We start from the raw sequence: 57,303 nt of genomic DNA, 5'->3' as shown, positions 1-57,303 counted from the left end.
CTCGGGCTGTCCCCCCGGCATCTTGTGCGGCTATTCCAGACAGAAATTGGTATGAAACCAACTGATTTTTACCGATTGATTCGGCTGCGTTATGCGCGAGCCCTGCTTAAGCAAGGCGATATGTCGATTACGGAAATAGCCATAGAAACAGGTTTTTCCGATTGTGCGCATTTTTCACGCCAGTTCAAGGCCCGTTTTGGTCTGACACCAACGGAGCTACGTCTGATGGCAGCTGGCGGCAGTTATGCCGAACCGGCTCTCTTTAATGACAATTATGCGGGTGTCAGGCTTTTTGAAGAGATGGAACATGTCAGTTGATATGACACAGGCTGCTGTTATTACGGTAAAATGCCAGAGCAGACCGGGTATTATTGCAGCATTTTCACAGGCTGTTGTGGAATGTGATGGTGATATCAAGGATATCAATCAGTTCAATGACCGTATGCAGGATCGCTACTTCATGCGTATGGCCTGCACCGTGCGTGCGGCGGATATGCCCCTGTTATCCAGGAGGCTCGACAGTGTTGCGGGCAGGTTAGGGGCATATCATCAGTTGCGTGAGCGCCAGCAGCCTGTTCGAACCCTGATCATGACCTCACGTTTTGATCATTGTCTGAATGACCTGCTCTATCGCTGGCGCAATGGTGAACTACCCATGATGCAGCCTGTGGGTATTGTCTCCAACCATCCGCTCTCTGTAGCCTGTGGGCGTGTGCATCTGGGAGATATTCCGTTCCACCACTTGCCTGTGACGGATGAAGGACGAGACGGGCAGGAAGATGCGCTCCGGGCTGTTATGGAAGATAGTGGTGCGGAATTGCTCGTTCTCGCCCGTTATATGCAGGTATTTTCTGATCGTTTTGTCAGGGATGTGGAGGGGCGCTGTATCAATATCCATCGCTCTTTTCTGCCGGGGTTCCGGGGGCAGGAGCCATACCGACAGGCAAGCCTGCGCGGGGTGAAACTGATAGGGGCTACCGCGCATTACGTTACGACAGATCTGGATGAAGGGCCGATTATCGAACAGGATATTGAGCAGATTACCCATACTGATACGATTGAGGATCTGGTGCGCAAGGGGCGTGATATAGAGCGCCGCGTTCTGGCCCGTGCCGTGCGCTATCATCTGGATGGTCGTGTTTTCCTGAATGATGACAGAACGGTGGTTTTTCCAGATTAAAGGTTTTTCTGAGTGATCTGGGTATAAAACAAAAGGCCGGTGCAGATGCACCGGCCTTTATTGTTTCTGAGGGAGGGTATGAGCTTTTATCTCGCAGGTTTTTTTATGCTGCGTCCCGGCTTACCTGTACGACTGCGCTAATAATGCTGCGTTCATCGCACAGGCCGGTAATTGTGTTGCCGTTATGTACGAGCAGCGGCCATGGGCTGTGCTGGCTCAAGGTCGCGATGTCGCTGAGTGATGTCATTTCCGGCACGCACAGGATACAGTCTTCTGGCACAGACTGTGGGGCAGGATGCCCCGCTTCCAAAAAGAGTGTGGAAAAGCTGCGTGTATCGCTGACCAGCCGACCAGTCGCGTGATCAAGTCGGTAAGGGCCGGTCCCGGCGAGGGTCAGGTCTGACAGATCGGCTGCCAGGGGTTTCATGAAAGAGCCTGCACTGAGAATGGGCAGCGGATTCATATGGCTGATAAAATCGCGTACATAATCGTTGGCCGGTGTCGCGACAATTTCCTGCGGTGTGCCGGTCTGAACGATACGGCCTTCTTTCATGATGGTGATCTGGTTGCCAATTTTCATGGCTTCATCAATATCATGGCTGACAAAGAGGATCGTCTTTTTGAGCTTTTTCTGCAGCATCATCAGCTCATCCTGCAATTTGCGGCGGATTAGCGGATCAAGGGCGGAAAATGGCTCATCCATAAGCAGAATATCGGCATCGGTGGCAAAGGCGCGGGCCAGACCAACGCGCTGCTGCATGCCGCCAGAGAGCGATTTGACGTTGGCATCCGCCCATTTGTCCAGCCCGACCAGTTCGAGTTTTTCGTCAACCATTTCACGGCGGATGGCGGGCGCAATGTCGCGTAGTTCCAGTCCCAATCCTACATTTTCTCGTACGGTTCGCCACGGAAGGATGGCGAACTGCTGGAACACCATGGCAATGCGTGTTTTGCGCAGGTCGCGCAGGGTATCCTCGTTGCAGGCGGCAATATCGACATGCGCCACGCCATTGCCGATCAGCACTTCGCCATTCACTGTCTTGTTCAGCCGGTTGGCAGCACGCAGCAGGGTGGACTTGCCGGAGCCTGATAGCCCCATCAGCACGCTGATCTTGCCGCGTTCGACTTCAAGATTGGCATCGGACACACCAAGCACCACACCGGTTGCTTCGAGAATTTCAGCCCGGCTTTTCCCCTCACGGGCCAGCGCAATAGCTTTGTCCACCAGTCCGCCCCCCTTGCGGGAGGGGAACATGATATCGACATGGCGGAAGGACAGGGCAGAGTTCATTGTCCGGAGTCTCCAGAGCGGCAGACACGATCGAGGATAATGGCCAGAATAACGATGGCGAAGCCCGCTTCGAACCCGACATCTACCTGAACGGTGTTGAGTGCCCGCACCACTGGCACACCCAGACCACCCGCGCCGACAAGCGCTGCGATAACCACCATTGACAGGCTGAGCATGATGCACTGTGTCAGTCCGGCGCGGATCATGGGCAGGGCTGCGGGGAGTTCGATCTTCCACAAAAGCTGGCGGGGAGTTGCGCCAAAGGCCTCACCGGCTTCCAGAAAGGTTTTGGAAACTGAGGCAATACCCATTTCCGTCATGCGGATAGGGGCGGGAATGGCGAAAATAATGGTGGAAATAAGCCCCGGCACCGTTCCCAGACCGAACAGGATCAGGGTGGGGATCAGATAGACAAAGGTCGGCAGTGTCTGCATCAGATCCAGCAGCGGGTGCATGGCTTTATCCAGCCAGGGGCGATGGGCGGCGGCAATGCCAAGCGGCACGCCGATCAGCATGGAAATGAGGGTGGAAAACAGGATGAGCGATAGCGTGGCCATCGTATCATCCCAATACCCCTGATTGAGGATGAACAGCAGCCCAACCCCCACCAGAGTAGGGGCCAGAAACCGACGCTTGAGCGCGGCGGTGCCTGCAACGGCCAGAACGATCAGCAAGATGGGGGGCGCGGCCTGTAGCATGGCCGTGAAGGAATCCACCCCCCAGGTAATACTGCCGCTGATGATATCCAGCAGGCCTGTGCAATGAATTCGGACTAGATCGACAAGATCCGACATCCACAGACCCAGCGGGATTTTATGGGATGTGATCCAGTCATTGGCAGCGTTCAGCATAGGATTGTGATTTAAACCTCAAAGACCCAGGGATGCACGAACCGCCGGCAGGGCAGGTGCGCCGTCGAAGGTGGTGACGCCGTCCAGCCATTTATCCAGCACATCAGGATGTGCCTTCAGCCACTGTTTGGTGGCCTCGGCTGCGGGCACGTGGTCTTCGGAAATGGCCTTCATCATTTCGTTTTCAGCAGCAATGGTGAAGGAAAGCTGCTTGAGCAGGCGGCCCACATTGGGGCATTCCGCTGTGTAGCCCTTGCGCACGATGGTATCTACTTCAGCCGATGCGCCAAAAGCTTTCTCGCCGCCGGTCAGATAAGTGATATTGAAGTGCATGTTCATGGGGTGGGGTTCCCATGCAAGGAACACAATGGGTTCCTTGGCAGCGACTGCCCGCGCCACCTGTGAGAGCATGCCCTGTTCGCTGCTTTCGTTCAGGTGGAATTTGCCGAGCCCGAATTCATTATGCTGGATCATACCCAGAATAATGCGATTCCCGTCATTGCCCGGTTCGATACCGTAAATGGTGCCGTGAAGTTTTTCAGCCCAGCCTGCGATATCCTTGAAATCATGCACACCCTGTGCCGCCACGTAGTCCGGCACGCCCAGCGTGTAGTGGGCGCCTGACAGGTTGGTGGCGATACGCTCAACAGCCCCTTTTTCCAGATACGGGCCGATAACCGATGCGCCGGATGGTTCCCAGTCGCTCATGAAAGCGTCGAGCTTCTTGATCTGGAGGGACAGGTAAACAACCGAAAGAGCGACCATGGGGGTCTGTGTCTTGTAGCCCATGCCATGCAGCACGTTGGCGGTCAGCGCCGTAACGGCGGTGGCATCTGTCCAGCCAACATCGCCCAGACGGACGGTTTGACAGGAGGCCGGTTCGGCTGCGGAGGCGGGGAGTGCTGCAAGGGACGAAGAAATAAGAACCGAGGCGGCAAGGAGTAGCTTTTTCATCGGCGGTGTTCTCCAGCTGGTATGCGTCTGATTCACAGGCTGGATCATTCTGAGTAAAAAATGAAATGAAGTGCAAGGGAAATACGAAGAAAAAGAAGGAATTTTTTGTAAATATCTCAAGTGGATGTAATATTTGCGGCAGGTGGTGTTTTCTTCAAGCGAATGTCCATGTCATTCAATAAAGGAATATGGTTTCTTGTGTGAAATGACGAGCCGCCCGTATGCGGCGTCCTGTCCGGTGAAGAATTAAAGAGGGATTTATGGAAATTTGCCGTAGCTGGGTGGGCGGGCAGCCCCTGTCATCAACCGGGGAGCGTTTTCCGGTTATGAATCCTGCCACCGGAGAGGTGCTGACACAGGCCGAAAGTGCAACGGCTGAAACCGTGGCGGCTGCTGTAGAAAGCGCACGGGCTGGCCAGAAGGTCTGGGCCGCCATGACCGGGGCTGAGCGCGGGCGTATCCTGCGGCGCGCGGCGGATCTGCTGCGCGAAAACAATAGCGAACTGGCCCGGCTGGAAACCTTGGATACCGGCAAGCCCCTGTCCGAAACCGAGGCCGTGGATATTCTTTCCGGCGCTGATGCGGTCGAGTATTTTGGTGCGGTCGCTGCCACTTTGAACGGCGAGTCTGTAGATCTGGGGGCGCAGGCTTTTGGCTATACCCGGCGCGAACCATTGGGCCTGACAGCAGGGATCGGCGCATGGAACTATCCTATCCAGATCGCGTGCTGGAAATCCGCCCCTGCACTGGCCTGTGGCAATGCCATGCTGTTCAAACCATCGGAAATGACACCGCTGACAGCCGTGCATCTGGCCCGGATTTACAAGCAGGCTGGCGTGCCCGATGGTGTCTTTAACGTTCTGCAGGGTGCGGCCGATGTCGGGCGCATGCTGGTGAGCGAGCCTGCCATCCGCAAGATTTCCCTGACGGGTGAAGTCGGAACCGGACGGCGCGTCATGGCCGGGGCAGCGGAAACGCTTAAATACGTTACCCTTGAGCTGGGCGGTAAATCGCCCCTGATTATTTTTGAAGATGCGGATATTGATAATGCTGTATCCGCTGCCCTGCTGGCCAATTTTTATTCTGCGGGGGAAATCTGTTCAAACGGCACGCGTGTTTTTGTCCATGTTTCCATACGGGATCGTTTTCTGGCGGCCCTGAAAGAGCGGGTTGAAAAAATCCGTGTTGGTGAGCCACTTGATCCGCAAACACAGATGGGGTCCCTGATCTCGCAAGGGCATATGGAGAAGGTGCTCGAATATATTGAAATCGGCAAGCAGGAGGGGGCGCGCCTTCTGACCGGTGGCCATAGAGTGCAGGATGGCGCTCTGGCACGTGGTGCGTTTGTTGCCCCGACAGTGTTTGCAGACTGTGTGGATGAAATGCGTATCATGCAGGAAGAAATTTTTGGCCCTGTCATGGCAGTTTCTGATTTTGTTGAAGAAGATGAGGTAATTGCTCGTGCCAATGCCACCGTTTTTGGTTTGGCGGCAGGGGTGTTCTCTGCGGATCTGGCGCGTGCGCACAGGGTTATTCACCAGCTTGAAGCCGGTACGTGCTGGATCAATACGTACAACATTACTCCGATCGAATTGCCGTTTGGCGGCTACAAGCAATCCGGACTGGGTCGTGAAAACAGCCGTCTGGCTGTGGAACATTACACGCAGGTCAAGAGCGTTTATGTCGCCCTTGGCGGTGTAGACGCCCCCTATTGAGCGGAAGAAAACGCATGTCTGAGTTCGATTATATCGTTATCGGGGCTGGTTCAGCCGGGTGCGTTCTGGCCAATCGTCTGAGCGAAAGCGGGCAGGATACGGTACTGCTTCTGGAGTTTGGCGGGAGCGATAAATCCATTATCGTACAGATGCCCTCGGCTTTGGCCATGCCCATGCACGACAAGCGCTTTAACTGGTTTTATGAGAGCGAACCGGAGCCAAATCTGAACGGACGGCGCATGCATACCCCCCGTGGTAAGGGGCTTGGTGGGTCTTCCTCCATCAATGGTATGGTTTATGTGCGTGGTCATGCGCTGGATTTTTCCGAGTGGGAGAAGCTTGGGGCAACCGGCTGGAACTATGCGCATGTTCTGCCCTATTTCCGCAGGGCTGAAGGGTGCGATGAGGGCGATGCCGAGTATCGTGGCCGGCAAGGTCTGTTGCAGACCCAATATGGCACGTTGGATAACCCCCTGCATGAAGCCTGGATGAAGGCGGGCGAACAGGCCGGTTACGTGCGCACAGGAGATTATAACGGTTATCGTCAGGAAGGCTTTGACCGGATGAGCATGACGGTCAAGGGCGGAGTCCGTTGGAGCACGGCCAATGCTTATCTGCGGCCCGCATTGTCACGCAAGAATCTGAGCCTTGAAACCCACGCCCGTGTCATGCGGTTGGTGTTTGAAGGACGGCGGGCCGTGGGGGTTGTGTACCGGCAGGGGACACAGGAAGTTACCGTGCGCGCGCGGCGCGAGGTTATTCTGAGTGGTGGCCCGATCAACTCGCCACAGCTGCTCAAGCTCTCTGGTATTGGCCCAGCACAGGAACTGCAGGAACATGGTATTTCCGTGTTGGCGGACAGGCAGGGAGTGGGCGAAAACCTGCAGGATCATCTGGAGTTTTATTTTCAGGTAGCCTGTACACAACCCATCACGTTGTATTCCGCTATGGGGCCACTGGCCAAGCTGGGAATCGGCCTGCGCTGGCTTGCTCGTAAGGATGGGTTGGGGGCAAGCAACCATTTTGAAAGCTGTGGCTTTATTCGCAGTCGGGCGGGAATCGAATATCCCGATATCCAGTTCCACTTTCTGCCTCTGGCTGTCACTTATGACGGCAAGGGTCTGGCATCCAGTCACGGGTTTCAGGCGCATGTCGGGCCGATGCGTTCAAAAAGCCGGGGCTGGGTTCGCCTGCGTTCGGCTAACCCGGAAGATAAACCCCGGATTGCTTTTAATTACATGAGCCACCCGGATGACTGGGAAGACATGCGGCATTGTGTGCGCTTAACGCGTGAGATTTTTGCGCAGGAAGCGTTTGATCCTTTTCGTGGGCGTGAAATCCAGCCCGGCGCAGACTGCCAGACGGATGAGCAGATTGATGCCTTCATTCGCGATAAGGTGGAAAGTGCCCTGCATCCGTCCTGCACCTGTAAAATGGGCCGGGCCGATGATCCTATGGCTGTAGTGGATTCCGAAACCCGGGTTATCGGCGTGGAAGGGCTACGTGTGGTCGACTCTTCCATCATGCCACGGATTACCAATGGTAACCTGAATGCGCCTACGGTCATGATTGCAGAAAAAGCGTCCGATCATATCATGGGCAGACCCATGCTTCCGGCGTCCAATGCGCCGTACTATGTGCCTGAAAACTGGCAGACCCATCAGCGTTGATGGAGGGATAAACACGGAGAATACAAGAGATGGAACAACAGATTCCACAAAACGTGGCAGAGTTTCTGCAACGTCATGACCTGCCCTGTCAGGTGGTGTTTCATCCGCCAGTGCATACGGTGGATGAGGCCATGCCGTATTGGGCACAATTGCCCGGCTTGCATACAAAAAATCTGTTTCTTAAGGACGCGAAAGGTAAATTATTCGTTGTTACCTGTCTGGCTGGCCGGTCTCTGGATATGAAAAAGCTGCCCGAAGCCCTGAACAGCAAAAAACTCTCTTTTGGTAAACCTGAGCTGATGCAGGCGTGTCTGAACACGCAACCCGGCGCCCTTGGGCCGCTGAGCTTACTGGCCGATACAGAGCATCAGGTCACGTTTGCTATTGATGCGGCCCTGTGGAATGCTGAGTATATAACCTGCCATCCGATGGTGAATACCTGCACCGTTTCTATGGCTATGGCCGACATGAAAGCAGCATTGGCGCATATGGGAGTGCAACCCGTGGTGCTCTCTTTGGAGCCGGAAAGTGTCGGGGAGTAACGCTTAACTTATGCCCCAGTGATGAAGCTTGAGCGGAGCATTCTGCTGGGGCGAGTGGAGAGTCTTTTTCATACAGTATTTAAGGCTTTAGTGTCAGTCCGTTTCCTGTCTGTTCGGGTGAGTGGAGATTACTCACAAATGTAACGGGCCGGAGGTTTGTAAAGCACGATATTTCGCCCGGTTTGGTGTTATCATAAGAGCCGAAACTGGTCACTCATTCTTGATTTTGATAATTAATATCAATTATAAGAGCCGAAATCTCAGGAAAGGGACGGCTTCGCATGTTGGTATGTATTTCCAGTGTGCTGACACAGGATGAAGTGGCGCATTGCCGCCGCGTGCTGGAGCAGCAGGACTGGGTGGATGGTAAGGTTACGGCGGGCGAGCAGTCCGCCAAGGCCAAGACCAACCTTCAGATTCCGCAGGATAGTCAGGCCAGCCGCGAACTGGGGGAACTGATCCTGCGTGCTTTGGGGCGTAACCCCATGTTCAACAGTGCGGCCCTGCCTTTGCGTGTGTATCCGCCCTTGTTCAACCGTTATGATACCGGCATGCAGTTTGGCATGCATGTGGATAATGCCATCCGCCCCCTGCCGGGTACGGGCATGCGTATTCGCACGGATGTCTCTTCCACCCTGTTTCTGAGTGAGCCGGATGAGTATGATGGGGGTGAACTGGTTATTCAGGACACATATGGCACCCAACAGGTGAAGCTGGCGGCGGGCGATATGGTTGTTTACCCTGCAACCAGTCTGCACGCTGTCAGCCCGATTACGCGCGGGAGCCGCTGGGCTTCGTTTTTCTGGTCGCAGTCACTGGTCAAGGACGATGGGCAGAGAACCCTGCTGCATCAGTTCGATCTGTCGGTTATGGAAACCCGCAAGGCCCTGCCGGATGATCATCCGGCGGTTCTGGGGCTGACAGCCACGTATCATAACCTGCTAAGGCAATGGGCTGAGCTGTAAAGCATGTTCTTACAGACCTTGAAAAAAATGGGGGGAAGGGTTTCTCTTGCCCTGATGGCTGTGTTTCTTGCCAGTGCCAGTGCCAGTGCCAGTGCCAGTGCCAGTGCCAGTGCCAGTGCCAGTGCCAGTGCCAACGAGGGCGCGGCCTGTAATGTTCTGGCGGCAGGGGGTAGTCTGCCAGTAATAACCCGGCCGTTCATGCAGCAGGATACACAGCTTTTGTGTAACCACGGTTATGCCGTGCTGGTTTCGGGCGTGACGCATACGCCCCTGTGGGCGGCGGAGCATCTGTCGCGCGCGAGTGTTCAGGCCGCAGCACATCTGCACCGTGCGGGATCGTTTTATGAAGATAGCCGTTGGCCCGGTGGTAGCCATCTGAACGATTTTGCACATTCCGGTTATACGCGTGGGCATCTGGCCCCCAGTGCCGATCAACCAGACCCAGCGGCACAGTTTGAGACTTTTGCGCTTTCCAACATTGTGCCGCAGACAGCCGCGCTCAATCAGGGGCAGTGGGCGCGTATTGAGCGCACAGTGCGTAATCTGGCCCGCAAAGAGGGCGAGCTGTATGTGGTGACGGGGCCTGCGTTCCATATTAATCCCATGCCCACCATCGGGCAGAGCGGTGTTTATGTGCCGAGTTCTACCTGGAAAGCCGTGTATTCTCCCCGGCGGGGTAAGGCTGGGGTGTATGTGTGCAAAAATGTGAAAGGGCCGCCACGCTGCGATATCGTGACCGTTGCCACATTGGTGCGCAATACGGGTGTGAACCCGTTTCCCGGGATACCTGATACGGTGCAGAAGACTTTCTGGCGCCTGCCTTCGCCCCGTCGTCTGGACGATGGGGGCTGAGGTAATCCGGGAACCACACCCGGTATTCACGCAGGATGTACCCGTTATTCACAGACTTACCCGCTGGAGTATCCACGGAATCTGTGGACGAATCGTATTGGGTTGCGGGGGAGGCCTTATGGCGTGGGTTAAAGCCTCACAATGAAGCGTGATGCTGTTGCAAAATAAAACTCAAATTGAGTTATAGAAATATTAAATAATAGCCCTGTAATATTTTTTTTAGATTGCACGCCAATTGAATGGTGTGGATCAGGACACTATGTTTTCACGCAGCGGGGCAGGGGGTTTTTCTGTCTGTTCCCGATTATATGCTGAGATGGAATAAATATCATGCGTTTTAAGTTCTCCCTTATGGCTGCCGCAGTTCTTATGGTCGGTGTTGTTCCGGCTCAGGCTGAAACGCTTCATGCCCGGTGGGAAGAATACAAGGCAGGTCGGGCCATGCGCCACCTTTCAGCGGATGGGCAAAAAGCCATGGTGGATGTGCTGCAGGCGCGTGACCTTCTGAGCCAGGGCAAGTCTGATGCTGCGATTCCTCTGCTGTATGATGCACAGAAGCGTTTTGCTGCGGCAGGCACGGATAACCGTCACTTCATCGCGGCAGAAAACCAGTTGCAGCCGGCACCGAGCCACCCGGCCGGGGCAAATCATAAGCCCGTAGCAGGTTCCGTGACATGGGTACCCGTGGGTGGAGAACTGGTTGTAACCGACACCCTTGCACCAGAGAAGAAAGCCGCAGCCCAGACTGTAAACCAGCAGTTGAAGGCGGGACAGACGCAGCAGGCGCAGGAGTCGCTGGCGGTTGTTGGGCAGGATACAGATTTTATCATCGCTCTTGCACCGCTTGAAGCTTCGCAAGGTGCGCTGAACCGCGCCAAGGTCTTTACAGAAGGCCGTCTGAACTCTCAGGCTGTTGATGCCCTGAATGAACTGGTAGACGGAATCGTGTTTGTCTCTGACGATTTTATCGAACAGCAGGCTGCTCAATCAGCTACGACTGCACCCACTGCAGCAAAACCCGCTACGCCAACCCCGGCAGCGGCTCCGGCTGCAACGCATTAATTCAGGCACTACGGTGAGGGCTTGTTTTTAATGCCCTCACAACCCGCCATAAACAGGCATTTTTCGCCGGTTTTATGGCGGAAGGATAAAAAACAGGCCTTGCATGAGGGCCTGATTTTTTTTGTTGCATTAGATGAGAATGTTTCTTATTATCAAAAAGTCACGGCGATGATGGTATCAAGCTGGTGGGGCAAGGGGCATCGCCGTGACACGCCTTATCCCCGGCGTTTTATCAAGCGATCTCGTACCCCCGAACCCTGCGGTCAGGCTTGCATCCCCGTCAAAGCCGCAGGGGTGTTGCACTCCCCTTGCCCCACCAGACCCCCTCTTTCTTTTTCATTACTGTCGTCTGCCTTCGGGCAGGGCGCGATAGGGCACAACGCCTCGGGCATCGTTGCCTGTATCGAGCGCGCGGCCTGATACAGGCAAAGAGCGGTGGCTACAGTTATCCCGCACACAGGCCCGGCATCCGGGGCCGATCGGCACAACCAGACTATGGTCTTCCATGTTCAGCCCTGCCGCATAGACAGTTTCCCGACCATTGGCGATGGTGCAGCCCAGCACGATGGCAATCTGGCGTGGTTTGTCCGCGTAGGTCAGGCCCTCGCGGCTGACGGTGCGGGCAATATTGAGATAGATCGAATCATCCGTGGTCTGGGAAAGCTGCACCTGAATCTGGCCCGGTGTGGCAAAGGCTCTGAAAACATTCCACAGTGGGCAGGGGCCACCAAAACGGGCCAGCGCAAAGCGGTTTCCTGAAAAACTTTTGAGAATATTCCCAGCGATATCGAGCTTGAGAAAGTAGAACGGAATCCCTTCCTGCCCCGGCCTTTGCAGGGTGCTCAGTCGATGGCTGACCTGTTCGAAGCTCACGCCAAAATGGCGGCGTATGCAATCTATGTCGTGGCGGGTCTGGGCTGCTACATGCAGCAATCGCATATAGGGTAGTAGGAGCGCTCCGGCAAAGTAATTGCCCAGATAAACCCGCGCCAGTGCAATGGCGTTGGCGTCTTTCGGGCCTTCGCGGCGCAGGATGCGTGTAATCAGGGTGTTGTGCTCAAGCTGGCCGATAATCTGGGCCAGATAGAACAGCGTGCTTTCCGGCGGCTGGTTTGGTGGCAGCAGAATACGGCGTTTTTGCCGGTCTATGCGCCACACCAGTCCTCTGGCTTCCATATCGGAGTCCGGGGCTAGTGTCAGGCCGTGCTGGCTGTGCAGATGGGCGGCAAGAGCCGTGCTGAGTGCGCCATCTTCTATTTTCAGGTTTTCGTAAAAAACTTCGGCGGCACGGTCGAGTTCATGAAAGTAGTTGCGGTGTTCCTGCACCCAGTCGCCTACGGTTTCGTAGGGTTCCTGCGGCAAAGAGTAAGCGGCTTCATTCTCTTGGCGTTCGCGCTCGGCGGCGTAGGCGCGATAAAGGGTTAGAAACGCATCGGACAGATCCGGGCTCTGGCGTACGGCTTCGGCCATCTTGGCAAGGGGCAGCGGGCTGTTCTTGAAAAGCGGATCGGCCATGGTTTCGCGCAGGGCCTGTACTTTGTGCGCCTCACGCGTATCGCTGAACCATGCCGGGGTAATGGTAAAATGTTCGCACAATGCCTGTAGCAGATGATCGGGCACGGGCCGGTGGTCGCGCTCCATCTGGTTGAGATAGCTTGGTGAAACATCAAGAACATCTGCCAAAGCCGCCTGTGTCAGGCTTTCGCGCTGGCGGAGCTGGCGCAGGCGTGGGCCTGCAAAGAGTTTGGTCTTGTTCCTGGGCATGGGACGGACTTCGCAGACTTTGCAAACGGGAAAATTCCCTTCGCCTCTTTTTACTCTTATCCGGCTCCTGTTCCACACAACAGTCTGCGACATTTGGTCTTGTCGTCATACCAGACCAAGGGTTGGATCAATGCAGTATCATGATGTTCGAGTGCATCCGGAAAGTGATCGTCTGCCGCGTGCGGATCAGCTTGCGTGGAAGATTGCCGAGGTTGCGGCGGACCCCGTGCCGGTGGAAGACGCTGTCACGGACATGATCATAAACCGCGTGATCGACAATGCCTCGGTTGCGGTGGCGTCGGTTAACCGTCACCCCGTCATGAGTGCGCGGGCCGAGGCTCTGGCGCATCGGCGGGCTGATGGTGCAACCCTGTTCGGCATGGGGCCGGATGTGCGCGTGCATGCTGAATGGGCCGCATGGGCCAACGGCACCGCCGTGCGGGAACTGGATTACCACGATACCTTTCTGGCAGCGGAATACTCCCATCCGGGTGACAATATTCCGGGCATTCTGGCCGTGGCGCAACAGTGCCGCCGTAGTGGCGCGGATCTGATCCGTGGCATTGCCACCGGCTACGAAATCCAGATTGATCTGGCGCGGGCCATCTGTCTGCATAAGCACAAGATCGACCATGTGGCGCATCTTGGCCCGTCTGTTGCGGCTGGTATCGGCACGCTGCTGCGTCTGCCGCCTGCCATTGTCTATCAGGCAATCGGGCAGGCGCTGCATGTCACAACGGCAACACGCCAGAGCCGCAAGGGCGAGATTTCCTCATGGAAAGCCTATGCACCCGCCCATGCCGGGAAAATGGCTGTGGAATCGGTTGACCGCGCGATGATGGGTGAAACCTCACCCACCCCCATTTACGAGGGTGAGGATGGTGTTATCGCCTGGATGCTTGATGGTAGGGATGCCCGCTACAACGTGCCGCTGCCTTTGGCGGGCGAGCCAAAGCGGGCCATTCTGTCGTCCTTCACCAAAGAGCATTCGGCCGAATACCAGAGTCAGGCGCTGATTGACCTTGCGTTCCGCATGGGCAAGCAGGTCAGGAACTGGGACGATGTGGAGGATATTCTGATCGAAACCAGTCACCACACCCATTACGTGATCGGTACCGGCTCCAACGATCCGCAAAAGTTCGACCCCGGCGCTTCGCGGGAGACGCTGGATCACTCGATCATGTATATCGTGGCCGTGGCTCTGCAGGATGGGGAGTGGCATCAGGTGCGTTCCTATGCGCCCGAACGTGCCCGCAGGCCGGACACCGTGCGGCTGTGGCAGAAGATCCGCACCGTGGAAACACCAGATTGGACCGCCCGTTATCATGAGACGGACCCCAACAAGAAGGCATTCGGCGGGCGCATCATCATCCGCATGAAGGATGGCTCCGTGCTGGAAGATGAACTGGCGGTGGCCAACGCTCATACGCTGGGAGCTACGCCGTGGGTGCGGGCGGATTATATCCGCAAGTTCCGTATGCTGGCCGAAGGTGTTGTGCCGGATGCGGAAGTGGCGCGCTTTCTGGAGGTTGTCCAGCGTCTGCCTACGCTTGAAGCCGGAGCGCTGCACCAGCTCGAACTGCTTATTCCCGCGCAGGATCTACAGCAGAACACGGCACAGGGCATTTTCAATTTCGGACAGGTGCAGGGGGCCGCAACCGCCCGCCAGCCTGCCGAGCTGACATCCTGACACAGCAAAAAAGAGGGGAGCAGAACAGTGACCGCCGAACTGCATAAAAAACCCAAGAAATCTGTGGCGCTTTCAGGAACAGCCGCAGGCAATACGGCATTGAGCACGGTCGGCCATAGCGGTAACGACCTGCACTATCGTGGATATGACATCCGCGATCTGGCCAGCACCTGCACGTTTGAGGAGGTAGCCTACCTGCTCATTCACGGCTACCTGCCCAACAGCGCCGAGCTGGAAAGCTACAGGCAGCGCCTGTGTGGCATGCGCGATATTCCTGATATCGTGCGCGCAGCCCTCGAACGCCTGCCAGCCGCCACACACCCGATGGATGTGCTGCGCACGGCTGTTTCGGTGCTGGGCTGCGCTCTGCCCGAGCGGAGCGACTGCCCCGCCGCAGGTGCGCGCGAAATTGCGGACAGGCTGGTGGCCAGCACGGGATCCATGCTGCTTTACTGGTATCATTACTCGAACCACGGCAAGCGGGTTGAAACCAGCACGGATGATGAAAGCGTAGGCGGGCACTTCCTGCATCTTCTGCACGGTAGAAAACCGCAGGAAGACTGGGTGCAGGCCATGCATACATCGCTGATCCTGTATGCCGAGCATGAGTTCAATGCCTCCACCTTCACTGCGCGTGTGGTGGCGGGTACGGGGTCTGACATGTATTCGGCCATTACGGGCGCCATTGGTGCGCTGCGTGGGCCAAAGCATGGCGGGGCCAATGAGGTCGCACTCGATATTCAGCAGCGTTACCACACGGCGGATGAGGCCGAGGCCGATATTCGCCGCCGTCTGGCCGAAAAGGAAGTCATCATCGGCTTTGGTCATCCGGTTTACACGATTGCCGACCCGCGCAGCGATATTATCAAGGATGTCGCGCGTGACCTGTCGCGCCGCAACGGCAGCATGCGGCTGTATAATGTGGCGGAGCGGATTGAGCGGATCATGGCATCAGAAAAAAGGATGTTTCCGAATCTCGATTGGTTCAGCGCGGTTTCGTACAACGCCATGGGTATTCCCACGGCTATGTTTACGCCGGTATTTGTTATGGCGCGTGTCACGGGCTGGTGCGCGCATGTCATGGAACAGCGTGTTGATGGCAAGATTATTCGGCCATCGGCCAATTATGTCGGCCCGGATGTGAGGCCATTTGTGTCCCTGCGTGAGCGCGATGGACTGGAGAATGCAGCATGACCTACCTGATTGGAGCGGATCTGAACGCAACGCCTGCGGGGCAGCGTTTCCGCGCTCTTATGAGCCAGAAAGGTATTTTGCAGATTCCGGGGGCTCATAACGGGCAGGCCGCACTACAGGCGAAGGATAACGGGTTTAATGCCCTGTATCTTTCGGGTGCGGCCATGACTGCCAGCATGGGCCTACCTGATCTGGGTATTATTACCGTGGATGAAGTCTGTTTCTTTATCCGCCAGATCGTGCGCTCAAGCGGCCTGCCGCTGCTGGTTGATGGTGATACGGGCTATGGTGAAACCCTGAACGTCATGCATATGGTGCGTGCGTTTGAGGATGCCGGTGCGGCTGCGGTTCATATTGAAGATCAGGTTCTGCCCAAAAAATGTGGCCACCTGAACGACAAGAAACTGGTTTCGCCGCAGGATATGGCGCAAAAGGTGGCGGCAGCAGCAAAAGCCCGGCGCGATATGGTTATTATCGCCCGCACGGATGCCGCTGGTTCTGAAGGGATTGATGGCGCTGTGGCCAGAGCGCGGCTGTATTACGAGGCCGGTGCGGATGCCATTTTTCCAGAAGCCCTGACATCTGAAGAAATGTTCAGGGAGTTTGTGCGCCGCCTGCCTGATGTGCCGCTGCTTGCGAACATGACGGAGTTTGGCCGCACGCCGTACCTGACGGCCAGCGAGTTCGAGAGCATGGGGTATGCCATGATTATCTGGCCGGTCAGTTCCCTGCGGGCCGCCAACAAGGCGCAGGATGATCTGTACAGAACCATTGCCCATACCGGTGGCACGCGTGACATGCTGGAAAGAATGCAAACCCGCGAGGAACTTTACAAGACCATCCGCTATTATGATTACGAAGCACTGGATGCGGGCATTGTTTCCACTGTGCTGCCCCATATCGGGCAACCTGATCGGAGTGCCGCCTGAAGTCTGGTGCGTGTGTAACCATTTTTTCTGTCCCGAACAAAAACAATAAAAATGAGGGGAACGGAGTCATGTCAGACACAACAGTGATACCCACCGGTTTTTACGAAAACTATCCCGCACTCCTGTCCGAGCAGGGGCTGGAGGCCATGCGCGACCATGCCAGCCGTGACCCGGATGGGTTCTGGCTGGAGCAGGCAGGGCGTGTGCACTGGCACAAAAAACCCACGCGTGGGTTTAGTGGCAGTTTCACGGGGGATGTTTCCATCCGGTGGTTTGAAGACGGGCAACTGAATGTGTCCGTCTGCTGCCTTGACCGGTTCCTGACCGAAAAGGCCGATCAGGTCGCCCTCATTGCCCACCGTGAGGGGCATGGCCCGGCAGAACGGCTGACCTACACCATGCTGCATGAGCGCGTGTGCCGCCTTGCCAACGCCCTGAGCCATCTGGGTGTTGAAAAAGGCCAGCGCGTGGCGATCTGCCTGCCTATGTGTTCAGAGGCGGTTGTGGCCATGCTGGCCTGCGCACGCATTGGTGCGGTGCATGTGGTGCTGTTTGGCGGGTTCTCGGCCGAAGGGATTGCCGAGCGACTGGTGGACAGTCAGGCGGTTGTGGTCATTACCGCCAGCACCTCCCGGCGTGGTTCCAAAATGGTGCCGTTCAAGGAAACCATGGATGCCGCCCTGCTGCGTGCCGGAGCGTCCAGTGCTGTGCATTCCATGCTGGTGGTGCGCACATCGGACGAACCGGTCATGATGCTGCCCGGGCGTGACCATGACTATCATGGCTTTGTCGATCATTTCGAGGCGGATTTTGTGCCGGTGATCATGAAGGCGGAAGACCCGCTGTTCATGCTCTATACTTCTGGCAGCACAGGTAAGCCGAAGGCTGTGGTGCATAGCTGTGGCGGTTATATCGTGTGGGCTGCCTATACCATGGGCATGGTGTACACTTTCCGCCCCGGCGATGTGCTGTGGTGCACGGCGGATGTGGCCTGGATTACGGGCCATACCTCGGTTGTGTATGGCCCGCTGGCCAATGGTGGCACCACCATGATTTCAGACAGCCTGCCGGGCCACCCGTATCCCGGCCGGTGGTGGGATCTGGTGCAGGAAAACAAGGTGACCATGCTGTTCACGGCCCCGACCGCCGTGCGGAGCATGATGGCCGAGGGCGATGAGGTTGTGAAAAAGCGTGACCTCAGTTCGCTGCGTCTGCTGGGTGTGGCGGGGGAGCCAATCAGCCCGGATGCGTGGCTGTGGTACCATGACGTGGTGGGCCAGAAACGCTGCCCCGTTGCGGATACATGGTGGCAGACTGAAACCGCCGGTGTGGTGCTGGGGCCAGTGCCGGGTGCGCAGGCGCTCAAGCCGGGTTCTGCCAGCACGCCGTTGCCCGGTGTGGACATGCGGGTGATCGACCAGCAAGGCAAGGTTCAAACCGGGGCGGCGGAGGGGGCATTGTGTATCGCCCGTTCATGGCCCGGTCAGGCACGTACTATCTGGGGTGACCATGCGCGGTTCGTGCAGACCTATTTCAGTGCGGCTCCCGGCCTGTATTTCACGGGGGATGGCGCCCGCCGCGATGCGGACGGCTATTACTGGATTACCGGGCGTATGGATGACGTGATCAACATTGCCGGTCATCGTCTTGGCACGGCCGAGGTGGAAGACGTGCTGGGTGAGGATCACCGTGTGGTGGAAAGTGCCGCTGTGGGCATTCCGCACCCGGTCAAGGGCGAGGCGCTGGTTGTGTTTGTTATCCCCCGCAAGGATGCGGCAGGGGAACTGACGGAGGAAGGCATAGGCCGTTTTGTGGCAAAGCAGCTGGGCCGGTACGCCGCACCAGAGGCCGTGTATCTGGTGCCGGATCTGCCCAGAACGCGCTCGGGCAAGATTGTCCGCCGTCTCCTGCGCAAGATCGCGCAGGGCGAGACGGAAAACTTCGGCGATCTGTCAGCTCTGAACGATATGGCTGTGGTTAAAACCCTGTGTGACCGGGTGTGGGCGCAGTCTACTTTCGGGCAGGGTGTTCCTGAGCAGGCCAGAGCGTGACGGCCTGTTAGGTTCTTGGACGTCGGACTTGCCATGCGCGGCAGGAGTGAAAGGCCAGGGATCATGCCCTGGTCTTTCCATTTATGGAGTATTTACTCAGTCAGGACGGTCAGGCTCAGGCGGCGTATGCACAGGAAAGGCGGATGATGGTTTTTTTTGATGCCGGGCAGCGGGGCCAGTGTATCCAGTACGCTATCACGTGGAGAGTGACGTGGAACGGTCAGAACAGGAAGTTGGCTGGAACAGGGGACCGACCCCAGTGCTATAAGTGTTGAAATCGCTGGTAGAAGTCGAAACATAAAGCACGCCTTTTCGCTGCCGCCTTTTCACTCTGCACGGTTGTCACTTAATGAATAATTAAAAATATTTGCATGAAACCCTTTTCATACTCTTTTGTCACAAGAGCGTAATTCTTAATCTTTTTGCGGTATTTCCGAAGGAAGCGCCCTGCCGTCAAACGGCGTATTTGTGCCTTGGGGCCAAGCCGCCTAAACAGGGGCGTTGGCAACGCATGGCATGGGAAGTCATGAAGGATCTATTTGAAGGGCATCATGTCGGGACTTCGCGCCCGCTGAAGCTGTCTGATGATGTCGTAAGCACCGCAACCTATGGCGGGCCGGACAACTGTTACCGTTACACGCTCAGGCGCGTATGGGAGCCAGCTCGCCCCCTGTTGATGTGGCTGATGATGAACCCATCCGTTGCGACTGAACAGGGGGATGACCGCACCGTGGCCAAGTGTCAGCGTTATGCACGGGCATGGGGTTATGGGGGGATGCTGGTGGGCAATACCTTTGCCTATCGCTGCACGGATCAGACCCGCCTGCTGGAAACGCCCGATCCCATCGGGCCGGAGAATGATGCCGCCCTTCTGGCAATGGCGCGTGAGGCCGATCAAGTGATTGCGGCTTATGGTTCGCCCCACCATCGGGAGTTGCGTGCGCGCGGGCCGGAGGTTGTGCAGGCATTACAGGCCCACGGCATTGCGGTTTATGCGTTGCGGCTGAGTGCCTCCGGGCGACCGTGCCACCCGCTTTATCTACCGTCCAGCCTCACGCCTGCGCTCCTGCCCGAACAGGGCGTGTAAGGCACGGGCCGCGAGCCGCCATGTTGACGGCGGCAGCGCATCGGTATCGGATGGGGCATGCCATGACGGTGGGCAATAAAAAGGAAGACAGGATCGTGACGGAACAAGGCGGGCGGCAGATGCAAAGCGGGCAGGGCGTGGCAGGAGCCGCGGGTGGTTATCTGGCTTCGGCTGAATTTAACACCATGCTTGACCGGCTGGGTGCTGTTGCAGCGCGCACCGGGCTCAATGTGGCGCCGGGGCAGCAGGTTATTCTGACAGCCCCGCTCAGCGCCGTGCCGCTCGTGCGCCGGATTACAGAACATGCCTACAAGGCAGGCGCTTCGCTGGTGACGACATTCTACTCGGATGATGAAACCACGCTGGCCCGCTATAAATATGCGTCTGACCCCACGTTCGATACTGCCGCAGGCTGGCTGGCGCAGGGCATGGCTGAGGGATTCCGGGCCGGGGCTGCCCGTATGGCTGTTACAGGTTCCAACCCCACCTTGCTTGCAGGTCAGAACCCTGATCACGTCTCACGCGCCAGCCGGGCTGCCTCTGCGGCTAATCGTCCGGCTATGGAAATCATCACCAATTTTGATGTGAACTGGTGCATTGTCGCAGCCGCGACCCCGGCATGGGCTACGCAGGTTTTTCCTGACCTGCCTGAAGATCAGGCGCTCGAAGCCTTGTGGAAAGCCATTTTTTCCGTCTCGCGCCTGACCGGGGCCGACCCTGTGGCCGATTGGGAAGCCCATAACGCTATTCTGCACCGTCGCGCCACGGCCCTGAACGATGCCCGCTATGCGGCGTTGCATTTTTCGGGGCCGGGTACGGATCTGACCGTAGGGCTGGCAGATGGCCATGACTGGGCGGCAGGCTCCGAACTGGCGGGCAATGGGGTGTTGTGCAACCCCAATATCCCCACCGAGGAAGTGTTTACCACACCGCACCGCCTGAAGGTGGACGGCACGGTGTGCAGCACCAAGCCCCTTTCCTATCAGGGGTCTCTGATCGACGGTATTCAGGTGCGTTTCGAGCAGGGGCGGATTGTGGACATGCACGCTGCGCGTGGGCAGGATACGCTCATGCGGGTTCTGGATACGGATGAAGGTTCGCGCAGGCTGGGCGAGGTGGCCCTGGTGCCGCATTCCTCTCCCATCTCGCAAAGCGGGATTCTGTTCCAGAATACCCTGTTTGATGAAAATGCCGCGAGCCATATTGCCCTTGGGCAGGCTTATACAAAGTGCATGCGCGATACGCAGGGGCAGGATGAAGCCGCTCTAACCGCGCGTGGTGCCAATACCAGCCTGATTCATATCGACTGGATGATTGGTTCAGGCGCCATTGACGTGGATGCCCTGACGGCGGACGGTACGCGAGCGCCTCTCATGCGTAAGGGTGAGTGGGTTTCAGACGTTTGATGAAACAGATGAAAAGGGTGGTGGGGATGTCTTTTCTCCGTAAGGTTATGCAGCAGCGTCATGGGTGGGGCCGTTTTGGCAGAATGGCACTTGGAGCCACCCTGCTGGTGGGGAGCGTGGTCTCCGGCGTGGCACAGGCGCAAACCACGGCGCCGGTCGGGGCTGGCGGGCAGGCTTCGGGCCTGACACCTGAGCAGGTCGCCACAATGCAGCATGATATGGACACGGCGCTGCATTATCATCTGGCCTCTGATGTTCTGCCCCGGCTGTCCGCGACACTGCGGGCTATTCAGGCTGCGGGCATTCTGCCTCCGGCCCGCTATGGCATGTCGCTTGATCAGCAGGTAGGGCTGGTGGAGCAGGTTCCGGGGCTGGAGGCCATTCTCAAGGCGCATGGTTTTAGCGCCCATGATTTTGTCATGAGCCTGACCTGTGTAGGGCTGACCACCAATTTCATGAATGTTCCGCCCTCTCAGGTAAAAGGCAATATGCCCACACCAGACGCGCATAATGTCGAACTGCTCAAGAGCAACCCGAAGGCATTGCAGGAGCTTGTGGGTGTGCTGCGTGGTGCGCGACAGAACAGCAGCAGCACATCCGTGCATTAAATAATGCTGGTGCGGGGGCGTTAGCCTGTTCTTAACATCTGTCTGGTGTGATCTGGGCAGGCCCCGTATTTGTTTTTGATCTGGAGGAGGGTGCGACAGTGACTGGTTTTACCGCCGCCGATTCCTCTGCCGCCATAGCGCGGAGCAACGCCTATACCGTGCCGGTCGATGCCAGTGCGCGGGTTGGAGCCGTAACGCCGGTCTCCAGCGTAACGCAAGGTGCGACCAGCCGGGATACCGTCGTTCTTTCAAATCTGGCACTAGAAGCGCTGGAAGATTTGGGGGCAACTGGCACCGTATCCTCCACCATGCTTGATAGTATTGTGGAAGCCGCCAGCCGTTTTACCGGCGGTGCTGGCCTGCTTGATGCACTCAATACCCAACGGCCAGAAGCGGTCTCTTTGTTGCAGGCCATGCCGCAACCGACCGTCAGTATTGGCGATAGTGTGGCGCTGCACCTGCAGGCTACCCAATTGGCGGGTATTGAGCAGATGTTTTCATCCGGGCTTGGGGGAGGGCTGGTGGGGAATGCCCAGCTTTTTCCCGCTCTGGCAGAAGCGGATGCCGTCTCCATTGTGTTGCAGGCCATAGCCAGCGAGCCATCTGGCACACAAGGTGCCCAGAGCGGAGGGGGGCCAGTCTCTCAGGCGGGCCAAACACAGGCGGCAGTTATAGCCAGTGCGCTTCAGGCACTGGTGGGGACGCAGGCCAGCACGGAGGCCGCAGCGGTTGCGGTTCTTCTGCCCGCATTGCTGGAAACCGTCGCACTGCATGACGAAAGCTTTTTATCGTCCATCTTTTTAGCATCGGGGTTGCGCCCTTCCATTACCCTGCCGGGGTTGCTGCTTTCAGGCTCTGCGCTGTCCTCTGTTGCTACAGCGCTGGAAAATGCTCTGTCTGGCACGGAACTGACCGATACCCAGAAAGCGACTTTGCTCAATGCGTTCAGCATGGCGCAGGCAGAGGGGGAAACGGGCGCGGTTATCGGCGGGCCGGGATCATCTGGTGCGGCGGGTGGGCTCTATGCTCCGCCGGGCCTGTATCATCCCACGGGTACGAATTGGCCGCTTTACAATCAGGTATCGCAAGGGGGACTACCAGTACCAGAGGGGGCAGCCGAGCTTGCCGCGAGCATGAGCCTGGAGGCCGTGGCTTATGAAAACGCCGTGCGTCCCGCGCTATCGGGCGAGGTGAGGCCGCATGATGGCGGGTTGTATGCACAGACCCAGCAGGGATTGCCCCTGTCCAGCCTGGAAGAAATGGGCCGAACACCCTCCAATATGGGTGACATGAACATAAACGGGTCGCTGGCGTTGGCGGCTCTTATGTCCGGTCTGGGTGGTGGGGGCGGTGAAATGCAGGCGGCCTCTTTTTCTAATGCCATGCTGAACAGCACTGCTCTGACATCGGTTATCAATGCAGGCTGGACAGTGCTGCTGTCGGGGTATCAGTTCCGCCTGTATCCGCCCTATATCCGGCGCAGGCGTCACTGGTGGCGCAGGCTCCGTGTCTGGCGGACATCCCCGGCTGATCCTAACCAGCAGGACGACGCGTTTTATGGCGGTGGCGCCCGTTCAGGTGGGTACACAGCTTAAAAATCGACTAAAATGCTTTTGTGCTCGCCTGCCTTCGTGGATGTTATTGTTTGCAGAATGGGGGAGCGCTCTCATTGTCTGTGCATTGATAGGCGCGCAAGGCGGCGTCACAGCTGCGCTGAGGGTGTCCTTTTAATATGGCCTGTATTTCAGACCATGTAAGGGAAATACCAATTTCGCTCCGCAATGGATTTATGTCTGTGCAGGACGAGAGAAATTCAAAAAGAGGCGGCCCCCACTCCTTAACCCACGGGTCCATAAGAACAGGGGCGGTATTGGAACCCAAGCCCAGTGTTTTGATAAAACCGTGGTAAGGGTCCATACGGAAAGACAGGCCCTGATGGAAAATGAAAGCGGCATTCTCTCTGTTTACATGGGATGTCGTGTGTAAAAAAAGCGGGACACAGGCTGATGCACAGAGGCCGTTGGGAGCAACTTCTATTTTCAGATTATGGGTGTTGAGCAGCGAGGCAATTTTTTCAGCCGCCTCTGCATCACCTCCCGGGCTGTTTATAACCAGCGTGGTGGCGGGTTGGGTGCGAGGTGTGCTGAGTGCCGCATCCAGCTTATGATAGGCTGCTCCCGTTATGGGGCCATCAAAAGATAATGTGCTGTCGTTTACCCATGCCACGGAGGTGGGTGGCATTGCGCTGCTGTAATCTATGTAATCATTGGTGCTGCGATCGAGAAAGATTTCGCAGATAATTGTCAGGGCAGGCAGAACGGCAAAACAACAGAGTATGATTTTATTTTTTTTGCTCGATTTTTCTGGAAACATTTTTATGTGCTCTATTTCTTGGTATGATTTGTGAAATTTCCTTTATATATATTGTAATGAATTATATTGACTGCGTTGAGGCAATATAAGGTGCGTGTCGGTTAGGCTTTGGGCGTGGTTTTTTATTGATGTTCTCTCAGTGAGAGGTCGCAGGCGCGCAGGTTGGCTCAGCCGGAAGCTCAAGGCTGTTGAGTGTTCCGTTCATGCGAAAATCGCCAAAATCCAGATCCAGCTTGTCCACAACGCCATTGGCGTAAGAGTGCATGCCAATGACGTAGGTGGGCGTCATGTTCTGCCCGTTTCGATCATAATAGGCCACATGGATATGGCCAGCAGGGAGCGTGCGCAGGGCAGGTGGGGCGTTGGGGGCCGGGGTGGCCGTCCAGCCCATTAGGGTTGCGTAGCTGTCCTGTGCCCCGTCAGGCAGGGTGCCGTCGAACAGGGGGGCGGAAAGCTCGTTCTGGCTGGCGAGTGCCGCGCTGACAAGCGCTCGGGTGTGGGCCATGGGAAACATGGTGCCTGCTGGCAGGGGGAGTTTTTTTGCCAGAGGTCGGGCATAAGTGACGGCACCTGATCCATCGCTGTTGAGTTGCGCCTGCCCGCTCACGTTCTGCAAAATACGGCCATTGACGGTTTCCTGTGTGCGGAATGTCAAATGTCGGCCATCCAGACTTTCAGAGGTCGTGTAATCGGCCTGCATGTGTTCTGGACCATGTTCACGGGTGATGCTTTGAATGTCCAGTTTCTGCACGGTTTCCCATGCGCTGCATGTACGCTGTACGGAATAGGTCATGCTGCCAGAGGCATCGGTTGTGCCGCCACCGGCAGATTGCGCCAGATCAAGGCTATAACGTACAGTTTGCGAGGCCAGAGGGGTAGGCTGTGACGCTGCATGTGAGGACTGTATCGACAGAAAAAAAGACGATGCAAACAGCAGGCAAAAAGCAGGTGCGGCGCAAGGGCGGGCCGTAAACAGGTAAAAAGTCATGGGCGCAAGGGAAAGCATATGGCGGTTTTATGCAACCGTATGCGGCATAAAAAATTCTGTGAGCGTGCCACTGGCTTGGCCTCAAGGTCATAACTGTTCTGGTGTATCAGGTGGTGGACGTTCTGTTGTAGTGGGTCATGTTTAGGTCAGTTATTAATTAATTTTGAATAGAGTATGTATTTATACGGATTTTTCTATTATCAGGGTTTTGCGGGCATGATAGATTTCGTAAAAGTGGTAGAGAGTGCGCGATGCCAGTTAATATTAGGCAGTATATTTCTGTAGAAAAAACAAAAACTTATTTTTATTTTTTGTTTTTATACGTTTTTATTGCCTATCTCTCAATCAGTTACACATCCTATCATGTCGGGCATGCCACGATATGGCCTGCTGACGCTTTGATGCTGGCCTCTATTTTTTCTAGAAAAATAGACAATATCTCCAGTGCGACCCTGATAACGTTTTTCGCAAACCTGATTGCCCAGACCATATGTGGCTATCACGGTTTTTATATGATCCTGTACGCTCTGGTCAGTTCGATACAGATTTTTCTTTCCTGCCATGCCTACAGAATTTACATCAGGAAAGGTCTTATTTTTTCTGATTACAAGTCTATTCTTGTTTTCAATGTCAGTTCTGGTGTTGTTTTCCCTTTTATTTGCGCGATACTGGGCGGAAGTTTTAACGCCATTGAGGCGGGTAGCCCCTTTTTGGGAGATTTTGCCGACTGGTTTTTTAGCCTGTCTCTTGGCAATGTCGCTTTCACCCGGCCTTTTACCTATATTCTCAGCGGCGCTCTGCGCGATAACCTCAAAAACGCATTTTCGACCGGTAAAGGCATTGCCATTTCCTGCCTTTCCATTTTGGTGACGGTTGTGGCGTCATGTCTGGTGTTCAACCAGAGCGAATATCCTTTCCTGTTCATTCCAAGCTCTCTGGTTATTGCCAACTCCCTGCTGTGCGGCGAAGTGCTTGGTTCCAGTACGGTCATGTTCGTGTCCATGCTGGCCATTCACTTCACGTTCAAAAATTCCGGTCCTATTGTTTTAAGGCATCTCGGGCATTTGGGGCAGGAAGCCATTTTGCAGATTTATCTGCTGTTTCTGGTTTTTACCGAGCGCGCAGTCTCGATTATTTTCATGCGGAACGAGAGCCTGATGCAGGGTGTTTCCGCTCGTGAGCAGATGCTTAATCTGATGATGTCCAACGCCACGGACAGTATCGTCAGTATTGGATGCGATGGGCTGTGCCGCTGGGCGGGTGGTGCCTCTCTCGATCTGCTTGGGCGTAGTGCGTCAGATATCGTAGGAGAAAACATCATTCATATTCTCGGGGCAGAGGAAGTGAATGAAAGTGTTCTGCGGTCGTTTTTTGAGGATGATAGTAAAACCATCTATACGTTTTCCGGTCGTTCTTCTTACCGGAAGATACTGTTCCTGAATGTCAGTTTCAGAAAGTTCTGGACAGGCGGTGTTGTGTCGGGTGCCATCGTGACCGTGCATGATATTACCAAGGAATCTGAAAAGCTGGCCGATGCTATCCAGCGTTCTGAAAAAGATCAGTTGACGCGCCTGCTCAACCGCTCGGGTTTCAATGAAAAAATGAAAACCTTGCTTGGATCAGAGATAAAAACCTTCTGCCTGTCTTATATTGATATTGATCACTTCAAGACAATCAATGACACCTATGGTCATGAGGTTGGTGATCTTGTGCTGACAAAAATCTCCAATCTCATGCTGGCTGAAATGCGAGAGGTGGATATTGTTTCGCGCTTTGGGGGCGATGAGTTTGTGATCGCCGTGCTGAGTGATGAAGAAAAGGCAGCCGAGGTTTTCGCACGTCTTGTTGCACGGGTGCAGGCTGAGGTTTTTGAAATCAGCCCCGGTCGCACGCTCCAGATTACAATCAGTTGCGGGTTTGCGAAATATACGGCAGGCAAGATGCTCGACCTCCTGATACAGGAGGCGGATACGGCGCTGTATGACGCGAAGCGCACAGGGCGTAATCGGGTCTGCGCGTTCAATAATCAGAAAATGGTGCTTGAAGCGGTGGATGCATAACAGACCCTGTATGGGGCGTTATGCGGTAAAGGGGCCTAGGCCCAGCCCTGCTGTGTGCAGGGCGGAGAGGTAAGGCTTTAGTCCTTGACGGTAACCGGCTTGGGCTTGGGGAGTGCGAGAGCCAGCGACAGTTCCTTGATACGCTCGGCAGGCACGGGAGCGGGTGCTCCCATCATCAGGTCTTCGCCCTGCTGGTTGAGCGGGAACAGGATGACTTCGCGGATGTTGGGTTCATCGGCCAGCAGCATGACAATACGATCCACGCCGGGGGCGGAACCACCGTGGGGCGGTGCGCCGTAGCGGAATGCGTTGAGCATGCCCCCAAAGCGGGCTTCTACTTCGCTTTCGGGATACCCGGCAATTTCAAAGGCCCGTACCATGACTTCGGGCAGATGGTTACGGATTGCGCCCGAAGAGAGCTCGATACCGTTGCAGACGATATCGTACTGATAGGCCAGAATGTCGAGCGGGTTCTTGCTGTTGAGCGCATCCAGCCCACCCTGTGGCATGGAGAACGGGTTGTGCGAGAAATCAACCTGATTGGTTTCTTCGTTCAGCTCATACATCGGGAAATCGGTGATCCAGCAGAACCGGAAAGCATTTTTCTCGATCAGGTCAAGCTCTTCGGCAATGCGGGTGCGCACAAGCCCGGAGAACTTGGCGACATCATGCCCCTTGCCAGCAGCAAAGAAGACGGCATCGCCCGGGTTAAGGCCCAGAGCCGTGCGGATGCTCTCTACGCGGCTGGCTTCGAGGTTTTTGGCAATGGGGCCCTGACCGCCTTCTGCGTTGAAGGTGATGTAGCCCAGCCCGCCCGCGCCATTTTCACGCGCCCAGGCATTGAGCTTGTCAAAGAAGGAACGCGGGCGATCGCCAGCACCCGGAGCGGGAATGGCGCGGATTTCGCCGCCATCAGCCGCAATCTTTGCAAACAGCCCAAAGCCCGAACCGGCAAAGGCTTCTGTCACGTCTGTAATGAGCAGCGGGTTGCGCAGGTCGGGCTTGTCAGAGCCATACACCTTCATGGCGCGGGCGTAGGGAATACGCTCGAAGGGGGCGGTGCTGACGGTGCGGCCATCGCCGAATTCTGTAAACAGCCCGCTCATGACTTCTTCCATCACCGCGAAGATTTCATCTTGCGTGGCGAAGGCCATTTCAAAATCAAGCTGGTAGAATTCACCGGGGGAGCGATCCGCGCGTGAGGCTTCGTCACGGAAGCACGGAGCGATCTGGAAGTAGCGGTCGAACCCGGCCACCATGGCGAGCTGCTTGAACTGCTGCGGTGCCTGCGGCAGCGCGTAGAACTTGCCGGGGTGGTTGCGTGAAGGCACCAGAAAGTCGCGTGCGCCTTCGGGGGAGGACGCGGTCAGGATGGGGGTTTGCAGTTCCACGAAGCCCAGCTTCGTCATACGCTGGCGCATGCTGGCGATAACGGAGGCGCGCAGGCGGATGTTGCGGTGCACCTTGTCGCGGCGCAGGTCGATATAGCGGTAACGCAGGCGCAGCTCGTCGGAATAGTGTTCCTGCCCGGCCACCTGCAGGGGCAGAACGCTGGCGGCGGACTGGAGCACGAACTCGCGGGCGCGCACTTCAATATCGCCCGTGGCCAGATCGGGGTTGCGGGTGCTTTCCTCGCGCAGAACCACTTCACCGGTGACGGTAATCACGCTTTCCACGCGCACATGCTCGGCCGTTTCCATAACGGGAGACCCCGCAGGGATAACGATCTGGGTAATGCCGGTTTCATCGCGCAGGTCAATGAACAGCAGCCCGCCGTGGTCCCGCTTGCTGTGTACCCAGCCGGACAGGCGGGTTGTGGCGCCCGCATCATGCGCGCGAAGGGCCGAGCAGCTGTGGGAACGGTAGGGGTGCATGGCTGTGTCCTGAACTCTGGCCCGTTGCGTGGGCGTGGCTGTGAGCGGAAAAAAGAGAATGCTTCAGAACGCGGAGGAAGCAGGGGCGGGGCGGATATGTCAAGGCTGCATTCAGCCGGAGGCCTGTGCCAAGCTTGCTTTGAAGGGGGTTTTCCTGTAAGGCGCAGCCACCACACGGGCACCCCTGGAGGCACGTGTGATGAACAAGTTCTTTAGGAGAGACCAACGTGTCCAAGATTACATCGATTGAAGCTTCGGCGCGCGCGAGGGCTGGTAAGGGGGCAGCGCGGGCGACGAGGCGTGAGGGTCTGGTGCCTGCCGTTGTTTATGGTGGCAACCAGGAACCCACCCTGATCGCGCTTGATCCGCGCGTTGTCATCAAGGGCCTGCAGACGTCCGGCTGGCGTTCACGCGTGTATGAAATCACGGTTGACGGCAAGGTTGAACGCGCCCTGATCCGTGACGTGCAGCTGCACCCGGTCAAGGATTCGCCAGTGCATGTTGACTTCCTGCGTCTGGCCGCTGGCTCGCGCGTGCATGTTGAAGTGTCCGTGCATTTCGTGGGTGAAGAAAAGTCCCCCGGCATCAAGCGCGGTGGCATGCTCAATGTTGTGCGCCACACGGTTGACGTGGAAGTGGATGCAGACCGCATTCCCGAATTCTTCACGGTTGATCTGGGTGCGCTCGACATCAACGACAACGTGCGTTGGGAAGACGTGAAGGGCACCGAAGGCGCGACCCCGGTCTCTCACGAGCCGAACTTCGTGATCGCCAGCATTGCCGCGCCGAACGTGGACACCACGGCAGCTGAAGGCGCTACGGCCTAATCGGTCTGGCTTTTTCAGGTTACTGGCTGAATGACACGAACGTGGGGGCATGCGCGATGCGTATGCCCCCCGTTGTGTTCAGGAATGGGGTAAAGGCAGGCTATGCTGCTCTGGGTCGGACTTGGCAATCCCGAGTCCTCCATGCGCCGGCACCGGCATAATGTCGGCTTTATGGCGCTGGAAGCCATCGCGGCGCGTTACGGGTTTTCGCCCTGGCGCAACCGCTTCAGGGGCGAGGTGGCCGAAGGCCGCGTGGGCGGGCACAAGGTGCTGGCACTGCTCCCCATGACCTATATGAACCGTTCGGGTGAGAGCGTGCAGGAAGCGGCTGCGTTCTACAAAATCCCGCCTGAGCGGATTACCGTTTTTCATGATGAACTCGACCTTGCGCCGGGTCGCCTGCGTATCAAGCAGGGGGGCGGAGCCGCAGGGCATAACGGCTTGCGCTCGACAGATCGCATGCTGGGCACGCCTGAATACTGGCGCGTGCGGATTGGCATTGGCCATCCGGGCGAAAAAGCGCGGGTGCATGGCTGGGTGCTGGGTAATTTTACGGACACTGACCGTCAGGAATGGCTGGATCGGATGCTGGAGCGCATGGCTGAGGCCGCGCCCATGTTGGCCGAAGGTCGGGCGGATCAGTTTATGACGCGTGTTGCACTGCCGGAAGGGAGCAAGGGCTGATGGGTTTTAACTGCGGAATCGTGGGGCTGCCCAATGTGGGCAAGTCCACTCTGTTCAATGCGCTGACGGCGACAGCCACGGCGCAGGCGGCCAATTATCCGTTCTGCACCATCGAGCCCAATGTGGGCCGTGTTGCGGTGCCAGACCCCCGGCTGGATGAACTGGTGCGTATCGGCAAGTCGCAGCGCGAAATCCCGACCAGCCTCGAGTTTGTGGATATTGCGGGCCTGGTGCGTGGCGCCTCACGCGGTGAAGGGCTGGGTAATCAGTTTTTGGCCAATATCCGCGAGGTGGATGCGGTCATTCACGTCCTGCGCTGCTTCGAGGATGATGACATTACCCATGTCGAAGGTGGCGTGGACCCGGTGCGTGATGCTGAAATCATTGAAACGGAGCTGATGCTCGCGGATCTGGATTCGCTGGAAAAGCGCCTGCCCAACCTGCAAAAGAGGGCGCGCAACCGCGATGCCGAAGCCATGGCGCAGATCGAAATCATCGAACCGATCATGGAGGCCTTGCGTGAAGGGCAGCCGGTGCGTGCGGTTATTCCGGCAGGGCAGGAGGAAACGGTGCGCCGTCTCCAGCTGCTGACCAGCAAGCCGGTTCTGTATGTTTGCAATGTCGAGGAAGACTCAGCCGCCGAGGGCAATGCGTTTTCCCGCAAGGTGCAGACTATGGCCGAGGCACAGGGGGCGGCGGTGGTGATCGTGTCTGCTGCGATCGAGGCCGAAGTCAGCCAGCTTGAGGATGCCGAACGCCGCGAGTTCCTTGAAGGGCTTGGGCTGAAGGATAGCGGGCTGGATCGTGTGATTGCCGCAGGCTACGGTCTGCTTGGGCTGCGAACCTATTTCACGGTCGGGCCGAAGGAAGCCCGTGCATGGACAATTACGGCTGGCACGAAAGCGCCGCAGGCCGCAGCGGTCATTCACAATGACTTTGAACGCGGCTTCATTGCCTGCGAAACCGTCGCATACGAAGATTATGTCCGCTATGATGGTGAAGCCGGTGCAAAAGAGGCTGGCCGTCTACGTGTTGAAGGCCGCGACTACGTCGTGCAGGATGGCGATGTGCTGCTGTTCCGCTTTAACGTCTGAAGCGCGTAGCCTTATTTAATTTTACTGGAACAGGGCCGCAGGGTGCGGTCCGCCAAATTGAAATGGAGATAGGAACACCGTCATGATCACGGAGGGAGACAGTCTGCAGCATGTGGCGCAAGGGATCGTACCTGTTCAGGGGAACGGTTCGCCGGATGCGGGGCCGATGATTGCACTTGCCCGCCGCGCCCGACAGGCGTCGCGGGTGTTGGCGCAGAGTTCTTCCTCTGATCGAGACAAGGCGCTCTGGGCGGCTGCGGCTGCCCTGCGTGAAATGGCCCCAGCCATTCTGGAGGCCAATGCTCGTGATCTTGACGCGTCCACCGCGACAGCCGCCTTCCGTGACCGCCTGACCCTTACCCCCGAGCGGGTAGAGGCTATGGCGGAAGGGCTTGAAGCCATCGCGGATCTGCCTGACCCCGTTGGGCAGGTCATGGAGGAATGGACGCGGCCCAACGGCCTGCGTATTCGCCGTGTGGCAACGCCGGTCGGGGTGATTGGTGTTATTTACGAAAGCCGCCCCAATGTCGGGGCCGATGCTGCGGGCCTGTGCATCAAATCCGGTAATGCGGTTCTGCTGCGTGGCGGGTCTGAAAGCCTGCATAGCGCGCGTGCCATCCATGCTGCGGTGCAGGCTGGCCTCCGGGCCGCCGGTCTGCCTGAGGATGCGGTGCAGATCGCCCCGGATGCGGACAGGCGGCATGTGGCCGATATGCTGGGGGCTGCCGGGCTGGTTGACCTGATTATTCCGCGCGGCGGGCGTTCGCTGGTCGAGCGGGTGCAGGCGGAGGCCCGTGTGCCCGTGCTCGCCCATGCGGAAGGGCTGTGCCACACCTATGTGCATGCTGCGGCAGACCCGGCTATGGCGCGCCGTATTGTGCTCAATGCCAAGATGCGGCGCGTGGGGATTTGCGGTGCGACCGAAACCCTGCTGATCGACTCCGCCATTGCGCCGTCCCTGCTGCCGCAGATCGTGGCTGATCTGGCCGAGAAAGGCTGCGTTTTCCATGCGGATGAACGCGCACGCGCCATTGTGCCTGAACTGCCCGCCGCGACAGACGAAGATTTCGCGACCGAATGGCTTGATGCGGAACTGAGTGTTGCGGTGGTGGATGGGGTTGAAAGCGCGCTTGACCACATCGCGCAGTTTGGCTCATCCCACACCGAAGCCATTGTGACATCGGATGAGGGTGTCGCGATCCGTTTCATGAACGGCGTTTCCAGCGCGGTGGTGATGTGGAACGCTTCCACCCAGTTCTGCGATGGCGGAGAGTTCGGGTTCGGGGCCGAAATCGGCATTGCCACGGGGCGTTTCCATGCACGTGGCCCCGTGGGCGTGGAGCAGCTTACGACCTTCCGTTACGAAGTGATCGGCAACGGTCAGGTTCGGGCCTGAGCGCGTAGCCTCGGCGAACAACCGGGGCAGGCGCGCCATGCGGCAGGGAGTGGAGATGCTTTCGAACGTGTCCTCTCTTTGTGTGCCGGATACCGCAGGGGCGTCTATTCCCACATGGGGGGATGGGCGGCGGGGTCGTATTGGCCTGCTTGGGGGGTCTTTTAACCCCGGGCATCTGTGGCACCGGGCCATAGCACGTCGCGCCTTGGCGGCTTTGGGGCTGGATCAGGTGTGGCTTATGGTCTCGCCGGGGAATCCGCTCAAGGCCGGGCAGGCTATGGCGGCGTTTGAAAGCCGGATGGCTACGGCCCGCACTCTGGCTGACGGCCGCAGAATTGTGGCGACAGATATAGAAGCCCGACTCGGTAGCCGCTATACGGTGGATACGGTTGGGCTGTTGCGGCGGCGTTTTCCGCATGTGCATTTTGTCTGGCTTATGGGGGCAGATGGCCTCGCCTCACTGCCACGCTGGAAACGCTGGCGCGTTCTGGTGCATGATCTGCCCATAGCGGTGTTTCCGCGACCGGGGCAGAACGCGCCCGCTCTCAACGGGGCCGCCGGTCAGGTTATGGCACGCTGGCGGGTGCCTGCGCGCAGGGCGTGTGCCCTTGCGTTACTTTCTCCCCCGGCATGGGCTTTCCTTGCAGGGGCACAAAACAGTATATCAGCAACGGCCATCCGAAAACGCGGCGGTTTTCCCGCTAGCACACGCTCCACGGCAGGGCAGGATGGGCAGAAGACAGGAGAACAGTCATAGCCAAGAAGCCCCCCGCCGATACTCCGGCACGCCCCCGTTCGTCTACCGCCTCCAGTCGGGCGGAGAAGGCGGCTCCTTCCCGTGCCGCCGTGTCCGGTGCGGCTGCTGCACCGGGTTCGGTACGCAAAAAGGCTGCGGCCGCAGGGCCGAAAACCCGCGCCAAGCGCGCTGTGGTGGCGCCTGACCTGCTTGAGCAGTCGCTTGCGATCATTACGGCCAGTCTGGATGACGACAAGGCGGAAGATATTGTCGTGATTGACCTGGCTGGTCGTGCATCCTTTGCCGATCGGATGGTGATTGCTACAGGTCTGGCAGACCGGCAGATTGCCGCCATGGCCCAGCATATCGAGCGCAAATTGCGTGAGATCGGGATCAAGCGCGTGCTGGTGGAAGGGGCGAATGGCTCCGACTGGGTGCTGCTCGATACAGGTGATATTGTCGTGCATCTGTTCAAGCCCGAATCCCGCGCGATGTATGGGCTGGAAAAGATGTGGGGCGCTGAGCTGGATGACAGCAACGAAGATAGCGTAACCCGGCTTTGACACCACGTGGTGGTGTTTTGCGTGCCAGAGGGAAAGACTGATGCGGCTTGTGGCTGTGGGCCGTATGAAGGACAAAGCCGAACTGGCACTGGTGGAACGCTACCGCAAACGGCTGCGCCCCGCCCTTGATATTGTAGAACTGCCCGATGGCCGGGGCAGTCCTGACGAAATCAAGCGGCGTGAAGCGCAGGCCATTCTGGCCGCCTGCCCGGCGAACAGCTTTGTGCTGGCGCTGGATGAGGGCGGGCAGTCATGGGGCAGCCCGGCACTGGCTAGTGCCATGCAGGGCTGGATGGCCGATGCCCGTCCGCCCTGTTTTGTCATTGGCGGGGCAGAGGGGCTGGATGCCTCCGTGCTCCATCGGGCGGATGCCGCGCTTTCGCTCGGCGCACTGACATGGCCGCATATGCTTGTGCGCATTATGCTGGTGGAGCAGATTTATCGTGCACAGGCCATTATGGCGGGTCATCCCTACCATCGGTCTGGCCGTCCCTGATCATTCCGTTTCGAAAAACGATTCGGCAACAAGCCGTTTTTCCCATGCCTTGCAGGCGCTGCGCAGAACATGAACCAGCCGGGTTACGAGCGGCATGTTCTGTCCTGCCCGTATGGCTACCGCCAGTGTCGCGCGCGGTGCCGGTGCGCTGATGCCATGAAATGTCACCCCGCCCGTATGAATCTGGCTGAGTGAGCGCGGTACGACACTTACCCCCAACCCTGCCGCTACCAAAGGCACCGTACCCGCGATCTGGGGGGCTTGTTGCCCGATGACGGGTGTTACTCCCGCCGACTGATAGGCGGAGAGAATGGCATCATGAAAACCCGGCCCCAGTTCTCGCGCGAAAATGATCAGAGGCTCATCAGCCACCATATCAAGGCTGATGACCGGGCAGGTTGTCAGCCTGTGCCCGCGCGGTAGGGCGATAACGGTTGGCTCATCCAGCAAATGAAAAACCGAAAGGCGCGCCGGGTTGGGGGCCGGGGGGCGGATAATAGCCAGATCAACCGCATGGTCATGCAGGGCGGCGCATAGGGCGGGAGTGTTGCTTTCTTCCAGCGAGAGCGTGACATTGGGCGCCATTTCCCGAAAACGGCGAATTGTCAGCGGAATGACGGGCAGCAGGGGGACCGCCCCGGCCAACCCCATGCGGATATGCCCGGCTTCGCCGCGTGCGAGTTCCTGCGCCGTGGAAAGAAACTGGGTTTGCAGGTCAAGGATTGTGCGGGCGCGGGGGAGGAGAGCCTGTCCAATATCCGTCAGCCTTACACCGCGCGTCTGGCGCTCGAACAGAACCACGCTCAGGTCGCGTTCCATCTGGCGGATCTGTTGGCTGAGCGGGGGTTGTTCCATGCCCAGCGCTTCGGCTGCGCGGGTGATGCTGCCATGTTCGGCCACGGTAACGAAGTAGCGCAGATGCCTGATATCCATGACCCATACGTATAGCATATGGCAGTTGTCTTGAAGATATAGTGGCAGGCGGAACGTTCTTGTTATATCAAAAGCGCGGCATGGACGGGCGGCTGGCTGGCATGCTGATCCGGCTGTGATATTTCGTTTGTCATGGCAAAATGTAGACTGTAACCGAACCGGGGGCAGGTGCGGGGAAAGCGTCGTGTCGTTTTCCCTTTTGTGCCCTGTGGCGGTTCAGAACGGAAGAGATGACGCAATGCAGATGCCCGAGCCCAGTCAGGCCATTATGAACCAGCGCGAGGCTCTGGCGGTGGCGCTGCGCCAGATTGTCGGACAGGAGTGGGTTATCTCTGATGAGGCTGAAAGGCGGCCTTATCAGTGCGATGGCATTACGGCCTACATGGCCATGCCCCTGCTGGTGGTGCTGCCCGGCTCAGCAGCAGAAGTGCAGCAGATCCTGCGATTCTGTCACGAAAGAGGGGTTAAGGTCGTGCCGCGCGGTTCGGGCACATCGCTTTCGGGCGGTGCTCTGCCGCTGGAAGATGGCATTCTGCTGGTGACATCGCGCCTGTGTAACGTGCTGGAAGTGGATGCTCCCAACCGTGTGGCACGGGTGCAACCCGGCGTGCCTAATATCAAGATCAGCGAAGCGGTGCAGCATCTTGGGCTGTGTTACATGCCCGACCCTTCCAGCCAGCTTATTTCGACCATTGGTGGCAATGTGGCGGAAAATGCCGGGGGCGTGCATTGCCTGAAATACGGCGTGACGGCCAACCATATCCTCGGGCTTGAGGCCGTGCTGATGACGGGCGAGATCATTCGCCTTGGCGGTGCCTATCTGGGCGCCGCAGAAGGCGAAATGGATCTGATGGGCGTGCTGACAGGCTCGGAAGGGCTTTTGGCCATGGTGACGGAAATTGCCGTCCGGCTGGAGCCGGTGCCTGAAGTCGCACGCGTGATTTCCATGAGCTTTCCATCCGTGGAGGAAGCCTGCGCCTGTGTAGGGGCTATTGTCGGGGCCGGGATTATTCCCGCAGGTCTGGAATTCATGGACCGTAAGGTGCTGGATGCCGTGTCCGTGCTGATCCGCGAGACATTCGACAGCAATACGGCTGCCCTTCTGCTGTGCGAACTCGATGGCACCGCCGTGGAGGTGGATGCGCTGGTGGATGTTGTCAGCGACGTGGCCCGTAACCAGGGCGCGATTGAAACCAAGGTCAGCACCACGGAAGAGGAACGCCAGAGAATCTGGAGCAGCCGCAAGCTGGCGTTCTCGGCTATTGGCAAGCTCTGCCCGGATTATTACTGCACGGATGGCACCATCCCGCGTAACAAGCTGCCTGAAGTGCTGAATAAAATGGCTGATATGTCGGTCAAATACGGGCTGGATTACGCGAACTGCTTCCATGCGGGGGATGGCAATCTGCACCCGATCATTATGTATGATGCAGCCAAGCCCGGCGATCTTGAAAAAGCCGAGGCTTTTGGAGCCGATGTGCTGATTGCCTGCGTGGATGCTGGCGGTGTGCTGAGTGGTGAGCACGGGGTGGGCGTTGAAAAACGTGACCTGATGACACACCAGTTTACCGACATCGACCTGAACCAGCAGCAGATGGTCAAATGCGCGTTCGACCCGGCTGAATTGCTCAATCCCGGTAAGGTGTTTCCCACAGCATGCCGCTGTGCCGAGTTCGGGCGCATGCATGTGCGGAATGGTGCCATTCGTTTCCCTGACATCCCGCGTTTCTGAGCGAGGCGGAGTTTTCTGACATGACACAGACAGAGACGGTATGCCTGCGGCCTGCCAGCACACAGGATGTAGCGGACATCGTTATGGATGCCGCCGCTGCCGGGCAGACACTGGCGGTGACAGGCAATGGCACCCGGTCGGGTTTTGGTAATCCGGTTAAAGCCGATCGCACTCTGGCGCTTGGTGGGCTGGATCAGATCGCGTTTTACGACCCCGAAGATCTGGTGATCCGCACAGGGGTTGGGCTGACGCTGGATGAGCTTGAGCATATGCTGGCGGCCAAAGGCCAGTATTTGCCCTTCGAACCACCGCGTTATACCGGTCTTTATGGAACCGATGCCCAGCGCAGTACGGTCGGCGGGGCCGTGGCCACGGCGCTGTCTGGTCCACGGCGTATCCTTAGTGGCGCCGTGCGCGACTTCGTGCTGGGGGTAGAAGGGGTGAACGGTCAGGGTGACGTGTTCAAGGCCGGTGGCCGCACCATGAAAAATGTGACCGGCTATGATCTGAGCAAGCTGGTGACAGGTGCCTGTGGTACGCTGGCGGTGCTGACGAGCGTTACCCTCAAAGTATTGCCCGCCCCGCGTGCGGAACTGACGCTTGTGCTGCCCGCACGCACGCTGGAAGATGATCGCGCCCTGTTTGAAAAAATCCGTGCGTTACCCTTGGGCGTTGGTGGACTGGCCCGCCGTGTGGGTGCAGATGGCCGCTGCGAGGTTATTATCCGGGTGGAGGGTACCGCGCCCGGTGTCGCGGGTAATCATCAGGTGCTGGAAGCCCTGCTGCCTACGCCGCCGCGTGTGCTCGAGCAGGAGGAAAGTCAGGCTTTGTGGCGTGAAATCCGCGAACTGTCATGCCTGACGCCCAAAGCGGATGAACTGGTCTGGCGTGTTAATCTACCCGCCACCGCCATGCCCGCTTTTGTGGATGAAGCCCGCAGGGCTGGTTGTATCAACCGCTTTTTTGTGGACTGGGCAGGGGGTGTGGTTTTTTCCACTATGCGTGGTGTACAGCCGGAAGTGGATGTGCTGCGTTATCGCAAAATGGCTGAAAAAATCGGTGCGCGTTCCATGATCCTGCGTGCGCCGGATGCCATACGTAGCCAGTTTGGGGCCTTTCCGCCCGTGGCGGCCGGTGTTGCCGCACTGGAGCAGCGCACGCGGACAGCCTTTGACCCCGCAGGTATTTTTAATCCCGGTCGCATGACGGTACAGGCATAGGAGACGCGCAATGCTCAGCCATATTCCCCAGGCCGCGCAGGATGCGGATGCCAATATCAAACTGGCGAAAGAGATTATCGGTAACTGCGTGCATTGCGGCGTCTGCCTGTCGCGCTGCCCCACCTATGCTGTAAAGCACGAGGAAAATGATAGCCCACGCGGTCGTATTTTCCTGATTAAGGGGATGTATGAAAAAGGAGGCGCACCGGATGACCGCACGGTCGAGCATCTGGATCGCTGCCTGACCTGTCTGGCCTGTGAGGCGATCTGCCCATCCGGGGTGGAGTATTCAAAGCTGATCGCGCACGGACGGGAATATGTGGAGCAGCATTACCGCCGTCCGCTGTTCCAGCGCATTGTGCGTGAAAGCCTTATCAGGCTGTTGCCCAATGCCGGGCTGTTCCGTAAGGCCATTGCGCTGGGGCGTCTGGCACGGCCTGCGCGGGGCCTGTTTTCAGGCACGCTGCGCGCCATGATGGATATGGTGCCTGCCAAGCCTCTGCCCGCACCCAGCCCTGTTGACCGGCCCCAGACTTTTACCGTCAAGCCCGGCACGACACGGCGCAAGCGGGTGGCGTTGCTGAATGGCTGTGTGCAGACAGCCCTTGATACCGCCATTAACGAAGCGACCATCCGCCTGCTCCAGCGTCATGGGGTTGAGGTTGTTGTGGCGCGGGGTTCGGGCTGCTGTGGCGCTCCTGCTGAGCATATGGGGGCTGAAGATAAGGCGCTGCCATTGGTCAAGGCCAATATTGATGCCTGGCTGCGTGAGGCCGATGGCCCGGAAGGGCTTGATGCCGTCATTATCAACACTTCGGGCTGTGGTACTTCGGTCAAGGCTTATGGGCATGCGATGCGCCTTGACCCGCAATGGGCGGACAAGGCTGCGCGGGTTTCGGCTATGGCGCGCGATATCAGTGAATTCATGACTGAAATCGGACTGATGCCTGCCACACAGCCTGCTGGCCTGCGGGTTGTCTATCACTCAGCCTGTTCCATGCAGCATGGGCAGCGTATTATTAACCAGCCAAAAGACCTTCTGCGTTCTGCTGGTTTTACGGTGCTTGATGTGCCGGAGGGGTATCTGTGCTGTGGTTCGGCGGGCACGTACAACCTGCTCCAGCCAGATATCGCCGGGCAGCTCAAGGAGCGCAAGGTACGTAATATCCGCTCGGTTAATGCGCAGGTTGCCGCCAGCGGTAACATTGGCTGCATGACCCAGCTTGCGGGTGAAGTGGGTATTCCTTTCGTGCATACGGTCGAACTGCTGGACTGGGCGACCGGTGGCCCCGAGCCTGCGGCGCTGGCAGCAACGCCGCTTGTGGCGGGGTGAAGTGGGATTGATACTCACCTGAAAACTAATGGGTGGGTTTCAGGTTTTGTTGTTTGTGGATGTTATGTTCGATTGCGGGCAATCAAATGCCCGGCACGGGGGTGCGTATGAAAATCGGGTTGTTTGTTCCTTGTTATATTGATGCGTTCTATCCAAAAACGGGGATAGCCACGCTGGAGCTTCTCGAAAAGCTGGGGCAGGATGTGGAATACCCACTGGATCAGACCTGCTGTGGCCAGCCGATGGCTAATTCCGGCTGTAACAAGGATGCCGCGGCGGCCGAGGCGCTGTTTGTGAAAAACTTCGCCAAGTATGATGCCATTGTCATGCCCTCGGGTAGTTGCGCACATCATGTCAAGGACAATTTTGACGCCATTCCCCAGACGGATGAAGTGCGCCATGTTCGCAAGAACACGTATGAACTCGTTGAGTTCCTGCATGATGTGCTGAAGGTTGATGCTTTCCCGTGGGCTGAGTTCCCCCACAAGGTCGGGCTGCATAATAGCTGCGGTACGCTGCGTGCGCTGCGCACGGCCAGCATGTCCGAACTGGGTGAGCCGTTTTTCTCCAAACCGATGGATCTGCTGACCAAGGTGCGGGGCATTTCCTTTGCCACCCCGCGCAGGCCAGATGAGTGCTGTGGGTTTGGCGGCACGTTCTCCGTTACGGAAGAGGCGGTTTCGGCCAAAATGGGTGTGGACAAGGTGCGAGATCACCATGATGCAGGGGCCGAATATATCGTATCGGCCGATACATCGTGCATGATGCACCAGCAGGGCTGTGCGGAGCGTGCAGGCGTGCCGATCCGCTTTATTCATATTGCCGAAATCCTGAATGGAGCACGGGCATGAAGGTCAAGCCAGTTAATCATGCGCGGGCTGCGGAGGCGTTCATCAAGGACACGCCGCACCTGACCTTCCATGACGAGCGGTTGTGGGACCTGCGCCAGAAGCGTGACCAGCAGATGCACGAACTGCCTGAGTGGCAGGAACTGCGGACACTGGCCTCGCAGATCAAGGAACACACGCTGGCCAATCTGCCCGAATATCTGGAGCAGTTTGAGGCCAATGCCAAAAAGAACGGCATTCATGTTCACTGGGCCGCCGATGGCGCGGAACATAACCGTATTGTGGGCGAAATTCTTGAAAAGCATGGCGCGAAGTCGCTGATCAAGAGCAAGTCCATGGTGACGGAAGAGTGCAACATGCGCGAATATCTGGAGCCGCGCGGTGTTGTCGTAACCGAAACCGATCTGGGTGAGCGTATCCAGCAGCTTGATAACCAGATGCCCAGCCATATCGTGGTGCCAGCAGTTCATAAGCTGACGCCTGACGTGGCCAAGCTTTTTGCCGAACACTATCATACCGACCCCAATGATGATGACCCGCAGTCTCTCGCGTGGTCTCAGCGTCTGGCGGCGCGTCCGGTCATTCTGGCTGCGGATGCGGGTATGACAGGCGGTAATTTTGTGGTGGCGGAAACCGGCTCTTTTGTGGTCTGCACCAATGAAGGTAATGCTGATCTGAGTGCGACCGTGCCGGGGCTGCATATCGCAACGCTGGGGATCGAGCGTCTGGTGCCGCGCATGGCCGATCTGGGCGTGTTTGTGCGAATGCTCTCGCGTAGTGCGCTGGGGTCACCCATTACGCAGTACACCACGCATTTCCGTGGCCCGCAGGATGGCAGCGAAATGCATGTGGTGCTGGTCGATAACGGACGTTCGCACCGGCTGGGCATGGAAGACTTCTGGACTTCGCTCAAATGTATTCGCTGCGGTGCGTGCATGAATACCTGCCCGGTTTATCGGCGTTCGGGCGGGCTGTCCTATGGGGCGGTTTATTCTGGCCCTATCGGCGCGATTATTGATCCTACCTTCAATGAACGGAAATACAGTACGCTGCCTTTTGCTTCGACCATGAACGGTAGTTGCACCAATGTATGCCCGGTCAGGATCAATATTCATGACCAGCTTTACAAATGGCGGCGCGTGCTGGCCGAGCATCATGAACTGCCTTTCGTCAAGCGCGAGGTCATGAACATGGCCGGGCGGCTTCTGGGCCAGCCCAAGCTGTATCGTGCGGCTATCAGCGGTACCGAAACAGCGCTGGGGGTTCTGCCGCGCTTTGCCTTGTATAACTGGCTTAACCCGTGGGGCAAAAACCGCGAACTGCCACACCCGGTCAAGCAGACATTCCATAGCTGGTATAAGCAGAACCGCCTGAAAACCAAAAAGAAAGGGGAAGACGCATGAGCTCGCGTGACGCCATTCTGGCCCGCCTGCGTGATAACCGGCCCGACCCTGCCGCCCATGCCCTGCCGCCTGTTGCGCGGCTGGGCGATATGGATGCCAGCCGTGCACGGTTTGAAAAAAGCCTTGCCCTGCTGGGTGGACAGGTGCTGGCGCCGCAGGAGGGTGAAAGCCTGAGTGCGGCAATCGCCCGCCGCTTTGCCGATGCGAAAATTATCTGTTCTGCCGTGCCGGAGTTTGAAGGCACGGTGCGTATAGAAGAACTGGGCACCCCACAGACAGCCGCTAATGTGGATGTGCTGGTTGTGCGTGCGCCGTTCGGCATTGCGGAAATGGGCTCGATTTTTCTGAGCGAAGCACAACTGCCGACCCTGAATTCCGCAGCCCATCTGACGCAGCATATCGTGGTGATTTTGTCAGAATCTACTCTGACTGCCAACATGCACACAGCTTATATTGAACGGCCTGAGTTCCATACCGCACGCTATGGGGTGTTGATGAGTGGCCCATCGGCCACTGCGGATATTCAAGGTGTGCTGGTGCGGGGCGCGCAGGGCGTGCGTACCCTGAGTGTCTGGTGGGAACAGTAAACCCATAAGAGCGTTATGCTGCCCGTCTCCTGCCATTTGCAGGGCCGGGCAGCAGCTTAATCCTGCGCGCCGCCGGGCAGCAGGCTGCTGGGCGCGCGTCCATGCCAGCGCGTAAAGGCGCGGGTAAAAGAACTGCTTTCCGCGTAACCCAGCATGAACGCTGTCTGCGCGACTGAAAAACGCCCAGATTGCAGATAATGCACGGCCTGTTGCTGACGTGTTTCCTCAACAAGCTGACGGTGGCTGGCGTTCTGGTCTGCCAGACGGCGCTGGAGCGTCCAGGGTGGGCAGCCCAGTTCCTCGGCAACTGCGGTAATGGAAGGATAGCCCTGCGGCAGCAGGTGAATGATAACCTGCCGTGCTGTTTCCAGAATATTGCGTGTAGGTGTGCGTGCGGTTTTTTCCGCCTGAATGTTCAGCAGGCTGCTTTTGGCGGTGCAGAACAGGATACTGTCCGCATTGGGCATGGGTGTGCTGAGTAATGCTGCTGGAAAATACAGCGCATTGGCAGCACGGTTAAAATGAACGGGGCAACCAAAGGCCTGCCCATGATCCTGCCTGTCCTGCTCGGCGGCTTCGTGGCGGAAATGCACTTCGGTGGGTGCCCATGTCGGCCCCATTGCGGCTTTGATCAGGTTGCAGAAAACGGCCAGAGACAACTCGCTATCATGCCGGTGGTTGCTCAGGTTGGGAGCTTCAACACTGTATTCCAGCACACAGACACCCCGGCGGATGTGGGTGCTTACATGACTGTTGTCCTGATGTACGGAAAAAAAACTGGCCAGATTGTTCAGCGCATCGCCCAGCGTGGGGGCTGACAGCGCCAGATACCCCAGCAGCCCAAGCCGACTGGGCGCGAACTGATGACCAAACCACAGGCCAAAATGGGTGGTGCGTGTCGTGTGCGCCGCATAGTCCAGCGCCTGACAGTAGCTGTCCAGAAAAACCATATCCGATGGCGCACACTGGTTTGGAACGGATAGCCCGGCCTGACCGAAAACATCATGAGGGTTTCCGCCACGCCCACGAATGAACGCATCGAACCCGTGGAGAACAGAGGCCAGAACGGTGGTGGAAAACCTGTCTGTGCCAAGGGGGGTCTGTGCCAGTTGTGTCATGTTCAAGCCCGCAAGGTCATGTCTGCCTGATACAAGGGACAGGCTGGCAGGATAGCGCATGAGAGGCCGGGTGCGTCAAATCATTTCTGTTATGGAACAGATCGTCAGTCTGGAGCGTGGTTTCCGGGCCTGTCATTCTGTCATCAAATGGCATGAGATTGTGACCGTCTGCCATTAAATGCCGTCCCGCCCGGAGCATACACTACCTGCATCATTCGCCCCATGAAGGGGTAAGGCAGGGAGTTGTAGTATGACCGATCCGTATCTGGCGGGCTTTAGCGACAAGGCGGCGGTTCTGGCGGCCTCGGAACGGTACTGGAACCCGGATAAAACCCGCTTCTGGCAGGAGGCCAATGTGCCGCTCGTCATCGGGCGGCGCGAAGGGTATGTCCTGACCGACATCAATGGGCATGAACTGATTGATGTCCACCTTAACGGCGGCACCTATAATCTTGGCCACCGTAACCCCGATCTGATCCGTGCGCTTACAGACGGGCTGGCGTATTTCGATATTGGTAACCACCATTTTCCATCGCCTTCGCGCACCGCATTGGCCATGAAACTGCTGGCTTTGTCCGGGCAGCCTTTCGAGCGGGTCGCTTATGCCACCAGTGGTAGCGAGGCCATTGATCTTGCTATCAAGTCCGCGCGGTTTGCTACAGGACGGCGGCGGATCATTTCCATTCGCAAGGCCTATCATGGCCATACGGGGCTTGCCGTTGCCACGGGCGATGAGCGCTTCAGTCGGCTGTTTCTGGCAGACAGGCCCGAAGAGTTCGTGCAGGTGCCGTTCAATGATCTGGACGCCATGCGCGAAGCCCTGCGGGCGGAACCGGCTGCGGCCGTTATTATGGAAACCATTCCTGCTACCTACGGTTTTCCGTTGCCCGCACCGGGCTACCTCGCGGCGATCCGCGCCCTGTGTGATGAAACGGGCGCTTTGTACATCGCGGATGAAGTCCAGACAGGGCTCATGCGCTCTGGCGCGCTGTGGGCTATTTCACGTCAAAACGTACAGCCTGATATTCTGGTGACATCCAAGGGGCTGGGCGGGGGTATCTATCCGTTCGGTGCGTTGCTGATGACCAAACAGGCCGGTGGCTGGCTTGATCAGGATGGCTTTGCCCATATGTCCACCTTCTCCGGGTCTGAGGTGGGCTGTCATGTGGCATCCGCCGTGCTGGACATTACCACGAGTGAGCAGACTGTAGCCAATGTGCATGCTGTTATCGAGCAGTTTGCGAAAGGGCTTGCAGATATCCGGGCGCGTCATGCGGACTGGCTGGTGGGTATCCGTCAGGAAGGCCTGATTATCGGTCTGGAATTTAACGCCGCACAGGGTGCCAAGCCCGTCATGAGCGAGCTTTACAAGCGTGGGGTGTGGGCCATTTTCTCTACACTCGACCCGCGTGTGTTGCAGTTCAAACCCGGTCTGCTCCTGACATCCGGGCAGGTGGGGGACATTCTGCAAAGGCTGGAAGATGCCGTTGTGGCCAGTGCGCCCGTGATGAGCGAAAGGGTGTGACGATGAGAGACGCAGCCTGGCAGGAAACATCATGGAAATGGCATGAAAACCCAAAGGCTTTTCTGCCGCACTATGGTCTTGATGAAAACTCACGCTGCACATTGCTGAGTTTTTCTGAGAATGCCGTTTATCGGGTGGAAGGGCCGGGGGGTGTGGTGCATGTATTGCGCCTACACCGGCCTCACTACCGCGAAATTGCCGAGATTCGGGCGGAAATTACCTTTATCGATCGCCTGATAGCCGATGGCGTATTGCAGACACAGCCTGTTCTACCCGCGCTGAATGGCGAAAAACTGGTGATTATCGGCAGCGGGGAGCAGGAGCAGCATGCGGTTCTGTTCCGGTATTTTGAGGGGCATATGCCCACAGCCGATGGTCTGGACAGGGATTTTTTCAGACTTGGCGTTATCTCCGCCCGGTTGCACGACTATACGCATGCCAACACGGCGCTGAACAGCCTCCAGCGGCCACAATGGACAGTTGCGACCACCATTGGTGAGCAGGCCATGTGGGGGTGCTGGAAACACAACCACGCCATTAGTGCCGAGCAGTATCAGGTGCTGGATGCGGCGGATCAGATGGTGCGCCGCAGGCTGGCGGCTTATGGCATGCCGGATAACCGCTGGGGCCTGCTGCATGGGGATATGCGTCTGGCTAACATCCTTTCTAATCGGGAGGATATGTGCCTGATCGACTTCGATGACTGCGGGTTTAGCTGGCACATGTACGAGCTGGCCTGTGCCTGTACGTTTAATGAATATGCGCCCGATATAGAAAGCCTGTGTAGTAACTGGGTGCAGGGTTATCATAGCCAGCGTGCGCTGGATGATGCGGATGTGGCCATGATTCCCACCCTGCTTATGCTCCGTCGGCTGCTGATGGTTGGCTGGTTTGCAACACATCGCCACTCCACGGAAGCGCAGGCGCTGGAAGGTGGGTTTGTGGAAACCTCGGTTATTATGGCCAAGGCCTATCTGAGTGGGGGTTTTCTGTCCGGTCTGGTGTCAGGGGCTGCTGCCGCCTAGGCGGGAGGGATTTTTTCTGACTATAGTATTCCGCTATCGAAACAATAAACCGGCTGCCCAGCAGCCCATACCCGTAAGGTAACAGGGTGGAGGGTCATCATGTTCAGGTCTCTTGAAGGGCGCACGGTGCTTGTGACAGGGGGCACGCGGGGTATCGGGCGTGGAATTGCCGAGCGCTTTGGGCAGGCAGGGTGTCAGGTTGCGGTGGTTTCACGTACAGCCGAGGATGCTCAGGCCGTTGCTGCAGGGATTGGGCCGAAAGCCCTTGGCTTTGGGGCTGATGTGTCGTCCGGGGCTGCCTGTCAGGCTCTGGTGGAGCAGGTGGTGAATGCCTTTGGGGGTGTGGATATTCTCTGCGCCAATGCGGGTATTTTTCCATCGGCCACGCTGGAGGAAATGACGGAGGAGGATTTCGATCACATCATGGCCGTCAATCTGCGCAGTCTGTTTACCTGCACCCGCGCGGTTTTGCCGGTTATGAAGGCCAAAGGTTGGGGGCGAATTGTGGCGACTTCCTCCGTAACTGGCCCTATTACCGGCTTTCCGGGGTGGGCGCATTATGGAGCGTCCAAAGCCGGGCAGATGGGTTTTCTCCGAACCGCAGCCATAGAACTGGCGCCGCACGGCATTACCATTAACGCTGTCATGCCCGGCAACATCCACACCGAAGGGCTAGACGGGATGGGGGATGATTACCTGCGCGCCATGGAAGCATCCATTCCCATGGGGCGGTTGGGTTCGGTTATGGATATTGCCAATACGGCTCTGTTCCTCGCTTCGGAGGAAGCCGCCTATATTACCGGGCAGGGGATTGTGGTGGATGGGGGGCAGGTTCTGCCGGAATCTGCCATGGCGTTACCGCAGCAGTCATAATCGGGCTGTTTTACAGCCTCATGACAGGCCACACGCCGGGCATCTGGCATGTGGCCTGTCGGGTATTTTAGTCCCGCACGCGTTCGATCTGCGCTCCGCAAGCCGCCAGCTTGCGTTCAACAGCTTCATACCCACGATCCAGATGGTAGACGCGGCTCAGGATTGTCTCGCCATGGGCGGCAAGTCCCGCCAGAATAAGCGAAAACGAGGCCCGCAGATCGGTTGCCATCACAGGAGCACCTGACAGCCCGTGCACGCCCCGGATAATAGCTGAAGACCCATGTACGTTGATGCGCGCACCCATACGGTTGAGTTCTGGCACGTGCATGAAACGGTTTTCAAAAATCGTTTCCGTTACCATGGAAGCCCCGTCCGCCACGGATAGCAGCGCCATGAACTGGGCCTGCATGTCGGTAGGGAAGCCGGGATACGGCTCGGTCATAATATCAATGCCGCGCAGCGCACCCGTGCGGCGCACCCGCATGGTATCGCCTTCCTGTGTTACTTCCACGCCGGTTTCTTCCAGCGCGCGCACGACAGCACCCAGGTGATCCATATGACCGCCAACCAGCCGCAGGTCTCCACCTGTAATGGCGGCAGCACAGGCATAGGTACCGCATTCGATGCGATCGGGCATGATGCGGTGTTCGGCTCCATGCAGCGCTTCCACCCCGTCGATGACGATGGTGCCGCTGCCTGCCCCCTGAATACGTGCCCCCATGGCGTTCAGGCAGTTTGCCAGATCAACCATTTCCGGTTCGCGCGCAGCGTTAATGATTTCGGTGCGGCCTTTTGCAAGGGTTGCCGCCATCATCAGGTTTTCAGTCGCCCCAACAGAGGCAAACGGCAGGATAATGCGGTCACCCTTGAGACCCTGCGGGGCGCGGGCGTTGATATAGCCGTTTTCAAGCGTGATCTCGGCCCCGAGCGTTTCCAGCCCTTTGAGGTGCAGGTCAACCGGTCGCGTGCCGATGGCGCAGCCACCGGGCAGGGACACCCGTGCATGGTGGCAGCGGGCCAGCAGCGGCCCCAGCACGAGAATGGAGGCCCGCATTTTGGAAACAATATTGTAAGGCGCTTCAGTATTCGAAATATCGCCGCCTACGGATAGGGTCGAACCATCGCCCTTGATGTCTTCCACGTTCAGCCCGTGCTGCACCAGCAGAGCACGCATGGTGGCAATATCGGCAATGTGTGGCACGTTGGACAGAACCAGCCGTTCAGGCGTGAGCAGCCCGGCAACCAGCAGTTTCAGTCCGGCGTTTTTGGCCCCGCCGATGACGATCTCCCCGTGCAGGGGACGACCGCCGTGGATAATGAAACGATCCATCTGATTACATCCGGGGCGTGGCAACGCCACGCTGGCCCATATATTTGCCTGCCCTGTCCGCGTAGCTGGTCTCGCACGGAGAATCGCCTTTGAAGAACAGGAACTGACAAATCCCTTCATTGGCGTAGATCCGCGCGGGCAGGGGCGTGGTGTTGCTGATTTCTATCGTGACCTGACCTTCCCATTCGGGTTCAAGCGGGGTCACGTTTACAATAATGCCGCAGCGCGCATAGGTGGATTTGCCCAGACACACGACCAGCACATCGCGCGGGATACGGAAATATTCCACCGTATGTGCCAGCACAAAACTGTTGGGGGGGATGATGCACTCATCCGCCTTGCGCGAGACAAAGCCTTCCGGACTGAAGTTTTTCGGATCGACAATGGCGTTGTTCACATCGGTAAAGATACGAAAATCATCCGCCACCCGTGCGTCATACCCGTAGGAGGACAGGCCGTAGGAAATCACGCCCTCGCGCTTCTGGCTTTCCACGAACGGTTCGATCATCCCGTGATCGGTGGCCATTTTGCGGATCCAGGTATCAGGCATCACGGGCATGGTTTGGGCTTTCCTGTTTCAGGGCATGCGGAAGAATGTTGGTCGGTAGGGGTGTCAGCATCCTGCCTGCTGCGAGCCTGCGCCTTGCGGCGGAGCAGATTGGCGCGCAGGGCCGCGGCCTGTCTGTCCAGACGATCGGCTTTTGCGGCCTGTGCTCGGGCGGAAAGATGGCCCGCCGTATTGCGCCCATCGGACATTGTGCGAAGGCTGGCTTCTGCGGGTGCTGTTTTGTCTGTGGGCTGGGTCATGGGGGAGGCGGCAGGCCAGTCGCGCGCGGTTAAAGGGAAAACAGTCTGCTGAGTAGCAGAGGTGGCCTGCCATGCCTAGGGCGTGTTGTCAGATAGGACAGAAGGCCTGCATCTTGCGCGGTTTAATGGGCCAGTCCCGGCAGGGTCGCCTTAAGCCCGGCAAGGATCATGCCCACGGAAATCGCCAGCAGGATCATGCCCATCAGCCGGGTTGTGATCGTACGCATGGTCTCGCTCATGACCCGGCCGATTGCGGCGGCAAAAAACAGGGTTACAAACAGGATCAGCAGTATACCGGCAATAATGCCGCCTATTTCCATCATATCGGTCACAGAACTGCCGTGGCCGGTATAAATGATAATGGTGGCAATGGTTCCCGGCCCGATGATCATGGGAAAGGTAAGGGGGTAAAAGGCCAGCCCCGACAGGTTCTGTACCTGAGCCTGCTCGTGATCACTGCCCTGATGGGATGAAATGGTGCTGCCATTGAGCATCGACCATGAAATCTGGGCCAGCACAATGCCACCCGCCACGCGAAACTGGTCAATGGTAATGCCAAAAAAACCGATAATTCTGGGGCCGGCCAGCAGGATAATCAAACACATGATACCGGAAAACGCCGTAACCTTGATGGCGAGCGCACGTTGCTGGCTGGGGGAAAAACCTGTGGTCATGGCAAGAAAAATGGGCAGGCTGAGAAACGGGTTCATAATGGCAAGAAATGTGCCAAGCGCCTTGATAATTTCCGTATGGTCCAAGAGTAAGGGTCTTTCGCGTTCTATGTCTCGATCATGGAAGATCGCATAAGATACGCATGCCAGACCATCCGCATTTTACAATGCGTGAACACGCCGCATTATGTGGCGAGGGTGGCTCCGGGTGGCAAGCCCGGAGCGGAGTAGTTCAAACCTGTGTTTTACAGATTGCCGATAATCTTCAGCCCCATAGCGGCGGAATTGGGGATGTTGTGCGTCTCGCCGGGGTGGATCATGTACTGGAATTCCGGCTGGATCAGCAGACCCGGCAGTGCATCAATGCTGTAATAGGCTTCGATGATGTGAGAGTCGTTCTGCACGCCCCGCACGCCCAGTGGCAGACCCATATCCTGCGCGATCATCTGGCTTTCACGCCGACGGTCGCTGACCTTGTACCACGAATACAGCACGCCAAAACGGTCTGTCACACGCGAGGGGATCAGCCCCACCAGCGAGAAACCACCATAAGCCTGATCAGACACGTTCACCGCGCGTGGTGTCACATGCACGTAGCCTGCCATCAGATACCCACCGGCCATCTGGTTACGGCCGCCAAGGCGGTAGATCATCTGGTCGGTTTCCAGCCAGAACATGTCGCTCGGGCCGGAATGGACATCAGGCATATGGTTGAGCACGGAGGCGGGCAGGGCTGCGTTGATTTTGTCGGCATAGCGCGTGGTGTCATGCGCATAACCGACCACATAATGCCCGGGCAGGCGGTTACGTGTGAGGAAAGGCGCCCATGTGAATTCAATAGGCAGCGACAGGCCCGTGGCGTTTTCAGCACCCCATGCCCAGCCCGAAGGGTTGTCGCTCAGTGCGCTCACAGAATAAGCACCCACTTGCAGCGCCGTATCCCGCGTGGGGCGGAAGCGCAGGCGCGCACCCCACGTCGCTTTGGGATACACGCTAAAACCGGGATTCTGCTTTAGCGCCGCAGGCGCCGAGCATGTGACCTGGAACGAGCACAGCAGAGGTGACGTTGCAAACACATGGGTGAGCGACATACGTCCGAAGATCACATCCATGGTGTTGTTGCGGAACTTCTTTTCGGCGTACATGTCCACCAGATGGGCGGCTACGTTGCCCGAGAGCGTGTACACTTCCTGCAGGGCCACAAACTGTTCGCCCACGCGGTTCTGATACGCTTTGCCCGCGCGTTCCATCACCAGTGTATGCACGGACCAGCCATTCAGGCTGGGGGCCATTTTGCCCAGATCGAACGTACCCTGCAGGGTCAGTTCATGCACATAGCTGTTGCCATGTTCGTTTGGCAGACCGCCCGAGAACAGCCCCATCCATTCGCCTTTGTAGGACAGCGAGAAGGAAAACCCCTTGTCCTTGAGGCTGTTGCGGAACGGCATCAGCGGCTCCACAAGGTGGCCCGTGCCTGCGGTAGGCACGTAATAGGGGTCTTCCAGATCCTTGTCGCGCTGGGCGTCCAGCCATGCGGGCAGCAGGGCGGAGGGGCCTTCTCCTTTTGAGATGGCATCCAGTTCGATCTGGTGGAACGAGTGCTTGACTTCAGATGGCACGATAGGGAGCATGCCAAACGGCGACAGGCCGCTGATTGGCAGCACAGGCACACCGCTGGGCGGAATGGGCGTGTTGGGCGGACGCTTGATGGCGGCCGGGTCTGGCCCGAGCATTTCGGCATCGAGCGGGGCCGCTGTGACATGAACAACACTCACCGGTTGGCCTGCGGCCGTGGTGGTCGCGTGCGTGGTGGTGGTGGTCGTTGCCGTGGTGGTGCTGAGCGGTGCGGCCGGGGCTGCAAAGGCCGCAGGCAGATGCCACAGAGCGGCCAGCGCCAGAGAGCTGTAGCCAGCGCTGCGCGTTGAAAAAGCACGGGGTGTGGCCGCGCGCCGTGCGGCGCGGCTTGAGAAAAAACGAGACATTCCGCGTCCTGTTGCTATCTGCGTCTGATGAAAACCGGAAGAATTCAGAACCGTCTAGACAGACGGAAAACAGACAGGGACGACACCAACAGGCGCCGTACACAGAGTGACGGATAACGGGCGGAATACAAATACCTGAGCCATGGAACCAACTTTCATTATTGTTTTTTTGGTATGTCGGCCCTCAGAAAAAACCAGAACTCCCTTTATGGGTCAAGAGGGGGTAAGCAATAATATTGCTCAAAATAAAAAAATAAGGAAATAAAATTAAAAATATTACGCTAAATTGGTTGTTATGGTAAAATTACAACAGTCAGCGTGGTGTCCCCGCATGGGCTAGATCCTGCCAGCCGCACAATTGCGTGTGCGTGCGGGCCAAAGCCTGCCTGAATCCGTCCGAGCACAGCGCCTCCAGTTCCTTTTCATGCTCATAGGTTGGCATGAGCCGTTGTAGCAGGGTGTTTTTGTGCGTGGCGGGGTGGAAATAGATTTCAGACACGCCTTCAGGCAGGTGGGTTGCCAAAGCCGCCATCCGTTCCGGCGTCATGTGCCCGCTCCAGGATAGGCCAAAGCACCAGTCATTGGTCATCATGCCTGCGGCTCGGGCCTGATGGCGCAGGAGCCTTGTCCAGCGGCGCAGGACGGCATCTCCCAGTGTATCGGGTTTGGTACCGGGAGAGGCAGACAGGGGGCCGGGGGGTTCAATGGGAATCCGCACGGCATTCAGGCCGTAGCGTTTGCCAATATCAATCATCAGGCGGCCAACGGTCGGGTGCAGGTGCATGTGTTTATGCGCGTTGGCATGATCCAGCCGCAGGCCTGTGCGGGCGAAGGCTTCAAACTGGGCCGTGATTTCCCGCGTGAGTTCGCGGCGTCCCTGAGGGAGAAAGAAATATTCAACGCCAAGCCCCAGTTGCGAGGAGGACAGCCAGCCATCCGGGCCGGTAATCAGGGGTAGTTCGGCATGGCTTAGCGTGGCCGGGCCTTCAATCGTGACAAGATGCAGCCCGACATTGAGTGTGGGCAGACGTTTGGCACGCTCCACGGCGTCCTGTGCAGCAGCACCAGCAACCATCAGGCTGGCGGTAGACAACAGCCCCTGACGGTGGGCAATTTCAATGGCTTCATTCACTTCGACAGACATGCCGAAGTCATCAGCGGAAATAATGGCACGTTTCATGGCGGATATTCCGTGCGCCCGCAGGGGGCGCCAGTAAGAGGCGCCGGGCAGGGGCGGGCCGGTCCACGCGCCTGAGAGGGAGCCTGTTCATGGCCATGCCATGCAAACGCCCTGCACAATAAAAATCCCCCACAAACCATAGGGTCTGTGGGGGGGCAGTAACCTCAGGCGGCCTTACGGTCTTTGAGGAACTGGAAGAACTCGACACCTTCGCGCAGGCGGCGCTTGAGCATCTGCGGCGAGGTGATCATTTCCCCAAGGATAGAAGCGATCTTGGGCGCACGGAAGTAGAACTTCTTGTAGAATTCTTCAACGCTATTGAAGATTTCCGTGTGGGACAGGTGCGGGTAGTGCAGCGGAGCGATCTGCACGCCGTTTTCGTCCAGCAGTTCAGCGTTGCTTTCGTCCAGCCAGCCGTTTTCGGTGGCTTCCTTGAACAGGGCTGTACCGGGGTAGGGAGCGGCCAGAGAAACCTGCAGCGTGTGCGGGTTGATTTCCTGCGCGAAGCGAATGGTTTCCTGAATGGTTTCCTTCGTTTCGCCCGGCAGACCCAGAATAAAGGTGCCGTGAATCTTGATCCCGAGTTCGTGGCAGTTCTTGGTGAACTCGCGCGCGACTTCAACGCGCATGCCCTTCTTGATGTTGTGCAGGATTTGCTGATTGCCGCTTTCGTAACCGACCAGCAGCAGGCGCAGGCCGTTGTCACGCAGGACTTTCAGGGTATCGCGCGGCACATTGGCCTTGGCATTGCACGACCAGGTAACGCCCAGCTTGCCTAGTTCACGCGCGATGGCTTCGGCGCGGGGCAGATCGTCGGTGAAGGTGTCGTCGTCGAAGAAGAATTCCTGCACCTGCGGGAAATACTGCATCGCCAGACGGATTTCGGCCGCCACATGCTGGGGGCTGCGCGTGCGGTAGCGATGGCCACCCACAGTCTGCGGCCACAGGCAGAAGGTGCAGCGCGATTTGCAGCCACGGCCAGTATAGATGGAAATATAGGGGTGCTTGAGGTAGCCGATGAAGTAATCTTCAATCCGCAGGTCACGCTTGTAGACTTCGGTCACGAAGGGCAGGCTGTCCATGTCTTCGATCATGGCGCGATCACGGTTGGCGACAATTTCACCATTCTTGTTGCGCCAGGTGATGCCGTCCACATCCTTGAAGTCCATGCCGTCGGCAATGTCCTTGATGGTGAAGTCGAACTCGTTGCGTGCCACGAAGTCGATCGGCGCACCCTTGAGCATGCTTTCCTCAGGCTGCACTGCCACCTTCGCGCCCACCATCCCGATTTTCAGGTTGGGGTTCACGTCCTTGAGCATCTGCGCCACCTGCACGTCCTTGGCGAAGGACGGGGTGGAGGTGTGCAGGATCACCAGATCGCGGTTTTTCACGTCTTCCAGAATGGGTTCCATGCCCATACGTGCCGGAGGTGCGTCAATCAGACGGCTACCTGCCACCAGAGCCGCAGGCTGCGCCAGCCATGTCGGGTACCAGAAGGACTTGATTTCACGCCGGGCCTGATAGCGCGAGCCTGCCCCACCATCAAAGCCGTCAAAGGTGGGAGGCTGGAGGAAAAGGGTTCTCATCGTCATCTGTTTGTGTCCTGACAGGAAAAGGCGTGTGTAGCGGGGTATGCGGCCATGGGGCCGGAAAGACCTCGGTCTGTGTTGGGTAGGGAATTACTCTGGCCCGTGAGTGGAAAGCAAGTCCCGGAGTGCATGGGGCTAGCGTCCGGTGGAAAGACTCCGCGGGGCTGGGGCGGATGCGGCGGGGTGGGGGGCCACATGCATGGTCTGCCCGCGCCAGTGTACTTCTGTGCCACTCGCGCTGCCCACCATGATCGCGGCGGAAAGCCAGTCCCGCAGGGGCAGCAGTAACAGGGGCCAGAGGCTACGCGCGCCTACAGAGCGGTCGATCAGATAGGAGGTCAGCGCCCGCACAGCCCAGATTGTCCAGAAAAACGGCAGAGACCATGCCGCATGTGGCTGGAAAGCCACACACAGCAAAGCCCAGAAAAGCGGAAGCTGGATGGAAGAGGCCGCATAACCCGCCGGAGCCAGCGCACAGACAGTGCGGCCCCAGCGTAGTTCATGCCGTAACAGGTCTGTCACACTGGATTCGGCAATGGTTGTCCAGGTCATGCATCCGGCAATGGCGATATTCTGGCCATGACGCAGGATCAGCCGGCCCAGTAGCGCATCGTCCGCCACATGGGGCAGGAGCGCTTCCAGCCCGCCCACGGCTTCAAGCGTGGTGCGGCGCAGGGCCATGGTCGCCCCCAGACAGTCCTGCCGCCCCAGATAACGCGACAGCATGACGCCGGGCAGAAAATTGTGGTTGATCTGGCAGGCTGCGAGCTTCTGCACCACGGTATTGGCCGAGGTCAGCCCGGCGTAAAGGGTTGTGACCAGCCCGGTGCGCGGGGTCTGCAATGCCGCAACAATCTGGCGCAGATAATCCGGGCTGACATGAATATCGGAGTCGGAAATAACCAGCACATCATGCCGCGCATAGGGCAGGATATTCATCAGGTTACTGATCTTGCGGTTCAGTCCGTGCAGCACGGGATCGACCACCAGACGCATGTCCAGTTGCGGGTGGCGGGCCTGCAGGCGCTCGACAATGGCCACGGCAGGATCATCCGCCTCGCGCACACCGAACAGAAGCTGCATGTGCGGATAATCCTGCGTGCAGAAACTTTCGAGCGCTTCTTCCAGCAGGGGTTCCGGGCCGTAGAGCGGTTTGAGAACCGTTACCGGCGGCAGCACTTCGCTAAGCGGGGTGCTGCGTTCACGATGGCGGAAGCGGGCCAGCAGGCCCGCCCCCAGAGCAGACTGGACACAGCCCGTAACAGCCAGCGCCGCGCTAACAGCCGCCAGAACAGGAAAGACGCCGGTCGTCATGCCCGGGCCTCTGCCTGTCTGCTTCTACACCCTGCTTTCTGTCTGCCACACCGCACGCTGGGGGTCCTGTCCGCTGTTTTGACTTAGTTGCTTGAGTAATTCTGGACTTTGCGTTCGAGAACGGCAATGAGTCCAGCCACGCCGCCAGAGGCCAGTGTAGAGCTGAAATCCGCCCGCTGTGCGGCTGCCTGGCTGATATGGGCATCGCTCAGCAGAACATCGGTAATACGCCAGCTACCGTTTTCCTGATGCACGATATAGCTCAGCTCCGTTGGGGTGGAGCCATCATCGCCCCCGACATGGGTTACGACAATTTTGCCGCCACCCGCCGGTGCGTCCGCAATGGTGGGGGTGATCGAAAACTGCACATCGGAACCGGGCTTGAAGCTCGAGACATAGCGCGCAACCGTGTAGTTGCGGAAAGCCGCCAGAAGCTTCTGCTTTTCATCAGCATTCAGGGCATTGTAGCGCAGGCCGACAGAGGCTTTCAGCACGGCTTCCAGATCGTAGGACTGGTCGATGGCCGGAGCCACGATCTGGCTGCGTGCGTCAAAGCTGCTATGCGCTTTCTGGACGGTATCCAGCGCCTTGTAGAGGATCTGGACAGGGGCCGCAGGTGCGTTGTCTGCTGCGGATTGCGCCATGGCAGCGGGGACGGAAACTCCATGCCCAGCCACCGGAAGCACTGCGATACCAAGGCTGATCGCCAGGGCCGCACGGAAGGAAATGCGTGTCATGGTTTTAAGATGTCGTTCCCGTAAGGCGGTTTGGCAAGTTCCCAGCAAGCATGCCACCGATGTTTCCAGTGTTTATGCTGTTTTGGTTCTTCAGGTCTACGCCGAGCGCTGAGAGAGCGGTTGCGACGATATGGGGGGCATCGAGCCCGGCCTCGGCATACTGGGCCTGCTGGCTGTTATGGTCGATAAAGCGG

52 protein-coding genes (1 of these 52 only partly in view) are annotated in these 57,303 nt (G+C 57.8%); 33 read left to right on the top strand and 19 right to left on the bottom strand.

The window, feature by feature from the left end:
• Both J2D75_RS12675 and J2D75_RS12670 read left to right on the top strand, forming a co-directional pair.
• Positions 1–318 carry the end of a GlxA family transcriptional regulator gene (locus J2D75_RS12675; protein WP_207855188.1) on the top strand. The gene continues 768 nt to the left of window position 1, outside the view, so the window shows 318 of its 1,086 coding nt (coding positions 769–1,086); its start codon lies off the left edge, out of view; the stop codon is at positions 316–318.
• On the top strand, positions 308–1,180 hold the full coding sequence (locus tag J2D75_RS12670; RefSeq protein ID WP_243428742.1) for a formyltetrahydrofolate deformylase: 873 nt from the start codon (positions 308–310) through the stop codon (positions 1,178–1,180). Before J2D75_RS12675 ends, J2D75_RS12670 begins: the two co-directional genes overlap by 11 nt.
• A 103-nt stretch (positions 1,181–1,283) precedes the next feature.
• Here J2D75_RS12670 and J2D75_RS12665 read toward each other — a convergent pair whose 3' ends face one another.
• The 3 genes from J2D75_RS12665 to choX are packed head-to-tail and all read right to left on the bottom strand — an operon-like array spanning position 1,284 to position 4,276.
• Complete coding sequence (locus J2D75_RS12665; protein WP_207855187.1) at positions 1,284–2,471, bottom strand: quaternary amine ABC transporter ATP-binding protein; 1,188 nt, start codon at positions 2,469–2,471, stop codon at positions 1,284–1,286.
• Positions 2,468–3,322, bottom strand: a complete 855-nt coding sequence (choW, locus tag J2D75_RS12660; protein ID WP_207855186.1) for a choline ABC transporter permease subunit — start codon at positions 3,320–3,322, stop codon at positions 2,468–2,470. Before choW ends, J2D75_RS12665 begins: the two co-directional genes overlap by 4 nt.
• Before the next feature lie 18 nt (positions 3,323–3,340).
• Positions 3,341–4,276 carry a choline ABC transporter substrate-binding protein gene (gene choX / locus J2D75_RS12655; protein ID WP_207855185.1) on the bottom strand — a complete coding sequence of 312 codons (936 nt, stop codon included), beginning with the start codon at positions 4,274–4,276 and terminating at the stop codon, positions 3,341–3,343.
• A 260-nt stretch (positions 4,277–4,536) separates the two neighbouring features.
• Between choX and betB the strand changes: the two genes are divergently transcribed.
• From betB to J2D75_RS12625, 6 genes are all read left to right on the top strand, one after another.
• Positions 4,537–5,991, top strand: a complete 1,455-nt coding sequence (gene betB / locus J2D75_RS12650) for a betaine-aldehyde dehydrogenase (protein ID WP_207855184.1) — start codon at positions 4,537–4,539, stop codon at positions 5,989–5,991.
• Positions 5,992–6,005: 14 nt separating this feature from the next.
• Positions 6,006–7,661, top strand: coding sequence for a choline dehydrogenase (betA, locus tag J2D75_RS12645; RefSeq protein WP_207855183.1), 1,656 nt, complete (start codon positions 6,006–6,008; stop codon positions 7,659–7,661).
• Positions 7,662–7,690: 29 nt separating this feature from the next.
• Complete coding sequence (locus J2D75_RS12640; protein WP_207855182.1) at positions 7,691–8,203, top strand: prolyl-tRNA synthetase associated domain-containing protein; 513 nt, start codon at positions 7,691–7,693, stop codon at positions 8,201–8,203.
• Positions 8,204–8,484: 281 nt separating this feature from the next.
• Complete coding sequence (locus J2D75_RS12635; protein ID WP_207855181.1) at positions 8,485–9,168, top strand: Fe2+-dependent dioxygenase; 684 nt, start codon at positions 8,485–8,487, stop codon at positions 9,166–9,168.
• 54 nt (positions 9,169–9,222) lie between these two features.
• Complete coding sequence (locus tag J2D75_RS12630; RefSeq protein ID WP_207855180.1) at positions 9,223–10,020, top strand: DNA/RNA non-specific endonuclease; 798 nt, start codon at positions 9,223–9,225, stop codon at positions 10,018–10,020.
• Between the two features lie 330 nt (positions 10,021–10,350).
• A complete protein-coding gene (locus tag J2D75_RS12625) occupies positions 10,351–11,082 on the top strand; it encodes a YfdX family protein (RefSeq protein ID WP_207855179.1) in 732 nt (243 codons plus the stop codon).
• A 339-nt stretch (positions 11,083–11,421) separates the two neighbouring features.
• Here J2D75_RS12625 and J2D75_RS12620 read toward each other — a convergent pair whose 3' ends face one another.
• Positions 11,422–12,846, bottom strand: a complete 1,425-nt coding sequence (locus J2D75_RS12620) for a helix-turn-helix domain-containing protein (protein ID WP_207855178.1) — start codon at positions 12,844–12,846, stop codon at positions 11,422–11,424.
• Between the two features lie 130 nt (positions 12,847–12,976).
• Between J2D75_RS12620 and J2D75_RS12615 the strand changes: the two genes are divergently transcribed.
• The 8 genes from J2D75_RS12615 (at position 12,977) to J2D75_RS12580 (ending at position 23,406) form a co-directional block, all read left to right on the top strand.
• On the top strand, positions 12,977–14,536 hold the full coding sequence (locus J2D75_RS12615) for an MmgE/PrpD family protein (RefSeq protein ID WP_207855177.1): 1,560 nt from the start codon (positions 12,977–12,979) through the stop codon (positions 14,534–14,536).
• A 27-nt stretch (positions 14,537–14,563) separates the two neighbouring features.
• On the top strand, positions 14,564–15,730 hold the full coding sequence (gene prpC, locus J2D75_RS12610) for a bifunctional 2-methylcitrate synthase/citrate synthase (protein WP_207855176.1): 1,167 nt from the start codon (positions 14,564–14,566) through the stop codon (positions 15,728–15,730).
• A complete protein-coding gene (gene prpB, locus J2D75_RS12605; RefSeq protein WP_207855175.1) occupies positions 15,727–16,659 on the top strand; it encodes a methylisocitrate lyase in 933 nt (310 codons plus the stop codon). The genes prpC and prpB overlap by 4 nt, the downstream gene beginning before the upstream one ends.
• Positions 16,660–16,727: 68 nt before the next feature.
• Positions 16,728–18,710, top strand: coding sequence for an acetate--CoA ligase (gene acs / locus J2D75_RS12600; protein WP_207855174.1), 1,983 nt, complete (start codon positions 16,728–16,730; stop codon positions 18,708–18,710).
• A gap of 526 nt (positions 18,711–19,236) precedes the next feature.
• Positions 19,237–19,797, top strand: a complete 561-nt coding sequence (locus J2D75_RS12595) for a DUF1643 domain-containing protein (RefSeq protein WP_207855173.1) — start codon at positions 19,237–19,239, stop codon at positions 19,795–19,797.
• A gap of 185 nt (positions 19,798–19,982) precedes the next feature.
• Positions 19,983–21,203: an aminopeptidase gene (locus J2D75_RS12590; protein ID WP_243428744.1), complete on the top strand. Its 1,221-nt coding sequence runs from the start codon at positions 19,983–19,985 to the stop codon at positions 21,201–21,203.
• A gap of 26 nt (positions 21,204–21,229) precedes the next feature.
• Entirely contained in the window at positions 21,230–21,811 is a 582-nt protein-coding gene (locus J2D75_RS12585) for a hypothetical protein (protein ID WP_243428740.1), read from the top strand.
• A gap of 98 nt (positions 21,812–21,909) precedes the next feature.
• Positions 21,910–23,406: a hypothetical protein gene (locus J2D75_RS12580; protein ID WP_207855172.1), complete on the top strand. Its 1,497-nt coding sequence runs from the start codon at positions 21,910–21,912 to the stop codon at positions 23,404–23,406.
• A 43-nt stretch (positions 23,407–23,449) separates the two neighbouring features.
• Here J2D75_RS12580 and J2D75_RS12575 read toward each other — a convergent pair whose 3' ends face one another.
• Together J2D75_RS12575 and J2D75_RS12570 are read right to left on the bottom strand one after the other, a co-directional pair.
• Entirely contained in the window at positions 23,450–24,184 is a 735-nt protein-coding gene (locus J2D75_RS12575) for an ATP-dependent Clp protease proteolytic subunit (protein ID WP_207855171.1), read from the bottom strand.
• Between the two features lie 136 nt (positions 24,185–24,320).
• Positions 24,321–25,190 (bottom strand): EipB family protein, encoded by an 870-nt coding sequence (locus tag J2D75_RS12570; protein ID WP_207855170.1) that lies wholly within the window; start codon positions 25,188–25,190, stop codon positions 24,321–24,323.
• 233 nt (positions 25,191–25,423) lie between these two features.
• Between J2D75_RS12570 and J2D75_RS12565 the strand changes: the two genes are divergently transcribed.
• Positions 25,424–27,232 carry a diguanylate cyclase gene (locus J2D75_RS12565; protein WP_243428739.1) on the top strand — a complete coding sequence of 603 codons (1,809 nt, stop codon included), beginning with the start codon at positions 25,424–25,426 and terminating at the stop codon, positions 27,230–27,232.
• Between the two features lie 77 nt (positions 27,233–27,309).
• Here the strand turns inward: J2D75_RS12565 and aspS are convergent, their stop codons facing one another.
• Positions 27,310–29,106, bottom strand: a complete 1,797-nt coding sequence (gene aspS, locus J2D75_RS12560; protein WP_207855168.1) for an aspartate--tRNA ligase — start codon at positions 29,104–29,106, stop codon at positions 27,310–27,312.
• Between the two features lie 227 nt (positions 29,107–29,333).
• On the opposite strand from aspS, the gene J2D75_RS12555 reads away from it, so the two are divergent.
• The 7 genes from J2D75_RS12555 to J2D75_RS12525 all read left to right on the top strand — a co-directional run bounded on the left by J2D75_RS12555 (position 29,334) and on the right by J2D75_RS12525 (position 34,902).
• Positions 29,334–29,933, top strand: coding sequence for a 50S ribosomal protein L25/general stress protein Ctc (locus J2D75_RS12555; protein WP_207855167.1), 600 nt, complete (start codon positions 29,334–29,336; stop codon positions 29,931–29,933).
• 102 nt (positions 29,934–30,035) lie between these two features.
• Positions 30,036–30,617, top strand: coding sequence for an aminoacyl-tRNA hydrolase (gene pth / locus J2D75_RS12550; RefSeq protein WP_207855166.1), 582 nt, complete (start codon positions 30,036–30,038; stop codon positions 30,615–30,617).
• Entirely contained in the window at positions 30,617–31,711 is a 1,095-nt protein-coding gene (gene ychF, locus J2D75_RS12545) for a redox-regulated ATPase YchF (RefSeq protein WP_207855165.1), read from the top strand. Before pth ends, ychF begins: the two co-directional genes overlap by 1 nt.
• Positions 31,712–31,793: 82 nt before the next feature.
• On the top strand, positions 31,794–33,107 hold the full coding sequence (locus J2D75_RS12540; RefSeq protein WP_207855164.1) for a glutamate-5-semialdehyde dehydrogenase: 1,314 nt from the start codon (positions 31,794–31,796) through the stop codon (positions 33,105–33,107).
• Positions 33,108–33,162: 55 nt separating this feature from the next.
• Positions 33,163–33,864 carry a nicotinate-nucleotide adenylyltransferase gene (locus tag J2D75_RS12535; RefSeq protein ID WP_243428738.1) on the top strand — a complete coding sequence of 234 codons (702 nt, stop codon included), beginning with the start codon at positions 33,163–33,165 and terminating at the stop codon, positions 33,862–33,864.
• Positions 33,865–33,953: 89 nt separating this feature from the next.
• Positions 33,954–34,406 carry a ribosome silencing factor gene (rsfS, locus tag J2D75_RS12530; protein ID WP_207855162.1) on the top strand — a complete coding sequence of 151 codons (453 nt, stop codon included), beginning with the start codon at positions 33,954–33,956 and terminating at the stop codon, positions 34,404–34,406.
• 40 nt (positions 34,407–34,446) lie between these two features.
• Complete coding sequence (locus tag J2D75_RS12525) at positions 34,447–34,902, top strand: 23S rRNA (pseudouridine(1915)-N(3))-methyltransferase RlmH (RefSeq protein WP_207855161.1); 456 nt, start codon at positions 34,447–34,449, stop codon at positions 34,900–34,902.
• On the opposite strand, the gene J2D75_RS12520 is transcribed toward J2D75_RS12525, so the two are convergent.
• Positions 34,903–35,835: a LysR family transcriptional regulator gene (locus J2D75_RS12520; protein ID WP_207855160.1), complete on the bottom strand. Its 933-nt coding sequence runs from the start codon at positions 35,833–35,835 to the stop codon at positions 34,903–34,905.
• A 238-nt stretch (positions 35,836–36,073) separates the two neighbouring features.
• Between J2D75_RS12520 and J2D75_RS12515 the strand changes: the two genes are divergently transcribed.
• The 6 genes from J2D75_RS12515 to J2D75_RS12490 all read left to right on the top strand — a co-directional run bounded on the left by J2D75_RS12515 (position 36,074) and on the right by J2D75_RS12490 (position 42,958).
• Entirely contained in the window at positions 36,074–37,567 is a 1,494-nt protein-coding gene (locus tag J2D75_RS12515) for an FAD-linked oxidase C-terminal domain-containing protein (protein WP_207855159.1), read from the top strand.
• Positions 37,568–37,587: 20 nt separating this feature from the next.
• Positions 37,588–38,787, top strand: coding sequence for an FAD-binding protein (locus tag J2D75_RS12510; protein WP_207855158.1), 1,200 nt, complete (start codon positions 37,588–37,590; stop codon positions 38,785–38,787).
• Between the two features lie 10 nt (positions 38,788–38,797).
• The gene (glcF, locus tag J2D75_RS12505; protein WP_207855157.1) at positions 38,798–40,120 is read left to right on the top strand and encodes a glycolate oxidase subunit GlcF; all 1,323 of its coding nucleotides are present in this window, start codon (positions 38,798–38,800) and stop codon (positions 40,118–40,120) included.
• A gap of 107 nt (positions 40,121–40,227) precedes the next feature.
• Positions 40,228–40,971, top strand: coding sequence for a (Fe-S)-binding protein (locus J2D75_RS12500; protein ID WP_207855191.1), 744 nt, complete (start codon positions 40,228–40,230; stop codon positions 40,969–40,971).
• A complete protein-coding gene (locus J2D75_RS12495; protein WP_207855156.1) occupies positions 40,968–42,371 on the top strand; it encodes a lactate utilization protein B in 1,404 nt (467 codons plus the stop codon). Before J2D75_RS12500 ends, J2D75_RS12495 begins: the two co-directional genes overlap by 4 nt.
• On the top strand, positions 42,368–42,958 hold the full coding sequence (locus J2D75_RS12490) for a LutC/YkgG family protein (protein ID WP_207855155.1): 591 nt from the start codon (positions 42,368–42,370) through the stop codon (positions 42,956–42,958). Before J2D75_RS12495 ends, J2D75_RS12490 begins: the two co-directional genes overlap by 4 nt.
• A gap of 56 nt (positions 42,959–43,014) precedes the next feature.
• On the opposite strand, the gene qhpR is transcribed toward J2D75_RS12490, so the two are convergent.
• The gene (gene qhpR / locus J2D75_RS12485) at positions 43,015–44,076 is read right to left on the bottom strand and encodes an AraC-like transcriptional regulator QhpR (RefSeq protein ID WP_207855154.1); all 1,062 of its coding nucleotides are present in this window, start codon (positions 44,074–44,076) and stop codon (positions 43,015–43,017) included.
• A gap of 250 nt (positions 44,077–44,326) precedes the next feature.
• Between qhpR and J2D75_RS12480 the strand changes: the two genes are divergently transcribed.
• From J2D75_RS12480 to fabG, 3 genes are all read left to right on the top strand, one after another.
• The gene (locus J2D75_RS12480; protein ID WP_207855153.1) at positions 44,327–45,601 is read left to right on the top strand and encodes a class-III pyridoxal-phosphate-dependent aminotransferase; all 1,275 of its coding nucleotides are present in this window, start codon (positions 44,327–44,329) and stop codon (positions 45,599–45,601) included.
• 2 nt (positions 45,602–45,603) lie between these two features.
• A complete protein-coding gene (locus J2D75_RS12475) occupies positions 45,604–46,626 on the top strand; it encodes a phosphotransferase enzyme family protein (RefSeq protein WP_207855152.1) in 1,023 nt (340 codons plus the stop codon).
• 99 nt (positions 46,627–46,725) lie between these two features.
• Positions 46,726–47,499 carry a 3-oxoacyl-ACP reductase FabG gene (fabG, locus tag J2D75_RS12470; protein ID WP_207855151.1) on the top strand — a complete coding sequence of 258 codons (774 nt, stop codon included), beginning with the start codon at positions 46,726–46,728 and terminating at the stop codon, positions 47,497–47,499.
• Positions 47,500–47,566: 67 nt separating this feature from the next.
• Here fabG and murA read toward each other — a convergent pair whose 3' ends face one another.
• From murA to J2D75_RS12420, 10 genes are all read right to left on the bottom strand, one after another.
• On the bottom strand, positions 47,567–48,829 hold the full coding sequence (gene murA, locus J2D75_RS12465) for a UDP-N-acetylglucosamine 1-carboxyvinyltransferase (RefSeq protein WP_207855150.1): 1,263 nt from the start codon (positions 48,827–48,829) through the stop codon (positions 47,567–47,569).
• Between the two features lie 4 nt (positions 48,830–48,833).
• Positions 48,834–49,388 carry a dCTP deaminase gene (dcd, locus tag J2D75_RS12460; protein ID WP_207855149.1) on the bottom strand — a complete coding sequence of 185 codons (555 nt, stop codon included), beginning with the start codon at positions 49,386–49,388 and terminating at the stop codon, positions 48,834–48,836.
• The gene (locus J2D75_RS12455) at positions 49,379–49,636 is read right to left on the bottom strand and encodes a hypothetical protein (RefSeq protein WP_243428737.1); all 258 of its coding nucleotides are present in this window, start codon (positions 49,634–49,636) and stop codon (positions 49,379–49,381) included. Before J2D75_RS12455 ends, dcd begins: the two co-directional genes overlap by 10 nt.
• Before the next feature lie 122 nt (positions 49,637–49,758).
• A complete protein-coding gene (locus J2D75_RS12450) occupies positions 49,759–50,394 on the bottom strand; it encodes a MarC family protein (protein ID WP_207855148.1) in 636 nt (211 codons plus the stop codon).
• A 158-nt stretch (positions 50,395–50,552) separates the two neighbouring features.
• Positions 50,553–52,289, bottom strand: a complete 1,737-nt coding sequence (locus J2D75_RS12445) for a carbohydrate porin (RefSeq protein ID WP_207855147.1) — start codon at positions 52,287–52,289, stop codon at positions 50,553–50,555.
• A gap of 313 nt (positions 52,290–52,602) precedes the next feature.
• The gene (hpnK, locus tag J2D75_RS12440; protein WP_207855146.1) at positions 52,603–53,469 is read right to left on the bottom strand and encodes a hopanoid biosynthesis-associated protein HpnK; all 867 of its coding nucleotides are present in this window, start codon (positions 53,467–53,469) and stop codon (positions 52,603–52,605) included.
• A gap of 164 nt (positions 53,470–53,633) precedes the next feature.
• Complete coding sequence (hpnJ, locus tag J2D75_RS12435; protein ID WP_207855145.1) at positions 53,634–55,061, bottom strand: hopanoid biosynthesis associated radical SAM protein HpnJ; 1,428 nt, start codon at positions 55,059–55,061, stop codon at positions 53,634–53,636.
• Positions 55,062–55,193: 132 nt separating this feature from the next.
• A complete protein-coding gene (gene hpnI, locus J2D75_RS12430) occupies positions 55,194–56,372 on the bottom strand; it encodes a bacteriohopanetetrol glucosamine biosynthesis glycosyltransferase HpnI (protein ID WP_207855144.1) in 1,179 nt (392 codons plus the stop codon).
• 83 nt (positions 56,373–56,455) lie between these two features.
• Positions 56,456–57,109, bottom strand: coding sequence for an ABC transporter substrate-binding protein (locus tag J2D75_RS12425; protein ID WP_207855143.1), 654 nt, complete (start codon positions 57,107–57,109; stop codon positions 56,456–56,458).
• 4 nt (positions 57,110–57,113) lie between these two features.
• The coding region (locus J2D75_RS12420) for a hypothetical protein (protein WP_207855142.1) at positions 57,114–57,303 on the bottom strand (190 nt) is incomplete at its 5' end.

This window comes from Acetobacter suratthaniensis (assembly GCF_017377745.1).
Lineage (GTDB): Bacteria > Pseudomonadota > Alphaproteobacteria > Acetobacterales > Acetobacteraceae > Acetobacter > Acetobacter suratthaniensis.
This window is presented reverse-complemented; position numbering and strand designations above follow the sequence as displayed.

Bases quoted from the DNA above. Each gene is read 5' to 3' on its own strand.
- dcd (WP_207855149.1), bottom strand. From the start codon at position 49,388: ATGCCCGTGATGCCTGATACCTGGATCCGCAAAATGGCCACCGATCAC.
- J2D75_RS12570 (WP_207855170.1), bottom strand. From the start codon at position 25,190: ATGCTTTCCCTTGCGCCCATGACTTTTTACCTGTTTACGGCCCGCCCT.
- J2D75_RS12510 (WP_207855158.1), top strand. From the start codon at position 37,588: ATGACACAGACAGAGACGGTATGCCTGCGGCCTGCCAGCACACAGGAT.
- J2D75_RS12595 (WP_207855173.1), top strand. From the start codon at position 19,237: ATGAAGGATCTATTTGAAGGGCATCATGTCGGGACTTCGCGCCCGCTG.
- J2D75_RS12445 (WP_207855147.1), bottom strand. From the start codon at position 52,289: ATGTCTCGTTTTTTCTCAAGCCGCGCCGCACGGCGCGCGGCCACACCC.
- J2D75_RS12575 (WP_207855171.1), bottom strand. From the start codon at position 24,184: ATGTTTCCAGAAAAATCGAGCAAAAAAAATAAAATCATACTCTGTTGT.
- qhpR (WP_207855154.1), bottom strand. From the start codon at position 44,076: ATGACACAACTGGCACAGACCCCCCTTGGCACAGACAGGTTTTCCACC.
- J2D75_RS12565 (WP_243428739.1), top strand. From the start codon at position 25,424: ATGCCAGTTAATATTAGGCAGTATATTTCTGTAGAAAAAACAAAAACT.
- J2D75_RS12540 (WP_207855164.1), top strand. From the start codon at position 31,794: ATGATCACGGAGGGAGACAGTCTGCAGCATGTGGCGCAAGGGATCGTA.
- J2D75_RS12640 (WP_207855182.1), top strand. From the start codon at position 7,691: ATGGAACAACAGATTCCACAAAACGTGGCAGAGTTTCTGCAACGTCAT.
- choX (WP_207855185.1), bottom strand. From the start codon at position 4,276: ATGAAAAAGCTACTCCTTGCCGCCTCGGTTCTTATTTCTTCGTCCCTT.
- J2D75_RS12670 (WP_243428742.1), top strand. From the start codon at position 308: ATGTCAGTTGATATGACACAGGCTGCTGTTATTACGGTAAAATGCCAG.
- J2D75_RS12520 (WP_207855160.1), bottom strand. From the start codon at position 35,835: ATGGATATCAGGCATCTGCGCTACTTCGTTACCGTGGCCGAACATGGC.
- J2D75_RS12635 (WP_207855181.1), top strand. From the start codon at position 8,485: ATGTTGGTATGTATTTCCAGTGTGCTGACACAGGATGAAGTGGCGCAT.
- choW (WP_207855186.1), bottom strand. From the start codon at position 3,322: ATGCTGAACGCTGCCAATGACTGGATCACATCCCATAAAATCCCGCTG.
- glcF (WP_207855157.1), top strand. From the start codon at position 38,798: ATGCTCAGCCATATTCCCCAGGCCGCGCAGGATGCGGATGCCAATATC.
- J2D75_RS12480 (WP_207855153.1), top strand. From the start codon at position 44,327: ATGACCGATCCGTATCTGGCGGGCTTTAGCGACAAGGCGGCGGTTCTG.
- pth (WP_207855166.1), top strand. From the start codon at position 30,036: ATGCTGCTCTGGGTCGGACTTGGCAATCCCGAGTCCTCCATGCGCCGG.
- J2D75_RS12535 (WP_243428738.1), top strand. From the start codon at position 33,163: ATGCTTTCGAACGTGTCCTCTCTTTGTGTGCCGGATACCGCAGGGGCG.
- J2D75_RS12495 (WP_207855156.1), top strand. From the start codon at position 40,968: ATGAAGGTCAAGCCAGTTAATCATGCGCGGGCTGCGGAGGCGTTCATC.
- prpB (WP_207855175.1), top strand. From the start codon at position 15,727: ATGACCTACCTGATTGGAGCGGATCTGAACGCAACGCCTGCGGGGCAG.
- murA (WP_207855150.1), bottom strand. From the start codon at position 48,829: ATGGATCGTTTCATTATCCACGGCGGTCGTCCCCTGCACGGGGAGATC.
- J2D75_RS12515 (WP_207855159.1), top strand. From the start codon at position 36,074: ATGCAGATGCCCGAGCCCAGTCAGGCCATTATGAACCAGCGCGAGGCT.
- J2D75_RS12490 (WP_207855155.1), top strand. From the start codon at position 42,368: ATGAGCTCGCGTGACGCCATTCTGGCCCGCCTGCGTGATAACCGGCCC.
- aspS (WP_207855168.1), bottom strand. From the start codon at position 29,106: ATGCACCCCTACCGTTCCCACAGCTGCTCGGCCCTTCGCGCGCATGAT.
- J2D75_RS12585 (WP_243428740.1), top strand. From the start codon at position 21,230: ATGTCTTTTCTCCGTAAGGTTATGCAGCAGCGTCATGGGTGGGGCCGT.
- hpnJ (WP_207855145.1), bottom strand. From the start codon at position 55,061: ATGACGATGAGAACCCTTTTCCTCCAGCCTCCCACCTTTGACGGCTTT.
- betB (WP_207855184.1), top strand. From the start codon at position 4,537: ATGGAAATTTGCCGTAGCTGGGTGGGCGGGCAGCCCCTGTCATCAACC.
- J2D75_RS12500 (WP_207855191.1), top strand. From the start codon at position 40,228: ATGAAAATCGGGTTGTTTGTTCCTTGTTATATTGATGCGTTCTATCCA.
- J2D75_RS12590 (WP_243428744.1), top strand. From the start codon at position 19,983: ATGCTTGACCGGCTGGGTGCTGTTGCAGCGCGCACCGGGCTCAATGTG.
- J2D75_RS12455 (WP_243428737.1), bottom strand. From the start codon at position 49,636: ATGACCCAGCCCACAGACAAAACAGCACCCGCAGAAGCCAGCCTTCGC.
- J2D75_RS12525 (WP_207855161.1), top strand. From the start codon at position 34,447: ATGCGGCTTGTGGCTGTGGGCCGTATGAAGGACAAAGCCGAACTGGCA.
- J2D75_RS12475 (WP_207855152.1), top strand. From the start codon at position 45,604: ATGAGAGACGCAGCCTGGCAGGAAACATCATGGAAATGGCATGAAAAC.
- J2D75_RS12620 (WP_207855178.1), bottom strand. From the start codon at position 12,846: ATGCCCAGGAACAAGACCAAACTCTTTGCAGGCCCACGCCTGCGCCAG.
- J2D75_RS12615 (WP_207855177.1), top strand. From the start codon at position 12,977: ATGCAGTATCATGATGTTCGAGTGCATCCGGAAAGTGATCGTCTGCCG.
- acs (WP_207855174.1), top strand. From the start codon at position 16,728: ATGTCAGACACAACAGTGATACCCACCGGTTTTTACGAAAACTATCCC.
- hpnK (WP_207855146.1), bottom strand. From the start codon at position 53,469: ATGAAACGTGCCATTATTTCCGCTGATGACTTCGGCATGTCTGTCGAA.
- J2D75_RS12625 (WP_207855179.1), top strand. From the start codon at position 10,351: ATGCGTTTTAAGTTCTCCCTTATGGCTGCCGCAGTTCTTATGGTCGGT.
- fabG (WP_207855151.1), top strand. From the start codon at position 46,726: ATGTTCAGGTCTCTTGAAGGGCGCACGGTGCTTGTGACAGGGGGCACG.
- hpnI (WP_207855144.1), bottom strand. From the start codon at position 56,372: ATGACGACCGGCGTCTTTCCTGTTCTGGCGGCTGTTAGCGCGGCGCTG.
- J2D75_RS12425 (WP_207855143.1), bottom strand. From the start codon at position 57,109: ATGACACGCATTTCCTTCCGTGCGGCCCTGGCGATCAGCCTTGGTATC.
- J2D75_RS12630 (WP_207855180.1), top strand. From the start codon at position 9,223: ATGGCTGTGTTTCTTGCCAGTGCCAGTGCCAGTGCCAGTGCCAGTGCC.
- betA (WP_207855183.1), top strand. From the start codon at position 6,006: ATGTCTGAGTTCGATTATATCGTTATCGGGGCTGGTTCAGCCGGGTGC.
- ychF (WP_207855165.1), top strand. From the start codon at position 30,617: ATGGGTTTTAACTGCGGAATCGTGGGGCTGCCCAATGTGGGCAAGTCC.
- J2D75_RS12665 (WP_207855187.1), bottom strand. From the start codon at position 2,471: ATGAACTCTGCCCTGTCCTTCCGCCATGTCGATATCATGTTCCCCTCC.